This window comes from Cronobacter universalis NCTC 9529 (assembly GCF_001277175.1).
GTDB classification, from domain to species: Bacteria; Pseudomonadota; Gammaproteobacteria; order Enterobacterales; family Enterobacteriaceae; genus Cronobacter; species Cronobacter universalis.
Window position 1 is genome coordinate 4,049,680 of the sequence record NZ_CP012257.1, and the last position, 57,479, is coordinate 4,107,158.

At 58.9% G+C, this 57,479-nt stretch carries 49 protein-coding genes, 1 tRNA gene and 1 pseudogene (2 of these 51 only partly in view); 20 read left to right on the plus strand and 31 right to left on the minus strand.

Going from position 1 to position 57,479, the window contains the following annotated elements; translation table 11 throughout:
• Positions 1-120: the 3' portion of a GNAT family N-acetyltransferase gene (locus tag AFK65_RS18715; RefSeq protein ID WP_007702941.1), read on the plus strand. The gene continues 447 nt to the left of window position 1, outside the view; only the last 120 of its 567 coding nucleotides appear in the window; the start codon falls outside the window, past its left edge; it ends in the stop codon at positions 118-120.
• A gap of 253 nt (positions 121-373) precedes the next feature.
• Positions 374-772, plus strand: a complete 399-nt coding sequence (locus tag AFK65_RS18720; protein ID WP_007702943.1) for a YdeI family stress tolerance OB fold protein — start codon at positions 374-376, stop codon at positions 770-772.
• A 44-nt stretch (positions 773-816) separates the two neighbouring features.
• On the opposite strand, the gene AFK65_RS18725 is transcribed toward AFK65_RS18720, so the two are convergent.
• A complete protein-coding gene (locus AFK65_RS18725) occupies positions 817-1,575 on the minus strand; it encodes an SDR family NAD(P)-dependent oxidoreductase (protein ID WP_038858678.1) in 759 nt (252 codons plus the stop codon).
• A 118-nt stretch (positions 1,576-1,693) separates the two neighbouring features.
• Here AFK65_RS18725 and AFK65_RS18730 point away from each other — a divergent pair, with 118 nt between their 5' ends.
• From AFK65_RS18730 to AFK65_RS18740, 3 genes are all read left to right on the plus strand, one after another.
• Positions 1,694-2,593: a LysR family transcriptional regulator gene (locus tag AFK65_RS18730; RefSeq protein ID WP_038858676.1), complete on the plus strand. Its 900-nt coding sequence runs from the start codon at positions 1,694-1,696 to the stop codon at positions 2,591-2,593.
• Between the two features lie 52 nt (positions 2,594-2,645).
• Complete coding sequence (gene yhjD, locus AFK65_RS18735; protein ID WP_007702956.1) at positions 2,646-3,680, plus strand: inner membrane protein YhjD; 1,035 nt, start codon at positions 2,646-2,648, stop codon at positions 3,678-3,680.
• 273 nt (positions 3,681-3,953) lie between these two features.
• Positions 3,954-5,282, plus strand: coding sequence for an MFS transporter (locus tag AFK65_RS18740; RefSeq protein ID WP_038858674.1), 1,329 nt, complete (start codon positions 3,954-3,956; stop codon positions 5,280-5,282).
• A 251-nt stretch (positions 5,283-5,533) separates the two neighbouring features.
• Here the strand turns inward: AFK65_RS18740 and AFK65_RS18745 are convergent, their stop codons facing one another.
• The 4 genes from AFK65_RS18745 to pdeH all read right to left on the minus strand — a co-directional run bounded on the left by AFK65_RS18745 (position 5,534) and on the right by pdeH (position 9,096).
• Entirely contained in the window at positions 5,534-5,842 is a 309-nt protein-coding gene (locus AFK65_RS18745) for a CcdB family protein (protein WP_007702964.1), read from the minus strand.
• Between the two features lies 1 nt (position 5,843).
• Positions 5,844-6,044, minus strand: a complete 201-nt coding sequence (locus AFK65_RS18750) for a type II toxin-antitoxin system CcdA family antitoxin (protein WP_007702967.1) — start codon at positions 6,042-6,044, stop codon at positions 5,844-5,846.
• 156 nt (positions 6,045-6,200) lie between these two features.
• Complete coding sequence (locus tag AFK65_RS18755; RefSeq protein ID WP_038858672.1) at positions 6,201-8,258, minus strand: AsmA family protein; 2,058 nt, start codon at positions 8,256-8,258, stop codon at positions 6,201-6,203.
• 64 nt (positions 8,259-8,322) lie between these two features.
• A complete protein-coding gene (gene pdeH, locus AFK65_RS18760) occupies positions 8,323-9,096 on the minus strand; it encodes a cyclic-guanylate-specific phosphodiesterase (RefSeq protein WP_007702972.1) in 774 nt (257 codons plus the stop codon).
• 233 nt (positions 9,097-9,329) lie between these two features.
• On the opposite strand from pdeH, the gene kdgK reads away from it, so the two are divergent.
• On the plus strand, positions 9,330-10,262 hold the full coding sequence (kdgK, locus tag AFK65_RS18765) for a 2-dehydro-3-deoxygluconokinase (protein ID WP_007702976.1): 933 nt from the start codon (positions 9,330-9,332) through the stop codon (positions 10,260-10,262).
• 85 nt (positions 10,263-10,347) lie between these two features.
• Here kdgK and AFK65_RS18770 read toward each other — a convergent pair whose 3' ends face one another.
• The 9 genes from AFK65_RS18770 to bcsR all read right to left on the minus strand — a co-directional run bounded on the left by AFK65_RS18770 (position 10,348) and on the right by bcsR (position 26,180).
• The gene (locus AFK65_RS18770) at positions 10,348-11,838 is read right to left on the minus strand and encodes a M16 family metallopeptidase (protein ID WP_038858670.1); all 1,491 of its coding nucleotides are present in this window, start codon (positions 11,836-11,838) and stop codon (positions 10,348-10,350) included.
• Positions 11,839-12,037: 199 nt separating this feature from the next.
• Positions 12,038-13,324, minus strand: a complete 1,287-nt coding sequence (locus AFK65_RS18775) for a dicarboxylate/amino acid:cation symporter (RefSeq protein ID WP_007702980.1) — start codon at positions 13,322-13,324, stop codon at positions 12,038-12,040.
• Between the two features lie 180 nt (positions 13,325-13,504).
• Complete coding sequence (locus AFK65_RS18780; protein WP_038858668.1) at positions 13,505-15,463, minus strand: sensor domain-containing phosphodiesterase; 1,959 nt, start codon at positions 15,461-15,463, stop codon at positions 13,505-13,507.
• Positions 15,464-15,586: 123 nt separating this feature from the next.
• Positions 15,587-19,090, minus strand: coding sequence for a cellulose synthase complex outer membrane protein BcsC (bcsC, locus tag AFK65_RS18785; protein WP_038858666.1), 3,504 nt, complete (start codon positions 19,088-19,090; stop codon positions 15,587-15,589).
• Entirely contained in the window at positions 19,072-20,187 is a 1,116-nt protein-coding gene (bcsZ, locus tag AFK65_RS18790) for a cellulose synthase complex periplasmic endoglucanase BcsZ (protein WP_038858663.1), read from the minus strand. The genes bcsC and bcsZ overlap by 19 nt, the downstream gene beginning before the upstream one ends.
• Positions 20,188-20,193: 6 nt before the next feature.
• On the minus strand, positions 20,194-22,626 hold the full coding sequence (gene bcsB / locus AFK65_RS18795) for a cellulose biosynthesis cyclic di-GMP-binding regulatory protein BcsB (RefSeq protein ID WP_071602578.1): 2,433 nt from the start codon (positions 22,624-22,626) through the stop codon (positions 20,194-20,196).
• Between the two features lie 10 nt (positions 22,627-22,636).
• Positions 22,637-25,255 carry a UDP-forming cellulose synthase catalytic subunit gene (bcsA, locus tag AFK65_RS18800; RefSeq protein ID WP_038858661.1) on the minus strand — a complete coding sequence of 873 codons (2,619 nt, stop codon included), beginning with the start codon at positions 25,253-25,255 and terminating at the stop codon, positions 22,637-22,639.
• Positions 25,252-25,980: a cellulose biosynthesis protein BcsQ gene (bcsQ, locus tag AFK65_RS18805; protein ID WP_038858660.1), complete on the minus strand. Its 729-nt coding sequence runs from the start codon at positions 25,978-25,980 to the stop codon at positions 25,252-25,254. Before bcsQ ends, bcsA begins: the two co-directional genes overlap by 4 nt.
• The gene (bcsR, locus tag AFK65_RS18810; protein ID WP_007703012.1) at positions 25,977-26,180 is read right to left on the minus strand and encodes a cellulose biosynthesis protein BcsR; all 204 of its coding nucleotides are present in this window, start codon (positions 26,178-26,180) and stop codon (positions 25,977-25,979) included. The genes bcsQ and bcsR overlap by 4 nt, the downstream gene beginning before the upstream one ends.
• A 172-nt stretch (positions 26,181-26,352) precedes the next feature.
• Here bcsR and bcsE point away from each other — a divergent pair, with 172 nt between their 5' ends.
• Genes bcsE through bcsG form a run of 3 tightly spaced genes read left to right on the plus strand, consistent with a single transcriptional unit; the run spans position 26,353 to position 29,799 of the window.
• The gene (gene bcsE, locus AFK65_RS18815) at positions 26,353-27,927 is read left to right on the plus strand and encodes a cellulose biosynthesis protein BcsE (RefSeq protein ID WP_038858659.1); all 1,575 of its coding nucleotides are present in this window, start codon (positions 26,353-26,355) and stop codon (positions 27,925-27,927) included.
• Positions 27,924-28,121, plus strand: a complete 198-nt coding sequence (bcsF, locus tag AFK65_RS18820) for a cellulose biosynthesis protein BcsF (protein ID WP_007703020.1) — start codon at positions 27,924-27,926, stop codon at positions 28,119-28,121. Before bcsE ends, bcsF begins: the two co-directional genes overlap by 4 nt.
• Positions 28,114-29,799, plus strand: coding sequence for a cellulose biosynthesis protein BcsG (bcsG, locus tag AFK65_RS18825; protein ID WP_038858657.1), 1,686 nt, complete (start codon positions 28,114-28,116; stop codon positions 29,797-29,799). The genes bcsF and bcsG overlap by 8 nt, the downstream gene beginning before the upstream one ends.
• Positions 29,800-29,999: 200 nt before the next feature.
• Here bcsG and dppF read toward each other — a convergent pair whose 3' ends face one another.
• The 5 genes from dppF to dppA all read right to left on the minus strand — a co-directional run bounded on the left by dppF (position 30,000) and on the right by dppA (position 35,741).
• Positions 30,000-31,013 (minus strand): dipeptide ABC transporter ATP-binding subunit DppF, encoded by a 1,014-nt coding sequence (gene dppF / locus AFK65_RS18830; protein ID WP_007703026.1) that lies wholly within the window; start codon positions 31,011-31,013, stop codon positions 30,000-30,002.
• Positions 31,000-31,995: a dipeptide ABC transporter ATP-binding protein gene (gene dppD / locus AFK65_RS18835; protein WP_007703029.1), complete on the minus strand. Its 996-nt coding sequence runs from the start codon at positions 31,993-31,995 to the stop codon at positions 31,000-31,002. Before dppD ends, dppF begins: the two co-directional genes overlap by 14 nt.
• Before the next feature lie 11 nt (positions 31,996-32,006).
• The gene (gene dppC / locus AFK65_RS18840; RefSeq protein ID WP_007703031.1) at positions 32,007-32,909 is read right to left on the minus strand and encodes a dipeptide ABC transporter permease DppC; all 903 of its coding nucleotides are present in this window, start codon (positions 32,907-32,909) and stop codon (positions 32,007-32,009) included.
• Between the two features lie 9 nt (positions 32,910-32,918).
• Positions 32,919-33,938, minus strand: coding sequence for a dipeptide ABC transporter permease DppB (gene dppB / locus AFK65_RS18845; RefSeq protein ID WP_038858656.1), 1,020 nt, complete (start codon positions 33,936-33,938; stop codon positions 32,919-32,921).
• Positions 33,939-34,133: 195 nt separating this feature from the next.
• A complete protein-coding gene (dppA, locus tag AFK65_RS18850) occupies positions 34,134-35,741 on the minus strand; it encodes a dipeptide ABC transporter periplasmic-binding protein DppA (protein WP_032805029.1) in 1,608 nt (535 codons plus the stop codon).
• Positions 35,742-36,500: 759 nt separating this feature from the next.
• On the opposite strand from dppA, the gene AFK65_RS18855 reads away from it, so the two are divergent.
• Both AFK65_RS18855 and AFK65_RS18860 read left to right on the plus strand, forming a co-directional pair.
• Positions 36,501-37,430 carry a peptidoglycan-binding protein gene (locus tag AFK65_RS18855; protein WP_007703041.1) on the plus strand — a complete coding sequence of 310 codons (930 nt, stop codon included), beginning with the start codon at positions 36,501-36,503 and terminating at the stop codon, positions 37,428-37,430.
• Complete coding sequence (locus AFK65_RS18860; protein ID WP_032805030.1) at positions 37,420-37,878, plus strand: lysozyme inhibitor LprI family protein; 459 nt, start codon at positions 37,420-37,422, stop codon at positions 37,876-37,878. Before AFK65_RS18855 ends, AFK65_RS18860 begins: the two co-directional genes overlap by 11 nt.
• Positions 37,879-37,934: 56 nt before the next feature.
• Here the strand turns inward: AFK65_RS18860 and AFK65_RS18865 are convergent.
• The 5 genes from AFK65_RS18865 to AFK65_RS18885 all read right to left on the minus strand — a co-directional run bounded on the left by AFK65_RS18865 (position 37,935) and on the right by AFK65_RS18885 (position 42,555).
• Positions 37,935-38,011, minus strand: a tRNA-Pro gene (locus AFK65_RS18865).
• Between the two features lie 91 nt (positions 38,012-38,102).
• Entirely contained in the window at positions 38,103-39,782 is a 1,680-nt protein-coding gene (gene eptB / locus AFK65_RS18870) for a kdo(2)-lipid A phosphoethanolamine 7''-transferase (RefSeq protein WP_007703045.1), read from the minus strand.
• A gap of 216 nt (positions 39,783-39,998) precedes the next feature.
• Positions 39,999-40,430, minus strand: a complete 432-nt coding sequence (locus AFK65_RS18875) for an organic hydroperoxide resistance protein (protein ID WP_007703048.1) — start codon at positions 40,428-40,430, stop codon at positions 39,999-40,001.
• A 127-nt stretch (positions 40,431-40,557) separates the two neighbouring features.
• A complete protein-coding gene (locus AFK65_RS18880; RefSeq protein WP_007703051.1) occupies positions 40,558-41,760 on the minus strand; it encodes an L-lactate MFS transporter in 1,203 nt (400 codons plus the stop codon).
• Between the two features lie 156 nt (positions 41,761-41,916).
• Entirely contained in the window at positions 41,917-42,555 is a 639-nt protein-coding gene (locus AFK65_RS18885; protein ID WP_038858654.1) for a lipase, read from the minus strand.
• A gap of 154 nt (positions 42,556-42,709) precedes the next feature.
• On the opposite strand from AFK65_RS18885, the gene AFK65_RS18890 reads away from it, so the two are divergent.
• Both AFK65_RS18890 and AFK65_RS18895 read left to right on the plus strand, forming a co-directional pair.
• On the plus strand, positions 42,710-43,273 hold the full coding sequence (locus AFK65_RS18890; RefSeq protein ID WP_007703057.1) for a DNA-3-methyladenine glycosylase I: 564 nt from the start codon (positions 42,710-42,712) through the stop codon (positions 43,271-43,273).
• Positions 43,270-43,710, plus strand: coding sequence for an N-acetyltransferase (locus AFK65_RS18895; RefSeq protein WP_038858652.1), 441 nt, complete (start codon positions 43,270-43,272; stop codon positions 43,708-43,710). Before AFK65_RS18890 ends, AFK65_RS18895 begins: the two co-directional genes overlap by 4 nt.
• Here AFK65_RS18895 and AFK65_RS18900 read toward each other — a convergent pair.
• On the minus strand, positions 43,679-45,958 hold the full coding sequence (locus AFK65_RS18900; RefSeq protein ID WP_407638608.1) for a molybdopterin guanine dinucleotide-containing S/N-oxide reductase: 2,280 nt from the start codon (positions 45,956-45,958) through the stop codon (positions 43,679-43,681). The genes AFK65_RS18895 and AFK65_RS18900 overlap by 32 nt on opposite strands.
• A 233-nt stretch (positions 45,959-46,191) precedes the next feature.
• Here AFK65_RS18900 and AFK65_RS18905 point away from each other — a divergent pair, with 233 nt between their 5' ends.
• Positions 46,192-46,854, plus strand: coding sequence for an OmpA family lipoprotein (locus AFK65_RS18905; RefSeq protein ID WP_007703085.1), 663 nt, complete (start codon positions 46,192-46,194; stop codon positions 46,852-46,854).
• A gap of 46 nt (positions 46,855-46,900) precedes the next feature.
• Here AFK65_RS18905 and zinT read toward each other — a convergent pair whose 3' ends face one another.
• A complete protein-coding gene (gene zinT, locus AFK65_RS18910) occupies positions 46,901-47,539 on the minus strand; it encodes a metal-binding protein ZinT (RefSeq protein ID WP_007703089.1) in 639 nt (212 codons plus the stop codon).
• Positions 47,540-47,747: 208 nt separating this feature from the next.
• Between zinT and AFK65_RS18915 the strand changes: the two genes are divergently transcribed.
• The 5 genes from AFK65_RS18915 (at position 47,748) to ghrB (ending at position 53,066) form a co-directional block, all read left to right on the plus strand.
• Positions 47,748-48,767, plus strand: coding sequence for a LacI family DNA-binding transcriptional regulator (locus AFK65_RS18915; protein ID WP_007703093.1), 1,020 nt, complete (start codon positions 47,748-47,750; stop codon positions 48,765-48,767).
• 112 nt (positions 48,768-48,879) lie between these two features.
• Positions 48,880-49,629 carry a sugar phosphate isomerase/epimerase family protein gene (locus AFK65_RS18920; protein WP_038858650.1) on the plus strand — a complete coding sequence of 250 codons (750 nt, stop codon included), beginning with the start codon at positions 48,880-48,882 and terminating at the stop codon, positions 49,627-49,629.
• Positions 49,630-49,631: 2 nt separating this feature from the next.
• Positions 49,632-50,570, plus strand: coding sequence for a sugar kinase (locus AFK65_RS18925; protein WP_007703096.1), 939 nt, complete (start codon positions 49,632-49,634; stop codon positions 50,568-50,570).
• Between the two features lie 172 nt (positions 50,571-50,742).
• Positions 50,743-52,023, plus strand: coding sequence for an MFS transporter (locus AFK65_RS18930; protein WP_007703099.1), 1,281 nt, complete (start codon positions 50,743-50,745; stop codon positions 52,021-52,023).
• A 68-nt stretch (positions 52,024-52,091) separates the two neighbouring features.
• Entirely contained in the window at positions 52,092-53,066 is a 975-nt protein-coding gene (gene ghrB, locus AFK65_RS18935) for a glyoxylate/hydroxypyruvate reductase GhrB (RefSeq protein ID WP_007703102.1), read from the plus strand.
• 67 nt (positions 53,067-53,133) lie between these two features.
• Here ghrB and AFK65_RS18940 read toward each other — a convergent pair whose 3' ends face one another.
• The 3 genes and pseudogenes from AFK65_RS18940 to AFK65_RS22380 all read right to left on the minus strand — a co-directional run.
• Positions 53,134-53,844: a DUF3053 domain-containing protein gene (locus tag AFK65_RS18940; RefSeq protein WP_004387604.1), complete on the minus strand. Its 711-nt coding sequence runs from the start codon at positions 53,842-53,844 to the stop codon at positions 53,134-53,136.
• A 252-nt stretch (positions 53,845-54,096) separates the two neighbouring features.
• On the minus strand, positions 54,097-54,255 hold the full coding sequence (locus tag AFK65_RS18945) for a type I toxin-antitoxin system Hok family toxin (protein WP_038858649.1): 159 nt from the start codon (positions 54,253-54,255) through the stop codon (positions 54,097-54,099).
• A pseudogene (locus AFK65_RS22380) lies at positions 54,215-54,430 on the minus strand (DUF5431 family protein); the annotation flags it as partial. The pseudogene AFK65_RS22380 and the gene AFK65_RS18945, both read right to left, overlap by 41 nt.
• A gap of 385 nt (positions 54,431-54,815) precedes the next feature.
• On the opposite strand from AFK65_RS22380, the gene AFK65_RS18955 reads away from it, so the two are divergent.
• On the plus strand, positions 54,816-55,109 hold the full coding sequence (locus AFK65_RS18955; RefSeq protein ID WP_032805035.1) for an HTH-type transcriptional regulator: 294 nt from the start codon (positions 54,816-54,818) through the stop codon (positions 55,107-55,109).
• Between the two features lie 144 nt (positions 55,110-55,253).
• On the opposite strand, the gene AFK65_RS21420 is transcribed toward AFK65_RS18955, so the two are convergent.
• Together AFK65_RS21420 and glyS are read right to left on the minus strand one after the other, a co-directional pair.
• Positions 55,254-55,412 carry a Hok/Gef family protein gene (locus AFK65_RS21420; protein ID WP_015387147.1) on the minus strand — a complete coding sequence of 53 codons (159 nt, stop codon included), beginning with the start codon at positions 55,410-55,412 and terminating at the stop codon, positions 55,254-55,256.
• Between the two features lie 302 nt (positions 55,413-55,714).
• A protein-coding gene (gene glyS, locus AFK65_RS18960; RefSeq protein ID WP_007703111.1) for a glycine--tRNA ligase subunit beta crosses the window boundary here: on the minus strand, positions 55,715-57,479 show its 3' portion. Its footprint extends 305 nt past the window's final position; the window shows 1,765 of its 2,070 coding nt (coding positions 306-2,070); its start codon lies off the right edge, out of view; its stop codon occupies positions 55,715-55,717.

Consider the following 57,479-nt stretch of genomic DNA (forward strand, 5'->3'; position numbering starts at 1 on the left):
CTGGAAAAGGCGGGATTTCTTCAGGAAGGCACGCTGCGGGAGAGTTATTTTCTTGGCGGACGCTGGCATGACGACTGGCTGTTCGGCCTGCTGGCGCGCGACTATTCGCCGGAGAGTTAACCATGACGCAACGGTGGGTGCGCTGACGCTTACCCACCCTACGCAAAAACATATACGCCGGTTTTAGCCCGTAGGGCGGGTAAGCGCAGCGCACCCGCCATGACGCAAAAACATATAAGCCGGTTTTAGCCCGTAGGCGGGTAAGCGCAGCGCACCCGCCGCCAGGCCTCCACATGCGACTACGCTGAAAGACGTTTTTGCTTCCTTGTGCCAGGCTTAAAGGACATTCACCTGAAACGACACAGGGAGACGTATGAAAAAAACAGTGATTATCGCAACGCTTTCCGCGTTATTAGCGCTGCCTGCGCTGGCGGAAGAGAAAGGCGGCTTCAAAAATGACGAAGCGCCGCCGCCGCCGCATCAGCTTAAAGAAGGCTACCGCGGCATCACCGATGCCCGTTCGATAGACGTTAAACAGGCGAAAGAGATGCACGACGGCGCGTCCGTGACGCTGCGTGGCTACCTGATTAAGAAAAAAGGCGAAGATGTCTACCAGTTCCGCGACAAAGGCGGCGATATCGACGTGATGATCCCGCATGCCGTATTTGAGGGCAAAGATGTCAGCCCCGATGAACTGGTGGGGATCAGCGGTACGCTTGATAAAAAACAGCAGCCGTACCGCATTCGCGTGACGCACTTCCAGAAAGAGTAACCTGCCACAACGCCTTGCCCGGTTGCGCCGGGCAAGGCCGCCGTTTACAGGAACATCCCGCCGGAAACTTCAATCCGCTGCGCGTTCATCCAGCCCAGTTCGTCGCCGATAATCGCCGCTATCGCCGCGCCGATATCATCCGGCAGTCCCACGCGCCCGAGCGCCGTCTGCGAGGCGATAAAACGGTTAAGCTCTTCGTTATCACGCACCCGTCCGCCGCCGAAGTCCGTCTCAATCGCGCCTGGCGCGATGATATTCACCGCGATATTGCGACTGCCGAGCTCTTTAGCCTGATAGCGCGTCAGTACTTCCATCGCGCCTTTCATTGAGGCATACGCGGAGTAGCCCGGCAGCGCGAAGCGCGTCAGCCCGCTGGAGACGTTCAGGATGCGTCCGCCGTTATTAATCAGCGGCAGTAGTTGCTGCGTCAGAAAGAATGGCCCCTTGAAGTGAATGTTCACTAACTCATCAAACTGCGCTTCGCTAAACTCGCCAAACGGCGCATAAATGCCAATCCCCGCGTTGTTGATTAAATAATCAAAGCTATCGCGCTGCCAGGTCTGTTGCAGTTGCGCCTTCACCTGCGAAACAAAAGCCGGAAAGGAAGCGCTATCGGCGACGTTTAGCGCCAGTGCGGCCGCTTTCACGCCTTTTTGCTCAATTTCACGCACAACGGCTTCGGCATCTTCCCGCCTGCTCTGGTACGTCAGCAAAACGCCAATTCCACGCTCTGCGAGCTTCAGCGCTGCGTTTTTACCGAGCCCGCGGCTGCCGCCAGTGATGATTGCGATACGTTGCGTCATAAATACCTCTTCAGGGTCAGGGTGATGATTAAAAAAGAGCTTATTAGCTGACAGGGAAACGATAAAGGGTTCAGAATACGCTTTACTGTTTCATTGATAACAACAATGAGGTCCAGCGATGGATAAAATTCACGCAATGCGTTTATTCGTCCAGGTGGCGGAACTGGAGAGCTTTACCCGGGCCGCCGAGTCACTGAGCCTGCCGAAAGGCAGCGTGTCGCGGCAGGTGCAGGCGTTGGAGAGCGCGCTCGGCACGCGCCTGCTGCACCGCACGACGCGGCGGGTGCATCTCACCCAGGATGGCCAGGTCTATTACGAGCGCGCGCGCGATCTGCTCGCGAATCTTGATGAGCTGGACGGGCTGTTTCTGCACGATCCGGCGAGCGTCAGCGGGCGGCTGCGTGTCGATATGCCGGTCGCGGTGGCGCAAAACGTGGTGATCCCGCGTCTGCCGGAGTTTCTTCACCACTACCCCGGTATCGCCCTTGAACTGGGCAGCAGCGACCGGCTGGTGGATGTGGTGCGCGAAGGGTTCGACTGCGTGGTGCGCGTCGGTCAGCTGAAAGATTCCGGGCTGGTGGCGCGCCCGCTCGGCAAACTGAGCCAGGTCAACTGCGCGAGCCCGGATTATCTGGCGCGTTTCGGCATCCCTGAAACGCTGGACGATCTCGCCTCTCACGCGCTGGTGCATTACACGCCGACGCTCGGCACGCGTCCGGCGGGCTTTGAAATCGGGCGCGAGAGCGGTAGTGAGTGGATACCAACCGGCGGCGTATTGACGGTGAACAGCACCGAAACCTACCAGGCCGCCTGCTTCGCCGGGCTGGGGATTATTCAGGTGCCGCGCATCGGCGTGCGCGACGCGCTGCGCAGCGGGAAACTGGTGGAAGTGTTGCCGCAATACCGCGCCGCGCCGATGCCGGTCTCGCTGATTTATCCGCACCGCCGGCACCTCTCACGCCGCGTGCACCTGTTTATGGAGTGGCTGGCGACCGTCATGAAAGGTTACGTTGACTAGCAGCGGGCTATACTTGGAAGCAAGTTGTAAAAAATAAAAGGAATCAACGCTAATGACCACGCCGGAGCAGCCTGCTAAACGCCCGACCGAAGATCTGAAATACCAGCCTGTCCCGCAGCTGGATACGCGCCCTGAGGAGAAGAAAACCGACGATAAACCCGCCGAGGGCATCATCGGTAACGTGAAACAGAAAGTCGAAAAGGTGGAGCGCCGTCCGGCGGTCGCCCATCTGATCCGCGCCTTTGAACGGTTTAACGAGCGCATGGGGAACCAGTTCGGCGCCGCCATTACCTACTTTTCGTTTTTATCAATGATACCAGTACTGATGGTGTCGTTTGCGGTCGCGGGCTTTGTGCTCGCCTCGCACCCGACGCTGCTTCAGGACATTTTTAATAAAATCCTGCAAAGCGTCAGCGATCCGACGCTTGCGAAAACCCTCAGCAGCAGCATTAACGCCGCCGTGGAGCAGCGCACCACCGTCGGGATTGTCGGCTTTGCCGTGGCGCTCTATTCCGGCGTGAACTGGATGGGGTATCTGCGCGAGGCGATCCGCGCGCAGTTCCGTGACGACTGGGAACGCGGCGCGGATGACGAAAAAGAGAAATTCTGGGTGAAGTACCTGCGCGATTTTATTTCGCTGATTGGGCTGCTGGTGGCGCTGGTCATCACGATGTCGATTACGTCCGTGGCAGGTTCAGCCCAGGAGACGATTATCCGCCTGCTGCATCTGGACGCTATCGGCTGGCTGAAGCCGGTCTGGCATCTGATTGGCCTTGCCGTCTCCTTCTGCGCCAACTATCTGCTTTTCTTCTGGATCTTCTGGCGTCTGCCGCGCCACCGTCCGCGCCGTAAAGCGCTGCTGCGCGGCACCGTAATTGCGGCGATTGGCTTTGAGGTTATCAAAATCATTATGACCTATACGCTGCCATCACTCGTAAAATCGCCGTCCGGCGCAGCATTCGGCTCGGTGCTGGGGCTGATGGCGTTCTTCTATTTCTTCGCGCGCCTGACGCTGTTCTGCTCCGCCTGGATCGCCACGGCGCAGTATAAAGATGACCCTCAGATGCCAGGTAAAAACCCCGCTTAACGTCATCGCGCGGGCTGGAAAGACGCATTTTTTCAGCCCGCCGCCTCCCTTTCAGTATAAAAATCCAGGGTGTAACTTTTATTTAACCTAAAACCAGTTTTATCGACTGAATATGAAATTCTGTGAAGCATTTCATAGAAGAGAATAAGCTGGCGCTAAAACTATCCGCTTTTTGCGGTTTTTTTGCGCACTCGCGCGGCGTCTGCTGAATTGAAATGTCGTTTTTGCTGTGGCTAATATGGGGTTTCGACGTGACTAAAATAAGAAAATTCTATGCAAGCATCCATCGCCACCAGCATCGACAATGAACATGACGCCGCGCCCGTCAACTCGCGCAGTAAGGTCGTCATCGCCTCGCTCATCGGCACCGCCATTGAGTTCTTCGATTTCTACATTTACGCCACCGCGGCGGTGATTGTGTTCCCGCACATTTTCTTCCCGCAGGGCGACCCGACCGCCGCCACGCTACAATCGCTGGCCACGTTTGCTATCGCCTTTGTGGCGCGCCCTATCGGCTCTGCCGTGTTTGGGCACTTCGGCGACCGCGTGGGCCGTAAGGTGACGCTCGTGGCGTCGCTGCTGACCATGGGCATTTCAACGGTGCTGATTGGCCTGCTGCCAGGCTATGAATCGATCGGCATTATGGCGCCGCTGCTGCTGGCGCTGGCGCGCTTCGGCCAGGGCCTGGGCCTGGGCGGCGAATGGGGCGGCGCGGCGCTGCTCGCCACCGAGAACGCTCCGGCGCACAAACGCGCGCTGTATGGCTCCTTCCCGCAGCTCGGCGCGCCGATCGGCTTCTTCTTCGCCAACGGCACGTTCCTGCTGCTGTCGTGGCTGCTCACCGACGAACAGTTCATGAGCTGGGGCTGGCGCGTGCCGTTTATCTTCTCCGCCGTGCTGGTGCTGATCGGCCTGTATGTGCGCGTGTCGCTGCATGAAACGCCGGTTTTCGCCAAAATCGCCAAAGCCAAAAAACAGGTGAAAGTGCCGCTCGGCACGCTGCTGACGAAACATATGCGCGTCACCGTGCTTGGCACATTCATTATGCTCGCCACCTATACGCTGTTTTACATCATGACGGTCTATTCGATGACCTTCAGCACCACGCCGGCGGCGCAGGGCGGGCTGGGCTTTCCGCGTAACGACGTGCTGTGGATGCTGATGATGGCGGTGATAGGTTTTGGCCTGATGGTGCCGGTGGCGGGCCTGCTGGCGGACCGTTTCGGTCGTCGTAAGAGCATGATCGTTATCACTACGCTGATCCTGCTGTTCGCGCTGTTCGTGTTCCCGCCGCTGCTGGGTTCAGGCAGCCAGACGATGGTGATGGCGTATCTGTTGATCGGCCTGAGCCTGATGGGCCTGACGTTTGGCCCGATGGGCGCGCTGCTGCCGGAGCTGTTCCCGACCGAAGTGCGCTATACCGGCGCGTCGTTCTCCTACAACGTGTCGTCGATTCTTGGCGCATCGGTGGCGCCTTATATCGCCACCTGGTTACAGGCGAATTACGGGCTGTTTTACGTGGGGATTTACCTGGCGGCGATGGCGGCGCTGACGCTTATCGCGCTGATTGCCACCAAAGAGACGCGTCACCAGTCGCTGTAACCGGGCGCGTTAATGAAAAGGCTGACTGCGGGCGGCCTTTTTTTGTTTTTGACGTCGAGGGTGAAAATGGCGGGTGATTTGACGGCCTCTGCCTGATGGCGGGTGCGCTACGCTTACCCGCCCCACGGACGATGTTGAGGGCGTCCGCCAGCAGTCAGGTAGGGTGGGTAAGCGCAGCGCACCCACCGGCCCCTGAAACACGATAACTTCTTCATTTGACCAGGCCCACACGCTGACAAAAACCGTCAAACTTAAAATCCGTCAAACACAAAATCGACGGCGTTTTTAATCTGCTGGCGCCAGGGCAACGCGCTGGCGGTATGCTGGCCGAGTACGCTTTTACCTACGCTCGCCATTTCATGCGTCATCACGATGTACTTATCACCGTCCACATTAACAATCGGGCACATTCGCTCAGGCAACGGCTTTTGCGCCATAAAACGTGGCACGAGCGGGATAACGATACGTGTGGTCAGCACATCAACCAGATCGCTCTGTATATCTATCAGATACGGATACTTTTTATTGGCGCTGGTATTGCGATAGATTTGGTATTGCATATCAGAACTTCCGGTGTTCATCCGCAAAATGACCGCACTCCCCGGCGATCCCATTTAACTCCAGCAATCCTTCGCGGTTGTCATCTTTCCATTGCTCACGCTCAAGCTCACGCAAATCGTCTTCCAGCACCAGGCTTAGCCGCTGGGAGAGATTAATACCATGTGCCCTGGCGCGCTGATATAACGATTCATCTATGGTCACGCTGACCGTCCTTTTTGGCTGTTTTACGGCTACGTTCATATCAACCTCGTAACTCACCCGTGTTATTAACACGGGTGGCAGCATTATAAACCTGGCGGTTTTTCGTTCAATCCGCACGCTACGCATCCCTACCTTTTTACAAATACGCTTAGCTCATTACTTCTTCATCTGCCCGAGAATCGCGCCGCACTGGTTCTCGTTGCCTTCGGACGGCGAAATCAGCGCCAGCAGCGCCGCGGCGGGCGTGACCAGCGTCGCGAGCGCCGCCGCGACCGCGCCGCGGGCAATCAGCGGCCCAGGCTTCACGCCATAATCCGGGTCTTTAAAGGTGCCGCGCACATACAGCGGCGAGCGCAACGTCACGATGCGTACCCCTTTGCTTTCCGGATTAATGGTGAGATCCAGCCGCTCGTCGGCGAAACTGGTGGTGCCGGTGATATTAATCAGCGCGTTTTCGGTATCAAAGGCGAAAATCTCCGGGCGCGCCACGCCGTTGGTCAGATTCAGGTTCGCCGCCGCGCAGTTGACCCGCACTTCATCGTCGCCAAAAATCTGCCCGACGATAAAGTTACCCACGTTCAGCCCCAGAATTTCCATCAGGTTACGGCTGATAACCCCGTCATTCATCAGCAGCTTCAGGTTGCCGTCACTGGTGCCGAGCAGCGAGGCCACCGAGTTGCCGGTGCCGCGCAGTTTCGCATCGCCGTTCAGTTCGCCAAGCGTACGCTGCATCAGCTCCACGTCCGGCATCAGCTCTTTAAGCTTCAGACGTCGCGCCTGAATGTCCGCCGCGCCCTGCATCGGTTGCTTGTCGCCGTCGAGATGAATATTGGCGTCGATCGTACCGCCCGCCATGCCGAATTTCAGCGGCTTAAGGCGCAAATCACCGTTGGCGAGCAGAATATGGGTGGTGAGATCGCTAATCGGCAGACGGCTGCTGTGCTCAATACGGCGGCCTTTAAAGCGCACGTCGGCATCCATCACGTCCCATTTGTTGGTTTCAAAAGTGTCGTGCGGCAGCACTTTGTCGCCGGGCTGCGCCGGTTTTTCGCCTTTTTTCTGCTCGGAATTTTTGCTCTTCTCCGCCCCGGCGCCGGAATCGACGCCGATCAGCGGGCCAAGGTCGGCAAGCCGCAGCTGGCGCGATTCCAGATCCCCTTCCAGCTTCGGCCGCGGTTTGCGCTGGCTGTAGGTCAGCGAGCCGTGAATATCGCTTTCGCCAATGCGCCCGTTAAAGCCGCGATAGTCATACACCGAGCCTTTATCGCTGTTGATTTTGGCGACCAGCCGGCCATCGGTTTCAAACGGCGGCGTATCGGGCAGCAGCACACCGGTCAGCTCATAGAGATCGCCCAGCGAATTACCGGCGAATTTCAGCTGTAAATCGACGCCCCCCATGTTCATCGGATCGTTAACCGTCCCGACAAACGCCACGCGGGTGTCGCCGGAGCGCAGATCCGCCTGCACCGGGAACGGCGTGCCTTCGCTTTTCAGCGCCAGCATCCCGCCGATTTTCCCTTCGCCGCGCAGCGGCTGATCGTTATAGGTGCCGCGCGCCTTCAGGCCAAACACATAATCGCCGACCTTATCGTTCCCTTTTTTGTCTTTTTCACCGGTCACTTCGTTAAACGGCAGCGGTTTACCGAGCGGATCGATGAGGATCTCCACATCGGCGCGGCTGACGTTATCATCCACCCGCAACCGGCCCTGATCGAACAGGATGTTATCGAGCCGGAAAGACCAGGATGATGGCTGCTGCGTCTCCTCGCCTTCGCTTTGCTTCATGTCGAACGTCCAGTTATTGGTCTTTTCCGACAAACGAATCAGCTGCGCGTCCGGCTTCTGGAATTTAATCCACGGGAGATAGACGGTTTTGGTGAGCAGCGCCAGCGGGGCGAGAGTCGCCTCCACGCGGGGCAGGTGGATCATGGTGACTTGCGGAATATCGGGCGGGTTGCCGAGCACGACATCTTCAGCATGTACGTGCGGCCAGGGCACCCAGCTTCGCCAGCCGGGCTCTTCTTTGTTTCGCTCCCATACCACGCCCAGATCGCCACGTATGGCAAAGGGGCGGTTTAGCTCCGTGGAGACCTTCTGGTTGATGGTCGGCTTAAGCCGATTCCAGTCAAATGTCGCGATAATGATGATTGCGACTACGACCAGCAACAAGAAAACCCCTGCTACCACGCTGATAATTTTAGTTGTTTTCGTCATCCTCACACCTCGTCCTGATGATGCCTGCCTCCACTAAAGATAGTTGACGACAGCGCAAAGCTCATCAGGAGAGTCTGAGTATTACCTTTTCCAGCGTTTCGAATGGCACAGGGCGCGACAGAAAATACCCTTGCGCGGCCAGCGCAGGCGACTGCTGCACATCCCGCCACTCTTCCAGGGTTTCCACGCCTTCGACAATCACGCCTTCGCAGTAGTGATTCATCAGTTGCAACAGCATCGTGAACAGATTGCGGCCTTCGCTGCTCTGACGCAGCATGATAAACAGATCGCGCGCCACTTTGATGTAGTCATAACGCACTTCATTCAGCGCCGAGAAGTTCGCCATACCGGTGCCGAAATCGTCCAGCCACAGCGGGCCGAATTCGCAGAAACTCGCGAACGTCGAGTTTTGCGGCAGGCTGATATGCTCCACCAGTTCAAAACGCACCCACGGCAGCGTTTCGGTCAGGGCGCGGATCTGCGGCATGTCGCGCATGGCCATTAGCGTCGGGCCGTCGACGTTAACGGACGCCAGGATATTATTCGCCGTAAAAAACGGCGCGCGCGATGACAGCACCTGCAGTTGCTCTTCAATCACGTCCACGCGATAACGTACCGGCAGCCCGGCGAAATAGCGGTCTGGCGCGATGCGGCGCGTCGGCTCGCTCGGATGCGTGACGACCGTCAGCAACTCAACCGCCAGCAGACGCCCGTCGGTGCGGTAGATCGGCTGATAGGTATAGGTGCGCTCGCACTGCAGCCAGTAGCGCCGCTCGTGCAGGCTTTCAACACTCGCCGACGGCAACGCCAGCCGGTGAGTGACCTGTTTTAAATTCATGGTAAAGGGTCCTGTTGTGAGATGGCTTACCGGGACTCGTCCTGGAATTATCGGCGCTGCGGTTGAGAACTTTATGCACAGTTGTCCGACCCGCAGGTTTATAAGGAATAACGCTTTTCTTCAGGAATATTGGTGCAGTTCAAAAAATACTGGAACAGCGTTTTAAAAGATTTGACTGCGCGATCGCGGCGGCACACACTAACGTCCATCTTCTCGTTTTCAGGTGAGTCACTATGTCAGAGCAAAAGATTGCCGTGATTGGCGAATGCATGATTGAACTGTCGGAAAAAGGCGCGCAGGTAAACCGCGGCTTTGGCGGCGATACGCTCAACACCGCGGTCTATATCGCCCGCCAGGTGAGCCCGCAGGCGCTGTCGGTGCATTATGTGACCGCGCTTGGCAAAGACAGCTTCAGCCAGCAGATGCTTGACGCCTGGCAGGCCGAAAACGTGCACACCGAACTCACCCAGCGCATGGATAACCGGCTGCCGGGGCTCTATTACATCGAAACCGACGAACGCGGCGAACGCACATTCTGGTACTGGCGCAACGAGGCCGCCGCGAAATTCTGGCTGGAGAGCGACCAGGCCGACGCCATCTGCGCCCAGCTGGCGCAGTTTGATTACCTCTATCTGAGCGGCATCAGCCTGGCGATTTTAAGCCCGCAGAGCCGCGAGAAGCTGCTCGGCCTGCTGAAAGCCTGTCGCGCTAACGGCGGCAAAGTGATTTTCGATAACAACTACCGCCCGCGCCTGTGGGCAAGCCGGGAAGAGACGCAGCAGGTTTACCAGCAGATGCTGGGCTGCACCGATATCGCCTTCCTGACGCTCGATGACGAAGACGCGCTGTGGGGCGAGAAACCTGTCGACGAGGTTATCGCGCGCACCCAGGCGGCGGGCGTGCGTGAAGTGGTGATTAAGCGCGGCGCCGAATCGTGCCTGGTGGCGGTACAGGGCGAGGCGCTCTGTGAAGTGCCTGCGGTGAAATTACCGAAAGAGAGCGTCATCGACACCACCGCGGCGGGCGACTCGTTCAGCGCCGGTTATCTGGCGGTGCGTCTCACGGGCGGCAGCGCCGAAGCGGCGGCGAAACGCGGCCATCTGACCGCCAGCACCGTGATTCAGTATCGCGGCGCGATCATCCCGCGCGAGGCGATGCCGCAATAAACCGTCCCGGTTGATGAGCCCGGCCCCTGCGCCGGGCTTTTTATTTCCGCCACGCATAAAAAACCCGGCCGGAGCCGGGTGGTGATTAATTGCTTTTGTCAGCAGGGGGCGGAATATCGGTGACATCCGGGCGCGGCTCATCCTGCGCAGGCGCCGCCGTTACGGGCGTCATGATGCGATCCCACGTCTCCTGGAGCGCCTTCACGCTGTACTCTTCCTCACCCTTCGGTTGCAGCAGGACCAGCGCCATCTCCTGGGATAACTGCTGGCGTAAATCCTGGTTCAGCTCGGCGGCGGTCAGGTTGTTGAGGAAGCTCTGGCGCAGATTCTGGTACTGCTCCGGCGCGATATCCACCACCTGATTTTGCAGCGAACGCATCCGCTGGTTGATCAGCACATCGGTATCGGTGCGCGCATAGGTGGCGAACAGCTTCTGCAGCTCCAGTTTTTTCTGGGCGATCAGCGCGTTGAACTCATCCACCGACAGTCCTTTCTCACGCACGCCAGCCAGCTCGCGGGCGATCAGCGCCAGGTTGCTGTCGAGTTTATCGTTCGGCGATTCAACGTTAATGGCGCACTGGGCGCGCTGGAACAGCACGCGGCAGTCAAAGCCGATGCCGATATCCTTGATGTTATTTTTGCTCAGGTTCTGCTGGACGTGCCAGAACAGCGCCTCGCGCGCCAGATCCGCGCGCCAGTAACGCTGCAGCGCGGCGGATTCGCGAATCGGCTGCCACGGGTTGTCCCACATAATGGAGAGGCGATCCTGGCGCACGCTGTCGGTCATAATCGCGACCGGCTCGCGGCGCAGCGGCGACAGCGTCGGCACCGGGGCCGGGGTTTCGCGCTTGCCTTTCAGCTCGCCGAACGCTTTGTTGATCTGCTCCGCCACCGCGCGGCTGTCGACGTTGCCGACCACGATAAGCGTCATGGCGTCCGGGGTGTACCACTTTTTGTAATACGCTTTAAGCTGTTGCGCATCTACCGGCTGTTTCAGTTCGACGGAAGGATCGTGGCCCAGCAGCGTGGAGCCTTTCAGACGCTGACGCCACCAGCCATCCTGCGTATCCGGCCAGGTGGCGACCATATCCTGCGTTTGCAGCGCTTTGGTGATGCTTTCCGGCGTAATGGCGACCCGCCCGGCGGTATCGGAGAGATACGTCAGCGCTTCTTTCAGCAGATCGTTGCGGTTATTCGGCAGGCTCAGGTTGAACAGCGTGTAGTCGTAAGAGACCACGACCGGCGGCATCGGGCGTTTGGGATCGATACTCTGCTGCCAGAGCGAGCGCGCCTGCACGGCCTGGAGGCTTCCGCTCTGGGTCAGGGCCAGACGCGGCAGAAAGCGGGTATAGCCGCTCTGCTGGGTATTTTCAGCAAGCGACCCGGCGTTAACGGTCAGACGAATTTCAATGCGATCGCTCGGGCGCTGCGGCGTGGAGAGGATTTGCCACTGAAAGCCATTGCTCAGCGTGCCCTGTTGCCAGGCCGGGTCGGGCTGGAGCGGTTCTGCCTGCACGAGGCTGGCGGCGACCATCAGTAAGCCGCCAGCGATGAGTCGGATTCTTGTGCCCTGCATGTATACCCCTGATCAACATTCCTGGTTAAAAACAGTCAAATGGCGACAAAAGGCTGCTGCGGCCCGTCGCCAAAGATAGCGCTTAAACTTTTCGTAAGACCGCAAAAACGCGGAAATGTCGCGCAATAGAGTGAAATAAAAGTTAATTATGCGCAGGCACCCGCCGCCAGAGCAAGCAGCGGCGGGCTAAAGAGTGAGATCAGGAGGAGATTTGCTGCGTTTTGGCGGCAGAATTCTTGTTATTCAGGGTGTCATGCAGCTGTTTTTCATCAAGCTCTTTCACCCATTTCGCCACCACGACCGTCGCCACGCCGTTGCCTACCAGATTGGTTAACGCGCGCGCTTCAGACATGAATCGGTCGATGCCGAGGATCAGCGCCAGCCCCGCCACCGGCAGATGGCCGACGGCGGAAATGGTGGCCGCCAGCACGATAAACCCGCTGCCCGTCACGCCCGCTGCGCCTTTCGACGACAGCAGCAGCACCACCAGCAGCGTTACCTGATGGAAAATATCCATATGGCTGTTGGTCGCCTGGGCGATAAACACCGCCGCCATCGTCAGGTAAATCGAGGTGCCGTCGAGGTTAAACGAGTAGCCGGTTGGGATAACCAGCCCCACCACCGATTTACGGCAGCCCAGTTTTTCCATCTTATCGAGCATACGCGGCAGCGCGGATTCCGATGACGACGTACCGAGCACAATCAGCAGCTCTTCGCGGATATACCGAATGAATTTGAAGATGTTAAAGCCGGTGGCGCGGGCGATACTGCCCAGCACGACCACCACGAACAGAATACAGGTGATGTAGAAGCAGACGATCAGCTGTCCGAGCTGCACCAGCGTGCCGACGCCATATTTACCGATAGTAAACGCCATCGCGCCGAATGCGCCGATGGGCGCGAGACGCATAATCATGTTGATGATGCCGAAAATGACCTGCGAGAAGCTCTCAATCACGTTGAAAATCAGCTGGCCGTTGCGGCCAAGGCGGTGCAGCGCAAAACCAAACAGCACGGCGAACAGCAGGACTTGTAAGATGTTGCCGCTGGCGAACGCGCCGATAACGCTTGAAGGAATGACATCCATCAGGAACGCGACGATGCCCTGCTGCTGCGCCTGTTCGGCATAGACCGCGACGGCTTTGGCGTCGAGGGTCGCCGGATCGACGTTCATGCCAGCGCCCGGCTGAACCACGTTTACAATGACCAGACCTATGATCAGCGCAATAGTACTGACGATTTCAAAATAGAGCAGCGCAACCGCGCCCGTGCGCCCCACCGCCTTCATGCTTTCCATACCCGCGATGCCGGTTACGACGGTACAGAAAATCACCGGCGCGATAATCATTTTAATCAGCTTCACAAAGGCGTCGCCCAGCGGTTTCATCTGCGCGCCAAGCTCAGGGTAGAAGTGACCAAGCAATATCCCGATGGCTATTGCGGTCAATACCTGGAAATAAAGGCTTTTGAAAATAGAGAGTTTCATAGGGGTGTCCTTGAAGGTAATAACCACAGGAATTGTGTGTGAAAATCCCGCCTGTAGCGCTAAAAGTAACACCCGTAAAACATGTCAGATATATCAGAGCATCAAATAGGAAACATAAATGTTAAAATTTATGAGCTGAAACGCGTCAGCTCCTGGTGCCTTACAGTATTTGCAGCGGTCTCACGGTGCGGAGAGCCATGCGTCTTCAAACGCCGCAGGCGTCGCCGCCTTGCCGAAAAGATAGCCCTGGCCCACCGTGACGCCCGCGTTCAGGAGCCAGTCGCGCTGCGCCTCGTTCTGGATGCCTTCCGCCACCAGTTCAAGGTTAAGCTTTTTCGCCATGCTGATGATGGCTGACACCACGCTGTCATCGTCCGGCAGGCTGTCGATAAAGCTCTTATCGATTTTAAGGCTGTCCACCGGCAGCGCTTTCATCTTCTGTAACTGGCTCAGGCTGGAATATCCCATGCCGAAATCGTCCAGCGCGATGCGCACGCCCGCCTCGCGCAGAGGACGCAGAATGGCGATAGCGGCTTCGGTATCGTCGATGCGCTGGCTTTCGGTCATCTCCAGAATCAGCGTGCCGGGCTTAATGGCGTAACGCTCCAGCCGTTGCAGCATCGTCTGCACCAGATCGCGTTTTAACAACTGCAATGACGATACGTTTACCGACAGCGGCAGCGTAATGCCGTGCGCCTGCCAGCGCGCCAGCAGCTGACACGCCTCTTCCAGCACCCAGTCGCCCACGGTGACGATAAGCCCGCTCGACTCAATGTTATCGATAAAGCCCACCGGTAACGTCCAGTCGCCGTCCGGCTGGCGCTCGCGCAGCAGCGCTTCGGCGCCCACAATGTTGCCGTTGCGCATATCCACCTGCGGTTGCAGCCAGACAGCGTACTGACGGCGCGCCAGCGCGTTTTGCATCGCGCTTTCCGGCGTGTTGGCCGGGGATTCGCCGAAAAACGCCACCTGATTGACGCCGTCGCGCCGGGCGTCGAGCGCGGCGGAAATCGCACTCTGCCAGAGCGTCGACGCGCTCTGGCGGCCATCGAACATCGCCACGCCAATGCTTGCCGGCCCTGTATGGGCGACGCTTTCCGATTCCAGCGGTTCGTTAAGTGCCGCCAGCAGTTGTTGCGTCAGCGTCACGGCGTGTTCCGGGGTTTTCACGCCGTGCGCGATAATCGCGAAATCGTCCTGGCTTATCTGCGCCAGCACCATACGCGGCGTCAGCACCGAGCGCAGCTTATCGACGCGCGCGAGCTGGAGCGCCTCACGCTGCGATTCGTCGACATCGCGAAGCGGCTCGCAGGCCACATACAGCAGCGCCGTCGCGCCGCCGCCCGCCACGGTCTGCTCAAGCAGCGCGGTGAGCAGCGCCTGGTTCGGCAGGCCGGTGAGCGGGAAACGGGTGCCGCTGGTGCGCGCCTCGTCGACCTGCCGCGCCAGCGCCTGCTGGTTGCGGTTATAGGTGCGCACCAGCATGCCGATCTCATCATCCTGATGCAGGCGCGGGATGGCGAGCTGATGATGCGCCAGTTCGTGGGCGTCCAGCGCGCTCAGCGTGCGCGTGATATCCCGCAGCGGGTGGAGGATCAGGCGATTTATGCACCAGGTGATCGCCACCGAGAGGATCAGCGCCAGCAGCAGGAAGGTGGTCAGAAGTGTCGAAATCGCATTGATGATAAAGCGGTACAGGCGCCAGGAGTCGGCCTGCAACACCAGATACGCAAGCGGCTGCGGGTTGGCGGGACGCTCCAGCGAGTAGAGCGGCAGGGAGATCTGCACCGGCAGCTCAAAGACGCGGGCGAGCGTCACCGGAATGGGACGCTCAGGCGTAAAGCGCATGCGCAACGCCTGGAACTGATTGGGCAACACCACATCGGCGCGGCTTATCACGCCGGCGGGTTTGATTTCGCGAAGGATCGCCTCCGCTTCCGGGATATTGGCCTTCAGGATAGCCGCAGAGAGCGGCTGGCGCACCGAGCGGGCGATGCTCTCCATCTGCATGGCGGTGTGGTAGCGATGCGACTGCACGAAATGAAACAGCAAAACGACGCTGAAAATAAAAAGAAAAAAGACGGAAACGGCCGAAACCATCGCCATCTGTTTAATCGTGAGGGAACGACTGACTCGCAACTTGATTCTCCACTGATGCCACTGCCCGCATGATAATCACTCATAATTATCATTGCGGGCGGGAGTATACTGCATTGTTGTGGAATTTAACCGCGCTGCCGGGCCGAACGCGCATTAATCTTATTACCGGTCGGCGTATGGCGTGAGCGTCTGCGGCGGCATATCCATATCGCCCTGCCAGCCGCCCTGCGAGTAGCGGATAAACAGCGAGAAATTGCTTGGCGTGTAATCCTTCGCCTGCTGAATATCGACTGCGGCGCCTACCGACCAGTTCGAGGTAATGCGTCTTTCAATCAGCGCGTTGGCCGTATAACCCCAGCCGCTGCTGCTGCTGCCCTCTTCCAGCGCGTCCTTATCGGCGTAACGGCTTAACGCCGGGTTTTGCGTGTTAATCACGGGCGTCGGGATAAGCCCCGACAGCGGATAACGGCGCCCGGTCTGCGTGCGGGAGTGCGACCACGATCCCGATGCGCCAAGCTCCCATGACCAGTTTTCCGTTCTCATCCGCCAGGCGACCGGCACCGCGAAAGAGACGTACTCCTGCGGGCTGTAGTAGCCGCCCTGGCCTAAAGAATAACCGCTCAAATCTTTCTCATAGTGCCACACCATATTGTTGAGCCCAATGGTGAGGCGCTGATTATTTTCATTAATCAGCTTGTAGTAATAGCCGCTCATCCAGCGTACCCGCCAGTTATCGGCGACGTTTTTACCGGTGAGCTGATCGGCGTTGAGGCTCGCCCAGACGCCATGCGCCTCGCCGCGATCGTAGCTGAGACTCGCCCCGCCGCCAGTGGCGCGCACACCGCCCCACGTCGTGCCAGTATTAGAAGGCGCGTCGCGCTGCCCGCCAAAAGCCAGCATGGAGCTCGAAATCGGGCGGCGGTGCGCGTTAAGCGTATAGCCAATCGGTCCCAGATCGCTGCTGTAGCTTAAGCCGCCCACCACGTCGACGACATCAAAGCCTATCGGCGTAGTGCCGATATCCATATCCCAGATGTCGTTGCGCCAGCCCGCCGCCACGCTCACGCCGGAGGCGCGCTGTTTCGCGTTGCCGGAGCAGGGCGTTTCGGCGCAGGTGCCCCAGGTCTCGCTGTAGCTGTTGCCGTTAAAACTGCCCGGATTCATATTCACCGCATCGGTACGCAGGAACAGTCGCCCGTCGCGCAGCGGCGCGTCCACCTGCAACATCGTGGTGTTCGCTTTCAGATCCGAATATCCCGGCGTACCGCTGGAGCCCCAGTAGTCGTGCTGGAGCGTGACGTTTAAATCCTGCTGGCGATAGAGATCCGCCGCATCGCCGCGCACGCTGCGCTTGAGCCAGTCATCGCTGGCGTCGTTGCGGGTCAGACGCGTAAAGGCGTCGTTATCAGCGGGCCGCGTCGGCGTGATGCCGGAGGCGACCATCGCGTCGCGATAGGTCTGCAAGGCCTGCTGCGGCTGCCCGCTCTGGCGCTGAAAGCGCGCCGCGTCGCGCAGCACCAGCGCGGTTTCCTGCGATGGCGGCTGCGTTTTCGCGGTAGCGGCCAGCACTGCGAAAGCCTGCTGCGCGCGCGCCGTGTCGCCAAGCGCCGCTTCGGCATTGGCGATGCGCCGCTGCGTGCCCGGCGAGCGGGGTTCGCCGCCCGCGGCAGGCGTCTGCAGCGCCGCGAGCTGCTCGCGCGCCGCCCCGTTATCGCCGTCGGCGATTAACGCTTCCGCAAGCCCCAGCCGGGCCTCTTCGCTGGCGGGCGAGCGTTTCAGTACCGTCTGGTACTGCGCGCGCGCCGCGGCGTTATCGCCGCGCTGCTGCGCCCAGTCGGCGAGCGTTAAATCGATACGGTCGGAGGCGGGCTGCTGGCGCAACAGCGCGATGGCCTGCGCCTCCTGCCCGTTGTCGCGCAGACGGTTGGCCGTCTCCATCAGTTCATTGGTCTGCAAGCGCTGCGACAGCTCGAGAATATTCGGCGTCCATTTGTCGCGCGCGAGCGTAGCGAGATGGCTCTGCGCGGCGCGCTGACGATCGCTGCCGGAGAGATAAAGCCCGTAAGCGTAAACCTGCTCCGGGTCGCCCGCCTTACGCTGCGCCAGTTGCCCCATCACGACATCAGCCTCGCGGCGCTCTCCGGCAGCGGCCAGATCGCTTGCCAGCCGGTAGGTTATCCAGACGCTCTCCGGGTCGAGCGCCAGACGCTGGCGCTGCAGCGCGGCGGCATCCGCGAAGCGCCCTTCAGCCTCCAGTGCGGAGGCCTGCTGCTCCAGCCGGTCGTTCGTCAGGCTGCGTTCGATATCCTCAATGCTGCGGCGCTGGCTGGCGGAGAGCGTGGCGATAAAGGCGTCTGCCCGCTCCGGCGACTGACGACGATAGAGATTGGCGAGCCCGCGCACCGCGTTGCTGTTGGTGTTATCCATGCGCAGCGCCTGCCGGTAATAACGCTCGGCCGCCGCGTCGTCTTTCTTCGCCACGGCGACGTCGCCCAGGCCAAGCACCGCGTAGCTGTCGGTGTTATCCACCGCCGCGGCCTGCTGATATTTCTGCTGCGCCTGCGCCAGATTGTTGGCTTTCAGCGCCGCGTCGCCCTGCTGTATCAACAGCCAGTAGCGGTTCACCTGCAGCAGGCTCTGCCAGCGGCCGCTGTTGGGGCTGTTCGGATCCTGTTTCAGCGCCTGCTCCAGCAGCGGCACGGCGCGCGCGCGGTTGCCCTGCTGGGAGTACGCCTGCGCGAGCGCGCCCAGCGCTTCGCTGTCATTCGGGTTGGCTTTTACCGCGGTGGTGAGTTCCGTGACGGCTTTCGCGCCCTGGCCTTCTTCCACTCGCGCCATGCCCTGCATCCTGGCGCGATAAGCCGGATCGGCGAGTTTGCTTTGCTGTTCGGCGAGCAGCCCTTTGGCTTTATCGGCGGTTTCGCCGCTGCTGAACACCTGTAAGAAACGCTCCAGCGCGGCGACGCTGTTATCGCTCGCGGGCATGCCCTGGATCTGCTGATACCAGAGATCCGCCGCCGTTTCGCGTCCGCCGCCCGATTTCGCCATCTGCTCCAGCACGCTGAAGCCCTCCTGCTGGCGGTTGGCGGAAAAGAGCTGTAACGCCAGCTGCGTGCGTAGCTGATCATTGCCCGGCGCGCGGGCGTTCAGCGCCTGCATCTGACGAATGGCCTCGTCGCGCTGCGCCGGATCTTTCGCCACCAGCGCCCAGTATTCAACGGCCAGATCGCCATCCGGCGGCGCGCCGTTAAAGAGTTTCTGATACGCCGCCAGCGCCTCCTGCGTGTGCCCGGTCGTGCCGAGCAGACGCGCCTGTTGCAGCTGCTGGCGCCCTTCCGGCGACGCCAGCGCCAGCGTAATGCGCGCCTGCTGATAGGCTGAGGATTGCGGGGCGAGCTTGCCTAAACGCGCGAACTGCTGCTGCGCGCCCGCGTTATCGCCCTGACGCAGCAGATAACGCATTTTGGCGGCGATAACGTCCGGGTCGTCCGGGCTCATCAGCTCCAGACGATAGAGCGACTGGCGCACCAGATCGTCACGTTTGGCGGATTCGCCAAGCCGCACCTGTTCGAGCAACTGCTTCCTGATATCCGGCTGCGCCTGCGCCTGCCCGCAGAGGGCGACGCCAAGCGCCAGCGCGGTAATACTTAACGCGAACTTGTGCATGACTCTCCCCAGGCGGGTTGCAGCTCACCGTCGACGGTGAAGCGAAAACGGTGTTCATCCCATCCCTGGCCAAACAGGGTTAATACATAGCTAAAGTAGGCGTCCTGCTGCGGATAGTTATCCGCCACCCGCTGGCGTTGCAGCGCCTGGATATCGCGGTTTTGCAGGAAGGGCAGCAGCGCGGCGGAGAAGCCTACCGGCCCGTTGCCCTGGGTTTTGCCGTCGATAATGCGCACTTTTTCCGGCGGCACGCCCGCTTTGGTGGTGACGGTTTCCATCGGGCTGAGTTTTTTGAGCAGCGGCGCCTGCTGTTCATCCGCCGGGTTCATCATGCCGACCCACAGATAAACGCGGATCGCGTCGTAGCTGCCGATAAGCGGCTTTTGCGGCGCCGCAGGCTTCATCACCCAGCCTTTCTTCGCGTCAAAGCTGACCCAGTCCGGCGAAAACCCTTCCGGCGCGGTTTCCAGCAGCAGACGCAGGTTGGTATCGCGGATGACCGTCCAGGGCTTGCCGTAACGGGTGAAATAGCGCGCCAGCTGCGGCGGCATATAGCTCGGGTTAAAACGCCAGAGCGTCGGCTCGGCGAAGCTGACTTTGCCCGGCAGCAGCATGTCGCCAAGCGTCGGCACATTCACCACTTCTTCTTTGCCGATGCGGTCCAGCAGCGCCTTGCCGGTGTCGCTGTAGCGCGGCTCTTTCCATAAACGCCCGGCCTCCAGCAGGCTCCAGGCTATCCACAGATCGGCGTCCGAGGCGGAGTTGGTGTCGAGCACCGTCCACTCATCCTGCCCTTTCATCCCCCACAGCCAGGCGGGCAGCGTGTTTTTCAGCGAGCCTTCGGCGAGGTTGTTTTCGGTCCACAGCAGAATTTTGTCGAACGCCTCGCGGTCATTGGCCGCGAGGGCGAAGAACAGCGCGTAGCTCTGCCCTTCTGACGTCGTAATTTTGCGCGGATCGCTCGGGTCAATCACGCGCCCTTCTTCGCTGATATAGCCGCCTTTAAAACGGTCCCAGTCGGGCCAGCTACAGGCGGCGTGGGCTGACGCTGTCGCCAGCAGCAGCCCTGCCGTAAGCCATCTGCACAGATTTTTCATGACGCGTTACTCATGGTTGCCCGGATCAAGACGGCGACGGCTCAGGATACGCAGCAAACGCCACAGCACCCACGCCAGCAACACGACGCTGATGGCCGCGAAAATCGCCAGCAGGATCGGGTGGTTCGCCAGCGCGTACCAGATGCGATCAAACCACGGCAGATGACCGACGTAGTAGACGTCGCCCACGCGCAGGCTGTTGACGCCCGATTCCCGGATAACCGCGACAGAGCCATACATCGCGGCGCGTTTACCGCTGTCGTTAAGCGCATTGTTCAGCAGTTCATAACCGCGCGGGCTATCCGCCAGCAGCGCCACGACGCTGCGCTGATCGTGATACGGCGACTGGAAGCCCACGACTGCGGCCATCGGCCCGGATGAAGTCACCTGCGTTTGCACCTGCGGCTGGCGGTCGCGGTCGTCGGTATCGATAAGCGTCACGTCGCGCGTCGGGGTTTTCACCCAGCTTTGCGTGGCGTTCACCAGCATATCGATGCGTTTTTCATCTTTCAGCGAGGCCGGCAGCGAACCGATCACCAGAATATCGGCGTCTTTGTTCTGCATGTCGCCGCCATCGTTGGTGATGGTGAGGTTAACCGCCGGGAAACCGGTTTGCGCGCCGATGGTGCCCGCCGCGCCCAGCAGCGTGGTGAGCTGCGCCGGGTTCGGCTGTTTCGGCATCACGATAAGCGTATCGGAGAGATCCGCCATACGGCTGAACGGGAAACCGGCGTTAGCGAAAGAGCGCAGATCCGGCATCGCGATAAAGTGATGGTAGTTCGAGAAATCCAGCGTGGAGTCGTCGCCCACCACCACGCGGTTCGGCACCGTCTGGAAGGTTACGCAGTTATCCAGCGTGCCGCCCGGCAGCGGGTTGGTATATTCAAAATCGAAACGCAGCTGGTTCGCCGCGCCGAGGCGCAGCGTCGGCAGCGTCACTTCGGTTTTGCCGTCCAGCAGCCCCTGTAGCAGCGGCAGACGCAGCATCAGACGGTTGGTTTCATCTTTCGGCATCAGCGTGAAGGATTGCAGGAACTGGTTGTTCAGGCTGATATCCATCCGCGAGTTGTCGCGCGTGGCGGGCGACGTATAGCGGTAGTTCAGACGCATGTCGATGCCGTTGCTGCGCAGCAGATAGAGATCCGGCGGCAGGTTAAGCGTCAGCGAAATCGGGTTCGGCTCAAGCCCGGTCGCCTGCAACTGCTCTTCATAGTTCTTCAGCTCGCCAAACGTGACGGCGCGATCGGTGCGCACCCAGTTCGGCGCATCGTAAGGCTGGCGCGCCAGCAGCGGTTTCACCTCGCCCACTTCGACGCTGTCGCCGCGGAACAGCAGACTGCCCTGCGCAATGCCTCTGGCGGCCTGGAGTAAATCGTGGTCATCGCGTCCTTCAATCACCAGCAGCTTCACCCACGGAGTTTGCGGGTGGCTCATCATGCGGACCATCGGGCCTTTGGCCGGCGGCAGATCGCGCAGGAAATCGGGGCGTTTATCGTTAGTGGCGAACACGACCGCGTGGCGCGTCGGAAGCGCGTTATAAAGCACCGGGAAGCGCTGGCCGCGCCAGCCGGAGCGGGAGCCGAACCAGGAGGAGACGATGCTCGCGGCCTGCTGGGTCGCGAGATCCGGCGCCCCGGCAAACACCATCGGCAGCTCCAGCGGGCGGTTATCGCGCGAGTCAAAGAACGGCACCGGGAAGTGCGACAGATCGTTTTGCAGTTGCAGCGTCTGGATGGTGAGGTTCAGCGCGCTGTTGCGTCCGATATCCATCCACAGCGTGTTGCTGGCCTGGTTTTCGCACACGTCGCGATAGTGGCCGACAAACTCCAGACGCACACGGTTGAAATCGCTGACATAGAGCGGATCGATAGGCACCTGGGCGGTGGTTTTCTTGCCAAGCTGCTCTTTGGTCACCGGCAGGACATCCATCAGTTCATCGTTCAGATAAACCTTCAGCTGCGACTGTACCGGCAGCAGCGACGGCGACGGGGTGTAGGTCAGGTTCAGCGTCGCTTTAGAGATAATTTCATCGCTGCGCATCCCGAATTCGATAAAACCGTCCGGGTTAAGGCCTTTAAGAACCATGCTGCCCGGCGGCGGCGCGATGCTGGCGAAACTGAGCGTGACGTCGCGCGCGGGCGCGCCATCCTGGACGACGGGCGCGCCGGCGCCTTCAACGCCCGGCATCACCTGGCCGAGCACCGCCCCTTCCGTCGCAGGCGCAGGCTCGGTGCCTGCCACCGGCGGCGTGGCGGGCGTTAACGCCTCGGTACGCGCAGGGGTGGCGGTCATCACGCCCTGAGTCGCAGGGGCGACCACCGGCGCGGTCGGCGCGGCGGTGGCGTTGGGATCGTTGGTGGCTTCAGGCGCGCCGTAGGCGCCAGGCAACAGGCTCATTCCAACCGCCACGGCGCACATCCAGGAGAGTTTTCTTTTCATCGCATATTCATCATTGTTGAGCCATAACCGGGAGCGCACGCTCCCCCAAAGCCGTCCGCTCGGGACGACGGGGGATAAACGACACTATCCAGGAAACCAGCGTGGTAAGGGTGCGAAAGACAATTTTGAGTGACGCTGGCGCGAATTCCGCCAGGTGGCGATACCCTCTGAAGCCGAGCTTGAGGATATCGAGCATGCTTTCCAGCGGTTTGTCTTCCGGGAAACTGTCCTGCCAGAGCGCCCAGGTGTCGGCGCGCGCGAAGGTACATTGTACAAAATCGATATGCTGACGCGTGGTCAGGCCGTCGAGGTTGAGGCCGATTTCGTCGCCGAAGACGCGCACGACTTTCGCCGGGAAGACATACTCCTGCGCCCCGCGTTTCATCAGCAGGTTCACCTTCTGCCCCTGCAACAGTTGCGCGCCGCCATGCACTTTAATGCCAAGGCCGCCGTCGGAGTAATCCTGCACCGTACAGGAGAAGAGATGGCCATCTTCGCGGGCGATCGCCGCCGGCATCACCATCTCCACGCGATGGGCGCGGCGCACCTGTTTGCTTTCCACCGACACCGCCACCGCGCCGCCGAGGATAATCAGGTTGTAGAAGACCCAGACGATACTGACGATAACCGTCAGCATCTCGTTGGCCGGGCCGTAGAAGTAGCGCCAGACGCCGACCAGCACGCCGAGCAGGTTTATCAACACCAGCATCAGGTACGGGCGCGAAATCACCCAGTCGACATACTCTTCTTCCACCAGCCCGCCTTTGGCGGTGACGTTAAACTTCCCTTTATGCGGGTTGAACAGCGCCACCATCGTGGGCCGCGTAATATACCAGGCGAGCACCGTTTCATAGATTTCGCTCCAGAACGAGTGGCGATATTTGCCCTGGATTTTGGAGTTGGTCAGGCTGGCGTGCGCCATGTGCGGCAACACGAACAGCGCAATCATCAGCGCCGGGGCGTAGATGATGTAGGCGTGCAGCAGCAGGAACGCCAGCGGCGCGGTCAGGAAGATAAGCCGCGGCACGCCGGAGAGGAAGTGCAGCATCGCGTTGACGTAACACAGCCGCTGGCCGAGCTTGAGCCCTTTGCCAAAAAGCGGGTTATCGAGACGGAAAATCTGCACCATGCCGCGCGCCCAGCGGATACGCTGGCCGATATGCGCCGAGAGGCTTTCGGTGGCCAGCCCCGCCGCCTGCGGGATACGCATATAGGCGGAGGTGTAGCCGCGCCGGTGCAGACGCAACGAGGTATGGGCGTCTTCGGTGACGGTTTCCACCGCGATGCCGCCGATCTCATCCAGCGGGCCGCGGCGGATCACAGCGCAGGAGCCGCAGAAAAAGGTCGCGTCCCACATGTCGTTGCCGTCCTGCACCAGGCCGTAGAACAGCGTCCCTTCGTTCGGGGTTTTACGAAAACGCCCGAGGTTGCGCTCAAACGGGTCCGGCGAGAAGAAGTGGTGCGGCGTCTGCATCATCGCGAGCTTTTTGTCTTTCAGGAACCAGCCCAGCGTGAGTTGCAGGAACGAGCGCGTCGGGACGTGGTCGCAGTCGAAAATCGACACGAAATCGCCTTTCGCGAGCTTCAGCGCGTTGTTGATATTGCCCGCTTTGGCGTGCTCGTGGGTTGGCCGCGCCACATACTCCACGCCGACCGACTCGGCGAAGCGGCGAAACTCCTCGCGATTGCCGTCATCCAGTATCCAGATTTTAAGCTTGTCTTTCGGCCAGTCGATGCCAAGCGAGGCGTAAATCGTGTTTTTCACTACGTGCAGATCTTCGTTATAGGTCGGCACGAAAATATCGACCGACGGCCACGTTTTCAGATCTTTTGGCAGCGGCACCGGCTGGCGGTTGAGCGGCCAGATCACCTGGAAGTAGCCGAGCACCAGCACCACCCACGCGTAGGTTTCGGCCACCAGCAGCACCAGGCCGCACACCAGGCTTACCGGATCGTTCCAGTTCAGCGTCGAGGTGTAGCGCCACCAGATGTAGCGGCAGGAAACGGTCAGCGACAGCACAATCAGCATCAGCGCCGAGAAACGGCCCGGCATACGGCGCACCAGCAGCGCCACGCCCCAGAGCAGCATCAGGAAAATAAACTGCGACAGCGGGTTAAACGGCTGCGTCACGCACAGGAGCGCCAGCACCAGCGAGAAAAAGACCACCACGCCCAGCACGACGCGCCGCAGGCGCTCATTGATATGGCCCAGCTCTTTCTGTTCGTTCAGGTGGTCGGTTTCGTCGCTGAAGCGCTGCGGGAGGGTTTCCAGCCAGAGGTTAAAACGCTCCCGCCAGACCTGTACCTTTGAGACGGGCCGCCAGCGCGGCGCGCCGACGGCGCGCCAGGGCCGCAGCGCTACCAGCCATAACGCCTGGAGCAGATAACGCACCGTGTCGAGCGGACGCGGACGGTCGGGATGAATATGCGGAAACAGCAGCGCGTGCTGCGCGCGGATAGCCTGCCAGCGCGGGTTTTCCAGCGGCAGAAACAGCCAGGCGAGCGTCAGCCAGAGGCAGCCCAGCGCCGCGCTGAACGGCGGCGCGCCATTGCGGCGATAGGTAATATAACGCTCGCGCAGCCGCGCGCGAACCGGCGGCGCAAGCACCAGCGCGGAGAGGCTTATCATGCGCCTTCACTCCCGTAATGCAGCAAACACCAGTTCGCCAGCGTGACAATCTCTTCCGCCACCAGCGAATCCGGGCGGTATTCGCCCACCGGCTGTTTGGCGGCGAAGCTCTCCATCATCGCTTCGTCGCGATGCACCGCGACCGGCACCAGATGGCGCTGCGTTTGCAGCCAGAGCTGCCAGATGTCGTTCTGCACCTGGCTTGAAATCAGGCGGAAATTCGCCAGCAGATCGCAGCCGCCCGGCAGCGCCTGCTGATGTAAGCGGGCATGGCAGTTAGCGTCGGGCTGCACCACGCAGAGCGTGCGGTCGGCCACCTGCAACAGGCTGCGGGTCACGGCGTCAAAACCGCACGGCAGATCCAGCAGTATCCAGCGCCACTGGCCGCTCGCCTTGAGCGTTTGAAGATGCTGCGCGAACGCGCCGAGCGCAGGCGTTACGTCGTTTTCCCGCTCCGCCTGACGCAGCGCGCCGTACGGCAGGACGTCCAGCCCCGGCGCGTAACGCCAGGCGGTGGACTGCCAGGGTTTATCGTCCAGCAGCGCGCGCGCCCAGCCTTCGGCGTGGTCGAAATCGATATTAAAAGAGAGGCGCAGCAGGTTATCCGGCGAGGCGTCAATCACCAGCACCGATTCGCCCAGCTGATGCAGCGCCCAACCGAGCGCCGCCGTTAAGGAGGTGGTCCCCACGCCGCCACGTACGCCCTGTAATGCCAGAACGGTCATCCTTGCGCTCCTGAATCACGACGCGCTAATTCCGCCAGCAGCGGCCAGCGCGCAATTGCCGTCGCGAGTTGTTCACGTTGCGATATATCGGTGTAGTCGAGATCTGGAAGTGAAAACACGCGGCTGAGCGCTTCAAAATCATTCTGGAAGGTATAGCCACGATCGGGCTGGCGTGCGGCCTTAGCGTCATTCTCAGGCATATATTCTATTTTTCCTTAGAGCAATATCACTAAAGCCAGCAAACGAAAACAGTGAATCTGCGCAATCCCGGTTTGCATGCTAATGATCATGTTCTTTAATTTCAATGTTAGGTTTATTTCCTGGCTTTCGCTAGTAAACTGACAGGCATACTCTTTATATATTGAGGGCGCCATGGCTCTTGTTTTTTCAATTGGCATTGATTCGCTCTGGGATGAACTGCGCCATATTTCGGCAGGCGGAACAGGCTGGATAAATTGCGACCGCCATAGCGATGCAATTACGTTCGTCAATCAAACGCTTCTTGCGCAAACCCCCGAGACAAAAGTGGCCGTCATTACAATGGACGCCGCGCCAGAAACCGTGATTGCGCCACTTCCGGCCGCGCCGCAAGGCCCGAATGAAGTGCGCCTGTTTACCATGCCGAAAAGCCAGAATGCGCTTCATCGCCTGCATCACGATCTGCTTTGCAGTTTTGAACCTGAACATTATTTCATTGTGCTGCTGTGCGCGGAAAACGCCTGGCAGGGCGTGGCGCCCGCTCATATTAAAGCCTGGATAAGAAAAAGCCAAAGCTGGGCGCAGGAACATCGATGTACGCTGCTGATTATTAATTCCGGCGCGCAGGCCGACCAGCAAACCTCAATGCTGATGACCGAATATCAGCAGCTCTCCGGGCTTGCCACCTTACGCTATCAGGGCGACGCCTGGCTTTATGACGTGGCGTTCTGGTTTAACGATAAAGGCGTCAGCGCGCGCCAGCAGTTGCCGGTGACATTCATTAACGGCCGCCTGTCGCTGGCGCCGCGCCAGGAAGTGTCGTTACAGGCGCGCAGCGATGAGCGCCGCGTATTGAGCCATATCGCCGTGCTCGAAGGCGCGCCGCCGCTTTCCGAAAACTGGACGCTCTTTGAGGACAACGACGCGCTGTTTAACGAGGCGCGTCAGGCGCAGGCCGCGACGGTCATTTTCTCGCTTTCGCAAAACAGTCAGATAGAAGGGCTGGCGCGTCACGTACACGCGCTGCGCCGCCAGCGCGGCAGCGCGCTGAAAATCATCGTGCGAGAAAACAAAGCCAGCGTGCGCGCCACCGACGAACGGCTGCTGCTGGGCTGCGGCGCGAATATGGTGATCCCGTGGAACGCCCCGCTCTCCCGCTGCCTGACGCTGATTGAAAGCGTGCAGAACCAGCAGTTCACCCGCTTTGTGCCGGAAGATGTGAATATGCTGCTGGAGGCGATGCAGCCGCTGAAAATGCGCGGCTACCAGCCGTGGGATATGTTCTGCAACGCCGTCGGCGCGCTGATGAACAACTTGCTTATCCCACAGGATAATAAAGGAATTCTGGTGGCGCTGCGCCCGGTGCCGGGCATTCGCGTCGAACAGGCGCTGACGCTCTGCCGTCCGGGCCGCATGGGCGATATCGTGACGCTTGGCGAAAACCGGCTGGTGCTGTTTTTATCGTTCTGCCGTATCACCGATCTCGACACTGCGCTTAGCCATATTTTCCCGCTGCCGATAAGCGAGCTGTTTTCCAACCGTATGGTGTGGCATGAAGATAAACAGATAGCCGCCGAGATCCTGCAGATGAGCGCGATGCGCCCGGAACAGTGGGCCGCGCCCCTTGAGATGACCCGCAAGGCCAGCGAGACGGCCGCGCTGCTCGCCGACGCGCCGAAAACGCGCGCGCGCCAGGTGCCTACGCCCATTACGCTGCTTAACGACACCGCACAGGAGCGCGCGTTATGATGTCGATTAGCGATATTCTTCAGCTTATCGCGCTGTGCGCGCTGATTTTTATCCCGCTGGGATACGCGCTGTGCGTGGGCAAGCGTCGCATGATGAAAGCGCTGCGCCCGCTGCTGTTTCGCCCCCGATTTGTTAAACCCGCTGGTACGTTGCGCCGCCGCTCTACCGTCAAGGCAAATTTAAAACATGACTAATCACGTTCATTCCGCTCCCCTTGCCCGCTCGGGCTGGCAGAACTGGCGCGGTCTTTCCGGCTGGAACTACTATTTTTTGCTGAAATTCGGCCTGCTCTGGACGGGCTATCTGAATTTCCACCCGCTCGCCAACCTGGTGTTTATGGCGTTTCTGCTGTTCCCTGTCCCGAACCTGCGCCTGCATCGCCTGCGCCACTGGATAGCGATTCCTGTCGGCATCGGCCTGTTCTGGCACGACACCTGGCTGCCGGGGCCGCAAAGCATTATGAGTCAGGGCTCGCAGGTGGCGGGCTTCAGCACCGATTATGTGCTGGATCTCGTAACGCGCTTTATTAACTGGCAGATGATTGGCGCCGCTTTTGTGCTGCTGGTCGCCTGGATGTTCCTCTCCCAGTGGGTGCGGGTGACGGTGTTTGTGGTGGCGATTATGGTCTGGCTTAACGTGCTGACCGTGACCGGCCCGGTCGTCTCGCTGTGGCCTGCCGGCAATACCACGGCCGCGACGGTCACCACGACCGGCGGCGGCGCGGCGCCGACCGTCGCGAACGCCGCCGGTACGGTGGTGACGGGCGATATTCCGCTGCAAACCGCGCCTGCGAGCAACCAGAGCATTAACGACTGGCTGAACAGCTTCTATACCAGCGAATCCAAACGCCAGACGCCTTTCCCGGCGAGCCTGCCGGCGGATGCGCAGCCGTTCGATCTGCTGGTGATTAACATCTGTTCGCTGGCCTGGTCTGACGTAGACGCCACGGGCCTGATGTCGCACCCGCTCTGGTCGCATTTCGACATCGTGTTTAAGAATTTTAACTCCGGCACCTCGTACAGCGGCCCGGCGGCGATCCGCCTGCTGCGCGCGAGCTGCGGTCAGCCGTCGCATAAAAATCTCTACCAGCCCGCGGGTGAGCAGTGCTATCTGTTCGACAACCTGGCGAAGCTCGGCTTTAAGCGTCACCTGATGATGGACCACAACGGCGAGTTCGGTAACTTCCTCAAAGAAGTGCGCGAAAACGGCAATATGCAGGAGCCGCTGATGGATCAGTCCGGGCTGCCGGTGAATCTGCTGTCGTTTGACGGCTCGCCGGTGTATGACGATACGGCGGTGCTCAACCGCTGGCAGCAGACCGTGAAGAGCGAGGGCAGCGGCGATCGCAGCGCCACGTTCTTTAACCTGCTGCCGCTGCATGACGGCAACCACTATCCGGGCAACAGCAAAACCGCCGATTACAAAGCGCGCGCGCAGAAGCTGTTTGACGAGCTGGATGCATTCCTGACGCAGCTTGAGAAAGAGAACCGCAGAGTGATGGTGGTGATGGTGCCGGAGCACGGCGCGGCGCTGCAGGGCGATAAGATGCAGGTGTCCGGCCTGCGCGATATCCCAAGCCCGTCCATTACCCATGTGCCGGTCGGCATTAAATTTATCGGCATGAAAGCGCCGCATCAGGGCGCGGCTATCGATATCGACCAGCCGAGCAGCTTCCTCGCGATTTCCGAGCTGGTGGTGCGAATGCTGGATGGTAAGAACTTTGTGGCCGATAACGTGGACTGGCAGGCGCTGACCAGTAACCTGCCGCAGAGCGCGCCAGTCTCCGAGAACGCCAACGCCGTGGTGGTGCAATACCAGGGCAAACCCTGGGTGCGCTTAAGCGGCGGCGACTGGGTGCCTTACCCGCAATAATTTTTCGAGCCATGTTAAAAAAGCCGATGCGTAAGCGTCGGCTTTTCTTTTGAGCGCGGCGGGTGCGCAAAGCTTACCCGCCCTACACAGGTCGCCTATTTTGTAGGGGGTAGATAAGCGCAGCGCATCCACCGCCTGCTCCGTGACCTCCATAAAAAAGCCGACGCTCTGCGTCGGCTTTTTACGTGGCGCGCGTACCGTTAAGGAATGCGCGGCTCGCCGGTTTCATCCTGATCGACAGCGAAACAGGCAACCAGCTGGCCGTTATATTCCTTAAGCTGCGGCTGGATCTGCGTACACGGGCCGAAGCGGCGGCGGCAGCGGGCGCTGAAGGCGCACCCCGGCGGCGGATTCAGCGGGCTTGGCAGCTCGCCGGTGAGCTTAATACGCTCGCGGCGGTCGTCCGGGTTCAGGCGCGGCGTCGCGGAGAGCAGCGCCTGGGTATACGGATGACGCGGATTCGAGAAAATCTGGTCTTTCGTGCCTTTCTCCACGCAGCGGCCGAGATACATCACCATCACTTCATCGGCGATATGCTCCACCACCGACAGGTCGTGGGAGATAAACACATACGACAGCCCCATATCCTGCTGCAGATCCATCATCAGGTTCAGCACCTGCGCGCGCACTGATACATCCAGCGCCGAAACCGGTTCGTCGGCGATCACCACGTCCGGGTCAAGCATCAGCCCGCGCGCGATGGCGATACGCTGGCGCTGGCCGCCGGAGAACATATGCGGATAGCGGTCGTAGTGCTCGGTTTTCAGCCCCACTTTCGCCATCATCGCCAGCGCTTTTTCACGGCGCGCCTCTTTGCTGAGCGAGCTGTTAATCAGCAGCGGCTCCTCAAGGATTTGCCCCACTTTTTTGCGCGGGTTCAGCGAGCCGTACGGGTTCTGAAACACGATTTGGATTTTCTGGCGGCGCAGTTTCTCCGCCGTTTCGTCCGGTTTCAGCAGATCCTGCCCCTGGTAGTAGAGTTCGCCGCCGGTCGGCGTTTCTATCATGGTGAGCAGACGGCCCAGCGTGGATTTCCCACAGCCCGACTCGCCCACCACCGCCAGCGTTTTGCCGCGCTCCAGCGTAAACGAGACGCCGTCCAGCGCTTTCACCAGACGCTCCGGCGCGAAGAAACCCTTCTTCACCGGATAATGTTTTTTCAGGTCGATAGCCTGCAACAGCGGTTGCTGCGTGGCGGCCTCATGCGTGCTCATAATTGGTTGGCCTCCCGGCATCATCGAGGGGGTAGTGGCATTTCGACTGGCGGCCATTGTCCACCAGGTTTAACGCCGGTTCTTCTGCGCGGCAGCGTTCGGTCGCGTAGGGGCAGCGCGGGTTGAGCAGACAGCCCGTCGGGCGGTCATATTTCCCCGGCACCACGCCCGGCAGCGACGCCAGACGCGCCTTATCCTGCGCGAATTCCGGCAGGGCGCGCAGCAGCGCCTGAGTATAGGGGTGACGCGGCGCGCGGAAGATATCCCGCGCTTCGCCGGTTTCCACCACCTGGCCTGCGTACATCACGATGATTTTGTGCGCCGCTTCGGCCACCAGCGCGAGGTCATGGGTGATAAGGATCAGCGCCATGTTCTCTTTTTGCTGAAGCTCCAGCAGCAGTTCAATGATTTGCGCCTGGATGGTCACATCGAGCGCGGTGGTCGGTTCATCGGCTATCAGCAGCTTGGGACGACAGGCGATAGCCATCGCGATCATCACGCGCTGGCTCATCCCGCCGGAGAGCTGATGCGGGTAGACATCCAGACGCGACGCCGGGTCCGGGATGCCAACCAGATTAAGCAGATCAATCGCGCGCTGGCGGCGGGTCTTTTTATTGCCGCCCTGGTGCACTTTGATAGCCTCCATAATCTGGAAACCCACGGTGTAGCACGGGTTCAGACTGGTCATCGGATCCTGGAAGATCATCGCCACTTCGGCGCCCACCAGATTACGGCGATCTTTTTCCGAAATACGCTGTAAATCCTGGCCGTTGAATTCCAGTTTGTCCGCCATCACGCGGCCAGGGAAATCGATAAGGCCCATAATCGCCAGCGAGCTGACCGATTTACCGGAACCCGATTCGCCCACGATGCCGACCACTTCGCCCTGGTTTACGCTGTAGCTCACGCGGTCTACGGCGCGAAACGGGGTGCCTTCGTCGCCGAAGTGCACCGATAATTTATCTACATTCAGTAACGCCATCTCGTGCCTCTTTACTGCTTGAGTTTGGGGTCGAGCGCGTCGCGCAGGCCGTCGCCCATCAGGTTAAATGCCAGCACCGTCAGCAGGATAGCGAGACCTGGGAAGGTCACGACCCACCAGGCACTTTGCGCGAACTGCAACACGTCGGAGAGCATGGTGCCCCACTCCGGTGTCGGCGGCTGCGCGCCCATGCCAAGAAAGCCCAGTGCGGCCATATCGAGAATGGCATTCGAGAAACCGAGCGACGCCTGAACAATCAGCGGCGCAAGGCAGTTAGGGAAGATGTTCACGAACATCTGGCGCATCGCGCCGGCACCCGCCACGCGGGAGGCGGTGACGTAATCGCGGCTCACTTCCACCAGCACCGCCGCGCGCGTTAAGCGCACGTAGTGCGGCAGCGCCACGAAGGTGAGCGCCAGCGAGGCGTTAACGATAGAGGGGCCGAAAATCGCCACCAGCACCAGCGCCAGCAGCAGGCTCGGCAGCGCCAGCATAATATCGACGATACGCATGATGATGGTATCGACGATACCGCCGAAATAGCCCGCCACCAGGCCAAGCACAATCCCCATCACCAGCGACAGCGCCACCACCAGACAGCCCACCAGCAGCGACAGGCGCGCGCCGTACATCAGGCGCGACATCACATCGCGGCCCACGTCGTCGGTGCCGAGAATATGCGCCCAACTGCCGCCATCCTGCCAGACCGGCGGAGCCAGCAGCGCATCGCGGAACTGCTCCGCCGGGTTATGCGGCGCGACGATGTTCGCGAAGACCGCAATCAGGATCATGATGACGACATACACCAGCCCGACGACCGCGCCTTTGTTACGTTTGAAGTAGTGCCAGAACTCCTGCATCGGTGTCATTGGCACCGGTGCGGCCACCACTTTGTTTTCAGTTAGTTGCGTCATGATGGCCCCTTATTTCTTATGACGAATACGCGGGTTCACCACGCCATAGAGCAGATCGACCAGCAGGTTGACGAGAATAATCATCGTCGCCACCAGCAGCACGCCGCCCTGCACGACCGGATAATCGCGGCGCTGCAGCGCGTCGATAAGCCAGCGGCCGAGGCCTGGCCAGGAGAAGATGGTTTCCGTCAGGATAGCGCCCGCGAGCAGCGTGCCCACCTGAAGCCCAATCACCGTCACGACAGGCAGCATGGCGTTACGCAGCGCGTGGATAATGATAACGCGCATACGGGTCAGGCCCTTGGCGCGCGCGGTGCGGATGTAATCTTCGCCGAGCACTTCCAGCATCGCCGAGCGGGTCATACGCACAATGACCGCCAGCGGAATAGTGCCAAGCACCACGGCGGGCAGAACCATATGCGCCAGCGCGTCGATAAAGTTGCCCTCTTCGCCCCAGATGGCGGTGTCGATAAGCATAAAGCCGGTCAGCGGGTTGGTATCGTCAAGGAACACCATATCGCTGACGCGCCCGGACACCGGCGTCAGGTTCCACTGCACCGAGACCAGCATGATAAGCATCATGCCCCACCAGAAGATAGGCATGGAGTAGCCGGTCAGCGCCAGGCCTACCGCCGTGTGATCGAAGATAGAACCGCGTTTGACGGCAGCCAGCACGCCCACCGGAATACCGACGGCGACCGCGAAAATCATCGCGCAGATGCCCAGTTCCAGCGTCGCTTTAAAGCGCGGCACGAACTCGTCCCACACCGGGAGGCGGCTTTTGAGCGACAGGCCTAAATCGCCATGCAGGACACCCCAGATATAGTGGAGATACTGCTCCCACAGCGGCTTATCGAGGCCCAGCTCGGCCAGCAGCTGCGCGTGACGCTCAGGGGAAATACCACGTTCGCCCGCCATGATCATCACCGGGTCGCCGGGGATCATATGGACGAAGGCAAAAGTGAGAAGGGTAATACCGATAAACGTCGGGATAACAAGCCCCAGACGTCGGAGGATGAACTGCAACATAACCCGGATTCTCTGTAGTGACGCACAACCAGGGGATGTGGTCTGTATTGCTCACAAATCTCATTCCCTCCCCTTTCAGCGAGGGAATAAAGCACTGCTGCCGGGTGCGCTACGCTTGCCCGGCCTGAAAGTGTAGACCGATATAAGCGCAGCGTCGCCGGACACGGGGCGCTCACGCGCCCCTGACGGTTTTAATTATTCAACGGAGACGTTTTCGAAGTGGTGTTTGCCCAGCGGATCGACCACGTAGCCTTTGACTTCTTTACGCACCGGCTCATACACGGTGGAGTGCGCGACGATAAGCGCCGGCGCCTGATCGTGCATCACGACCTGAGCCTGTTTGTAAAGCTCGATACGTTTGTTGTGGTCATCGGTAGCGCGCGCCGGTTGGATCAAATCTTCAAACGGCTTGTAGCACCAGCGGGAGTAGTTGGAGCCATCTTTCGCGGCGTCGCAGCTAAACAGGGTGGCGAAGAAGTTATCCGGATCCCCGTTGTCGCCGGTCCAGCCCATCATCACCGCCTGGTGTTCGCCTGCTTTGGCGCGCTTCAGGTACTCGCCCCACTCGTAGGTCACGATTTTCGCCTGAACGCCGATTTTCGCCCAGTCAGCCTGGATCATCTCGGCCATGCGGCGCGCGTTCGGGTTATACGGACGCTGGACAGGCATCGCCCACAGCTCAACGGTGAAGCCTTTATCCTGACCCGCTTCTTTCAGCAGCGCTTTGGCTTTCTCGACGTCGTAGGTGTAATCCTTCACGTCGTCGTTATAGCCCCACATGGTCGGCGGGATCAGGTTTTTCGCGGCAACGCCGGCGCCCTGGTAAACCGCTTTGATGATGGCGTCTTTATTCACCGCGTAGGTCAGCGCCTGACGCACTTTCACGTCGTCAAACGGCTTCTTCTCGGTGTTGAAAGAGAGGTAGCCCACGTTCAGGCCCGCCTGCTCCATCAGGTTGATGCTCTTATCCTGCTTCATGCGCGCGATGTCTGCCGGGTTCGGGTACGGCATTACCTGGCACTCGTTTTTCTGCAGTTTGGCGTAACGAACGGACGCATCCGGCGTAATGGAGAAGACCAGACGGTCAATCTTCGGCTTGGTGCCCCAGAAGCCCGGGAACGCTTTATACAGAATGCGGGAATCTTTCTGGTATTGCAGGAGCTGGAACGGACCGGTGCCGATCGGGTTCAGATCGACTTTCTCCGGCGTGCCGGCTTTCAGCATGTTGTCCGCGTATTCTTTGGAAAGAATCGACGCGAAGTCCATCGCCATATCCGCGAGGAACGGCGCTTCAGGGCGCGTCAGCACGAACTGGACGGTATTGTCGTCGACTTTTTTCACTTCGCTAATCAGCGTCGGGAGGCCCATGCCTTCGAAATATTCGTAGCTGCCGCCAGAGACTTTATGATACGGGTTTTGATCGTTTTTCTGACGATCGAATGAGAACACGACGTCATCGGCGTTAAATTCGCGCGTCGGTTTAAATTCTTTATTGTCCTGCCATTTCACGCCTTTACGCAGATGGAACGTATACGTTTTGCCATCTTCGCTGACGTCCCATTTCTCCGCCAGACCCGGAATAATTTCCGTGGTGCCGGTTTTAAATTCGACCAGGCGGTTGTAAATAGGCACAGAGCTTGCGTCATAGGTGGTGCCAGAGGTGAAGAGCTGCGGGTTAAAGCCTTCAGGCGAGCCTTCTGAACAGTAAACCAGGGTTTTGGCTTGTACGCTTGCGGCGCAGGCCATAGCCACCAGGCTCAGACCAAACTTCAGCATCCCTGACTTCTTCAAGGAAATACTCATTCTTCTGCTCCAATGTGATAGGTGTTGTGTTATTCCGTCAGACCTTTTTTATTTTATGCCCGGTCCGATCGGTAAATGTGAGGCTGGGGATTCCTTTCGCAAGGGAGACTGAGTTGCAGTACAGATTGTCCGTAAAATGACCCTCACGCCCTACAATCTGTCAACAGAATACGCAAACGTCAATACAGCTATCCGGGATTTACAACCGGGGTGAGAAACGGCAAACAAAGATTAAAAAAACCTCATGGGCATGTTTTCAGCATGGAAATTTATGCTACGCCCTCACTCGCAGAATAATCATCTTGATATTTTGTAACATCCAGCGCTTATGTTTTATCCGCTTAATGCAAAATTTCTGGCGCTGTGGCGAACTTATGAACGGTTTATGGCGCGATTTGTTAACCCCGCAGCAAAAAATGCTGAGCCGATATATAAGCAGAGCGGAAAGTATGCAGTATGTTTCATAACTATTTTCAATGAAATATGTCACAGAATCGCGTTCCCGCGAGAAAATCGAAGCTAAATAAGACTAACGAATTAAGCGGGTGAATACGTCCGTTCAGGTATTCCCTGGAACAGCGTCTGAATGTGGGGGTGAAAAGCAATAACCTCTGGCCGCTTACGGTTTATGGAGAGCCTCTTTAATACGATCTCAGCTCTGGTTTCTGTAACGCGTCACGCCTGAGGCGTTCGCTACGTTCTCTGTCGTGTCGACAAAAAATGGAAACCCTTACGAACTGACAAAAGGTATTGAGGTATATGAAAAGGAATTTTCATGAGCCACGCGTGCTGCGCTTGCAATCATCGGTAGGCGTTTGCGGCGTAAATTATGCTGATGACGTAAAAGCGCTACAAGAATTGATGATGAAAGCTGGTTATCAGACAGCGACAGGGCGTTCCTTAAAAGTGGATGGCATATGCAACAACGAAACCAAAGAAGCGATTATCTGGTATCAACGTTTGTTAACACTGTCCCGATCAGGCCTGGTACAGCCATTTGATCAATGGTTCATTGAAGCATTAAAAAATGCCAGTCAACCCGAGTGGCGCCCACGGATTACTTCCGGGCCGTTACATGTACGGGAAGCGCAATTTACTTTTGACAATGAAGGGACGGATTATATTACAGCTACAAATCCTTTCCGTCCGCACCCTTATCCCTGGTTCTCACGCATCTTACACTGGCCTGATTCTGCTGCTTCTGGCGTTACGCTTGGACGAGGCTACGATATGGGAAGGCGAAGCGCAGGTGAAATTTTTGCAACGCTCAGACAGGCAGGGATAGAAGAATACAAAGCCATTCTGGCATCTAAAGCTGCTTTTCTGAAAGGACGAGAGGCTGCAAGTTTCGTGAAATTTTATGGGCCGCTTTTCGGCGAGATTACGCACCAGCAACAGATAAGACTGTTTGAAATTGCTATACAATTTTATATTTCCGAGGCGAAAAGGATCTTTAATGGACGCAAAGCGAGAATGATGTCTGCCATATGCTGGGAAAAGATGCGTGTCAGATTAAAAGATATATACATCGATAGTTTGTATCAGGGATGTGAGTCAGCAGGTGAATTTGCCCGGTTGATTTTACTCGACGATCTGAAACCGGTGCGTTTATATCTGAAAACAGATCGCGCACAGATGAACTCGCACGGAAGAAACTTAAAAAGGTTGCAATATATCAATGAGTTATAAGCCACCTATTTTTCTGTCCATCCTGCTGCTGTCGTCCACCTTTGTTTCTGCCTCGTCCATCATTTATGGAGAGGCTGCGGACATGTGTGCGAAGAGCGCGGATTATGCCGCCGGAACGCGATGTCTTGAGAGGCAGCGCAAGCAAACGGAGCAGGCGCTACAACAGACGCTGGCGGCGGCGCTGAAGCAGGTACAGTCGGAAGACTGGCTGGAGGCTAATGCGGATTACGAGGATGAAGATTCACAAATCGTTGTAGATACGGCCAATGCGCTGAAAAACGATCAGGCGGCATGGGAAAAACATAAGGCCCTGTTTTGTCAGGTGGCCAGTTCCCAGATCAGTGCTAAAACCCCCAACTATTGGGTTCTATCCACCCAGTGCGAAATCAATATGAATAAGGCGCGTATCGTCGAGCTGAACGCATTAATGGCGCAGGTGCAGCCTTAAAGTGAGAGCGCCGGAAAACAAAAAGCCCTGCTCGTTGAGCAGGGCTTTTCTGAATTTGGTCGGTGATAGAGGATTCGAACCTCCGACCCCTTCGTCCCGAACGAAGTGCGCTACCAGGCTGCGCCAATCACCGAATGCGGGGCGCATATTACTGCGCACCCTAATTCCCGTCAATCCCTTACTTTAAAAAAGCCTGTCGATCGGCTGAAAAGCCAGCGATATGGCTATTTTGCGGCAGAAGGAACACGACACCAGTTGTTGTTCTGGTTAATACCGCCATCCGGCGACTGGTAGCCGAGGCAGCCCATAATGGTGTCGAACAGCTCAACGTGGCGATGCGGGCGCTTTTGCTGCGCCTGCAGTTTAAGCTGCGCGAACGCCTGCGCGTGCTGCGGATCGGCCAGATAGCTGTCGGACATCCAGACCATCATCGGCACGCGGAACTGCTCCGGCGGCGCGACGTTGCGCGGAGTGCCGTGCAGGTGTTCTCTCTCGTTGATCGATTCGCCATGATCCGCCGCGTAGAACACAATCGCTTTCTTGTTGCGCACCTGGTCAATCACATCCGAGATAAAGCTGTCGACGTACAGTACCGAGTTATCGTACGCGTTAATCAGCTCCTGACGACTACAGCTGGAATCGACGCCCATGCACTCCGGCTGCCAGCGCGCATAGCTTCTCGGATAACGCTGCACATAGTTATAGTGCGAGCCTTTAGTATGCAGAATGATGAGATGTTTGCCCTTATCGTGCCCCGCCAGCGAGTTTTTCATCTCTTCCACCAGCAGCATATCGTCCACCTGCTTGCCGCGGTTGCGCGGCTCGGCGCCAATCTGCTCGCGGTAGGCGATGTTGTCCGCCATGGTATTGCTGTAGAACCACATTTCGCTCTGCATCGCGTAAAGATCCGAGCTAAAGCCCAGCTGTTTAAGCACCGCGAAGACGTTCTGCTCCTTCAGGGTGCGCTGCGGATTATCCTCCGCGCCGCCTTCACGAACAAACATACAGCGCAGCGAGAGTTTGGTCGCCGTATCGCACGATTCGCCGCGGAACGCCGCCAGGTTTTTCTCCTGCGCGAGTTTCGGGGTGGTGTTACGGTCGTAGCCGAGCAGGCCCATGTGGTCCCAGCGCGTCGTTTCGCCGATGATAAACACCACATAAGTGTCATCGATGCCCTGCGGCGCCTGCCAGGTAAACTTTTTGGCCGGGTTCAGGAGCGATTTATTATCACTGGACTCATCAACCTGTGCCCAGGCGTACAGCCCCAGCGCGGAGAGCCAGTTAGATGGCAGATAAGAGTTCGCCACCACGCCGCCATAGCTTGGCATATCGACGCCGGAGGTACGCTCTTCTTTCTTCTGCTGCATATCCAGCAGGCGAATCGGCGCCCAGACCAGCAGGCCGGCCACAATCACCACCGCCGCGCTTTTCAGGCGCTGATCGCGGGTGCGCAGCTGGCGCAGCAGCGTATCGCGGCAGCGGTTGCCCCAGATAAGCGTCAGCGGCACGATGCACACCAGCACTATCCACGCGATGAACCGCCAGCCCACCACTTCTTTAGAGAGATCGATATCGGTCGTCATCACCGACGCGATAATCCCATAGCCAATCACCACGTTCATGAACGTCATGTAATAGCTCGCCGCGGCGGAGAACACCACCACCAGCGATGCCAGCACGCGCCAGACGCGCCGCCCTAACAACGACAGCACACGCAACAGGAAGAACGTGACGAGAACCGTGGCCGCCAGTTCGACCACCATCGATACGGCGTTAACCCAGGAGAGGTTCTGCGCGTAGCCGTCAAAGCGACGATATAAAACCGCGCAGTTAAAAAAAAGGCCGATGTAGACCGCCAGCAGAACGCTCAGTTTCTGCTGTGTCATCGAGAGGATGTATTTCATGCAAGCCGCCCAGGCAAAACAAGGACTAAAACCCTTTACCCACAAAAATGAAAAAAGAGTGTATACGTAGCAATACGAGGGAATCAGGAGATTCTTAACTCAGACGCGGGATAGTAGACCACAGGGTCAGAAAAAAGTGCGGGCTTTTAGGGCGGTCCGGCCCCTATTTACAAAAATATGAGGCCGGAACCGCATTTTACGGAGCGGGAGAACGGATTAATCGGTAATGACGTTCAGTTTAACGTCAATGTTGCCGCGCGTGGCGTTGGAGTACGGGCAGACGATATGCGCTTTCTGCACCAGTTCCTCGGCCTCTGCGCGATCCATGCCCGGCAGATGGATATCCAGCTGGGCTTCGATACCAAAACCGGTCGGCAGCGGCCCAATCCCCACCTGACCTTCGATAAAGGCCTCCTGCGGCACTTTCTTTTTCTCCTGAGAGGCGACATGTTTCAGCGCGCCCAGGAAGCAGGCAGAGTAGCCCGCCGCGAAGAGCTGTTCCGGGTTGGTCACCTGCCCCCCCTGGCCGCCCATCTCTTTCGGCACGCCGAGTTTCACGTCCAGCACGCCGTCATCGGAAGTCGCACGGCCGTCACGGCCGCCAGTCGCTTTCGCTTTCGCGCGATAAACCACTTTTTCTAAGGACATCTTGTTCTCCTTCGTGTTGGCAATCACAGCTATTAAGCATAGAACGTCTGAGCGAGCTGGGGGGAAAGTGAGAACATTCGGGGAAAAGCGCCGCCGCGGGGAGCGGCGGCGAAGCGACAATCCGGCATCAGGCGCGGGCGTGTTCCCAGGCTTCGCGGCGCGGCTGGCGAATGGTGGTGGAGATAGCCAGCGAGACAATCAGCAGCGCGAAGATAACGCAGAAGGTGACGTAAAAGCCGCCGAACAGCGAGGCGATAATCGAGCCGCAGATGCTGCCGATCCCAAAGCCCAGATAAATCACGCCGTAGTTTTTCGCCAGATTATTCAGGCCAAAGAAATCGCTGACCAGCGACGGATAGACCGTAATGGTGCCGCCGAAGTTAAACGCCACGCAGGCGATGGCAGCGAAGAACGTCATTTCATTGAGCGGCGCGAAGAGCAGCGCGGCCATGCCGACCAGCGACACCACCTGACCGAAGGTAATCACACGGATGCGCGGCATTTTATCGGAGAGAATGCCGAGCACCAGGCGGCCCGTCAGGTTCGCGATGGAAATCACGGTAACGGCGTTGGCGGCGGTGGCGGCGTCGAGACGCACCATGCCCTGGGCGATGTCTTTCGCCACGCCAATCACATAGAGGCCGCTCATACAGGCAGTCAGAAACATCAGCGCCAGCATCCAGTACTGCGGTTTACGCATCGATTCGGCGAGGCTGTAATCGCCTTCGCCGGCGCGGTTGCCGGTGCGCGCAGGCTGATTCGGCGCGTCTTTCATTAGCAGCGCGCCGCCGATAATCATCACCATCACCATGCCGCCCCAGATGACAAACGTGCGCTCAAGGCCGACGGACGCCAGCAGATGGCTGTCGATAAATTTAAAGCCGAGGCTCCCCAGACCATACGCGCCGATAGAAAACGCGGAGATGAGTCCTTTGCGCTCCGGGAACCACTTCACGCAGTTAGAGAGCGTCAGCAGATAACCGGCGCCGTCCGCGAGCCCTACCAGCAGACCCGCGCTCAGCCAGAGCATCATCAGGTTGCTGGCGTGGGACGTTAACACCAGTCCCAGCCCCAGCAGCACGCCGGAGGCGATCGTCACGCGTTTCACGCCGAAACGTTCCTGCAATTTACCGGCGACCGATGACGACAGCGCCAGCCCCAGGCTCAGCAGCCCGAAGGAAAACGCCACCTGGCTTACCGGCTCGTCGAGCTTTTGCGACAGGGCGCCGTTAAACAGGCTCCAGGTATACACCGAGCCCAGCGCGAACTGGGTAACAATGGTGCCCACCAGGGTGAGCCACCGGGTACGCTGTTGAATGGAGGTATTCATGGTTGTTGTCCCACAGATAAGAAGAAAGCTTCACTACCTGCAACGATAGCGAAACCCCTACTTTTTCGGGGGAAAACGGCATGAGATGCCGCAGGCGCGGAATGAACTGCCGCTGCGAAGGCATAGATGGCCTTGAACGGGCGCGAATGGCGCGCCCTAAAACGTCGCGCTGACGCCGAGGTTATACCTCTGCGCGTCGTTTTCGCTAAGCCGCCCTTCTGCCTGCGAGAACGACGCCCAGGCCGCGAGATGCTTGTTAATCGGCATATCCGCGCCGAACGAGACATCCATCCACGAGCCATACTGGCTGCCGGGCAGCAGCGGCTGCATATTCCACAGCGGATCGCCGTGCTGCTGGTTATAGCTTACTTGCGCCCACGGCCGTATCGCGCCGAGGCGTGAATCGACCCGCCAGCCCAGCGAGCCGACGCTCGCATGCCAGTAGGCGTCGTCCGCGCTGGCACCATTCTCCTGTAAAGGCAGGCCGTCGGCTTCGCGCCGCCAGCCCGCTACCGGGCGCGCGACCACGGGCAGCGGCCATGACAGGCTCAGGCCGGCGGGCATGGCGACCATCACCGCCTCGTCGCGCTGCGTCTGCGCCACGCGCTCGGCGAGGATCTCGTCATAGCTCGGTGTGCGATCGCTGTCCCACGTATAACGTTCAGAGGTATTACTTTGGGGGTCAACAGCGATATATTCCTGTTGCCAGGCGTGCGCCGCCTGCGTAAAAACCAGAGACCACAACAGCACCGCCGCGCGTCGCAACGCATGGCGTCCAGAGAGTGTTATCATCATCAAGCGACTCCAGAAGAGAGCCGGTTCCGGCAGTTTTTATTCGCGTTATTAGCGGATGGGCGAGTAACCCTGAATTAACTATTGTCTCTTTATTCGCAACGTCAAGCCGCTTTCGAAAATCGCTATGGTGCTTATTACAACGAGGGAATGCAGGATGGAACGTTGCGGATGGGTCACCCAGGACCCGCTTTATCTCGCCTACCACGATGAAGAGTGGGGCGAACCTCAAAAAGACAACCACAAGCTGTTTGAAATGATCTGTCTCGAAGGCCAGCAGGCGGGGCTGTCATGGATAACCGTGCTGAAAAAGCGCGAACACTACCGCCGCTGTTTCCACGGGTTTGATCCTCATGTCGTGGCGCAGATGGGGCCGGAAGACGTCGACGCGCTGGTGCTGGAGCCGGGCATTATTCGCCATCGCGGAAAAATCGAAGCGATTATCGCCAACGCGCGGGCATATCTCGCCATGCAGGCGCAGGGGGATGATTTTGCAGCGTTTGTCTGGTCGTTTGTGGGCGGCGCGCCGAAAGTGAATTCCCCGCAGACGCTCGCGCAGGTGCCCGTCACGACACCCGAGGCGCAGGCGCTCTCAAAAGCGCTGAAAAAACGGGGATTTAAGTTTGTCGGCCCGACGATTTGTTACTCCTTTATGCAGGCCTGCGGGCTGGTGAACGATCATCTCACCACTTGCGGCCGCCACCCGGAGAATCACCCGTGATCCGCGCGCAACGGCCCTCTGACCGTGAATCTGTCCTGACGCTATGGCTTGCCAGCACCACCGCCGGGCACCCGTTCATTCAGCCCGACTACTGGCGCGCCAGCCTGCCGATAGTGCGCGACGTCTATCTGCCCGGCGCCTGCACCTGGGTGGAGGAAAACAACGGTAAGCTTCGCGGGTTTATCAGCGTGATGCATGAGAATTTTATCGGCGCGCTGTTCGTGGCGCCTGATTGCGAGGGAAAAGGCATCGGCACCGCCCTGCTGACGCATATGCAGTCGCAGTACGATACCCTGAATCTGGAGGTCTACCAGAAAAACACCCGGGCGGTGAATTTCTATCACGCCCGGGGGTTTCGTATTGAAGAGAGCGCGTGGCAGGAAGAGACCGGCCACCCGACCTGGATTATGCGCTGGCAGGCGGATCAAATGCCGTAACGTCCGGCGCGGGCCCGCGGTATTTCTCGACGCGCACCAGCGAGGAGTTAGCCGCGCAGCCGTTGCCAAGCCGCGAGGTCGGAACATCGCGGGTCAGCACGTTCACCGCGCCGTTTTTGCAAAGCCCCTGCTGGCTCCAGTCGAAATCGGGCCACGCGCCCTGATGCAGACAGATCACGCCAGGCTTAATGCCGTCCGTCACCACGGCGCCCGCCAGCACCTGGCCGCGCGCGTTCCACACCCGCACCAGATCGCCGTGGGCGATGCCGCGTTTGCGGGCATCGTCCGGGTGCAGCGTCACCGGCTCGCGCCCGGCCACGGCATAGCGTTCGCGAAGCGATGAATAATTAAGCTGGCTGTGCAGACGGTGCGCCGGATGCGACGAGAGCAGCTGCAGTTCGTCCGGCTGCGCGTTGCCGTGCCACTCGTCCGGCTCAAGCCAGGTCGGGTGCGGCGGGCAGTCGGCATAGCCGAAGCGGGCAATGCGCTCTGAGTAGATCTCGATTTTCCCGCTCGGCGTGCTGAGCGGATTCGCCGCCGGATCGTCGCGGAACGCGCCAAAACGCACAAATTCAGCGTTTTTCGGGTTCTCCGGCATCTCGATTATCTGATTCGCCTCCCAGAAATCGGCGAAATCCGGCAGCGTCACCTGCTGCGCCGCGCCGCGCTCTCGGGCGATGTTATAGAAGGTTTCCAGCCACTCCAGCTCGCTTTTGCCTTCGGTGAAACGCGACTGTCCGCCGGTTTCCCAGCGCTCTGACAGCTCAGCGAAAATATCGAAGTCATTACGCGCCTCATACTGCGGCGGCACGACTTGTTTCATCGGCACCATATGCTGGTTACTGTAGTCGCCGGTCATGGTCATGTCGTTGCGCTCAAACGAAGTGGTCACCGGCAGCACGATATCGGCGTGCTTCGCCGCCGCCGTCCAGAAGCATTCGGAAATCACCACCAGCTCCGGTTTCTGCCACGCCTTAATCAGGCGATGCGTCTCCTGATGGTGCGTAAAGTTAGCGCCGCCCGCCCACCAGATAAAACGAATATCCGGGAAAATGCGCGTCTCGCCGTTGTGCGGGTATTCGCCGCCGGGGTTTTCCAGCGCCTCGACAATGCGCGCCACCGGAATTTTATCGACCGCATCGACGCCGCCTTCCACGCTGCCCTGCATCGAGGCCAGCACGGCCGCGCGGCGCGTCGGGTTGCCGCCGTTGGCGAAGTGATAAGAAAGCCCGAAGCCGCCGCCCGGCAGGCCAATCTGGCCGAGCATGGCCGCGAGCGTCACCAGCATCCAGTGCTTCTGCTCGCCGTACTGCTGGCGCTGCATGCCCCAGCCCGCCATCAGCATGGTGCGGTTCTGGCTGAACAGATGCGCCAGCTCGCGGATAGTTGCGGCGTCGACGCCGCAAATCGCCGCCGCCCAGTCGGCGTCTTTCGGCGTGCCGTCGCGCTCGCCGGTCAGGTAGGCCGCAAACTGCGCGTAGCCGTGCGTGCAGGCGTTGAGAAAGTCGTCATCCTGCCAGCCGTTTTCCACCAGCGTATGGGCGATGCCGAGCATCAGCGCCACGTCGGTGCCCATGTGCGGGGCAATCCACTCCATGCGATCGCCGAAGAAATCCGCGGTTTCCGGGCGCATCGGGTTGATGCAGATAAGCTTTTTGCCGCTCTCTTTGAGCTTCTCGAAATAACCGATGCCCTGCTCGTCAGAGGCGTTCCAGGCGATTTTCAGCGTGTTGAGCGGGTTGGCGCTCCACAGGACCACCACGTCGCTGTGCTCCAGCACCAGCGGCCAGCTGGTCTGCTGTTGATAGACTTCGTTGCCGCCCACCACGTAGGGCATGATCACCTGCGCGGCGCCCGTGGAGTAGTCGCCCAGATGGCCGGTGTAGCCGCCCGCGAGGCTCATATAGCGTTGCAGCAGCGTGGCGGCTTTATGCAGCACGCCGTTGGAGCGCCAGCCGTAAGAGCCTGCGAAAATCGACGACGGGCCATAGGTTTCGCGAATGCGCCGGTGCTGCTGGTCAATCAGACGCAGCGCCTCATCCCAGCTGATACGCACGAACTCATCCTGCCCGCGCACGCCCTGCGGGCTGTCCGGCGAGGCGAGAAATCCTTTGCGCACCATCGGATAGCGCACACGCGCCTTGCTGTGCACCTGGTCCGGGACGGCGGTTTGCAGCGAGTTCGGGTGACGCGTCGGCAACGCGCCCTGAGAGGACAGAACGGTTTCACCGTCGGTCTCGACAACCATAGGCCCCCAGTGGGCGGCGGTAACGATGCGTTTTAAAGCAGATGGGTTAGCCAAAACGGGCTCCTGACTGGCGTTTGCAGATGAGGCGGCGTGAGTATGGCTACTTTGTCGCCGCTCGATTCGTTATGGATGATAAAATCAGAACACTTCCCGGAATTTTCATCACATTCCCCCGTCATAATCAACCTCTGCCACTCCAGGCGAACCAGAATTAAATTGAATAAGGATATGCGATGAAAAAACGCATCATTTTTGTGACCGCTCTCGTCAGCGGCGCGCTGGCCCTTTCAGGCTGCACCACAAATCCCTACACCGGCGAACGCGAGGCAGGTAAATCAGGCATTGGCGCGGGTATTGGCTCGCTGGTCGGCGCGGGCGTCGGCGTACTCTCTTCGTCGAAAAAAGATCGCGGCAAAGGCGCGCTGATTGGCGCGGCGGCGGGCGCGGCGCTCGGCGGCGGCGTGGGTTACTACATGGACGTGCAGGAAGCGAAACTGCGCCAGAAAATGCAGGGCACCGGCGTGAGCGTCACCCGCAGCGGCGATAACATCATCCTGAATATGCCGAACAACGTGACCTTCGACAGCAGCCAGGCGAACCTGAAACCGGCGGGCGCCAACACCCTGACCGGCGTGGCGATGGTGCTGAAAGAGTATCCGAAAACCGCAGTAAATGTGGTGGGCTACACCGACAGCACCGGCGGGCAGGCGCTGAACATGAAGCTGTCGCAGCAGCGCGCGGAAAGCGTCGCCAGCGCGCTCATCACCCAGGGCGTGGCCGCCAACCGCATCCGCACCAGCGGCATGGGCCCGGCGAACCCGGTCGCCAGCAACAGCACCGAAGAGGGTAAAGCGCAGAACCGTCGCGTGGAAATCACTTTAAGCCCGCTCCAGTAACGACTGATGGCCTCATCGGGAAAGCCCGATGAGGCTGCTTCACACCTTAGTGGTGCAGCATTTCATCCACCACCTGCGCTTTGCTTAACTGGTACGGATAGTACGTCGGCCAGTTATCCATCTCTTTCAGCAACGCCTCATGCGAGCTATTGCCCATAAAAATATGGTAATGCGCGGATTTGCGCGGCGCGATAGTGTGATCGCTGAACTGCACGAATTTCGGCGCTTTTGACGCGCTGTCGGTGCACTCAAAGAGATAACGCACGCCTTTCTTGCCGGAGGCGTAATGCAAAATCTTGTAGCCGTTATATTTATACGCGCAGGCGTTCACGGTTTGCCCGACGTGAAACTCCATCACATTGTTTTCAATACCAATCATCTCAACATCCGTGGCGTACCCTTTTTTGTAATAGCTGCGATACTCTTCAACGCTTTTACCGCTTTCCTTCGCTTTTTTCGCCAGTACCGGATCGAGATCGCCGCTCAGCAAATACGGATAAATGGACTGCCAGACGCCGTCCCAGTCGCTGAGCTTGCGGTCTTTAACATCGCCGTCGTTAAAGACCCCTTCGCTGGCCTGGCGTTCCGCCTCGGTCAATGGTTTACCGTGGTGATGCCCGTGCGCCGCACTCTGGGCGCTTGCGAGCAGAAGCCCCATTCCCAGTAATAAGGCTAACTTCTTCATCTCTGTCACTCTCCTGTGTACGCGGTGGTTATGAATTGATACGTTATAACATAATTAAACACGCCGCCACACATTGAGACATGTGAAAGATTACGGGCAACGATAATACTCAGCAGGCAAACGGCTGCTTTACGACAGCCACTGAAATAATCTAATAATAAAAACAGTCACCTGCCCCACCGGCGTTTTAGCCTGAGAAGGAAGCCTCATGACCACCAAAGCGTCACGCCCGACCATCAGCGACGTCGCCCGCGCCGCGAAAACCGGTAAAACCAGCGTTTCCCGCTACCTGAACGGCGAAAAACACCTGCTTTCCGGGGATCTGCTGGCGCGCATCGAGCAGGCCATCGCCCAGCTTGATTACCGGCCTAACCAGATGGCGCGCGGCCTGAAGCGCGGGCGCACCCGGTTAATCGGCCTTATCATCGCCGATATCACCAACCCCTATTCGGTCAATGTGTTAAGCGGCATTGAGGCCGCCTGCCGGGAGAAAGGCTTTACGCCGCTGGTCTGTAACACCAATAACGAGCTCGACCAGGAGCTGCATTATCTGGATCTCCTGCGCAGCTATCAGGTGGAAGGCATCGTGGTGAACGCGGTCGGCATGCGCGAAGAAGGGCTGAACCGGCTACAACAGTCGGCGCTGCCAATGGTGCTGATTGACCGTAAAATTCCGGATTTCGCCTGCGACGTGGTGGGGCTCGACAACACCCAGGCGGCGACCACCGCCACGGAACATCTTATCGAACAGGGTTTTGAGGCGCTGCTGTTTTTAAGCGAGCCGCTCGGGACGGTGAACACCCGCCGCGAGCGACTGACCGCCTTTCGCGCCACCGCCGCCCGCTATGCCGGCGTCGTCGCGGAAAGCGCCGAAATGCCGCTGCACGAGGCGGATCATCTCGACAATACCCTGCGCCACTTCCACACCCGTTTTCGCGGGATGCGCAAAGCGGTCATCTCCGCCAACGGCGCGCTGACGCTCCAGGTGGCGCGCTCGCTCAAACGTATCGGGCTCAACTGGGGCGCCGATATCGGCCTGCTCGGCTTTGACGAACTGGAGTGGGCGGAGCTGGCGGGCGTCGGGATCACCACGCTGAAACAGCCGACCTGGCAGATTGGCTACGCCGCGCTGGAGCAGGTTGTGAAGCGCATCGAGGGCCAGGCGCAGGCGGTGCGGGAACAGGTTTTCTCCGGCGAGCTGATCGTGCGCGGCTCGACGGCGCGCTGAACGACGGTTCGTGACCCCGATCATAAATTCGCCATCCTGGACTTCTCTTTGGAACCGGTTCCATCTAGCGTATTAACTATGTTATGCAGATGTAATCACTCCGGAGAAGTTAATGGAGAGAGAAATTATCGTCGTCACCGCCGCTTACGGTAACGACAAAGTTAAAGCCCTCGGCGGGCAGCAGGCCGTACTGCCGATCATCGCCGGCGCTGGCGCCGACGGCGTGGAGATCCGCCGCGAGCTGCTCGATCCGGCAGAGATCGACGCCCTGCCCGCGCTGGCGCAGGCGATTGCCGACAATCACCTGAAAGCCTGTTACTCCGCGCCCGAGCCGCTGTTTGAACACGACGGCAAAATCAACGCGAGTCTGCCTTCGCTGCTGGCCGAAGCCCACGAACTTAACGCCCGCTGGCTTAAGCTCTCACTTGGGCACTTCAGCCATCCGCACCAGGCGGAGCCGCTGGCGGGCCTTCTGGCGCTGAGCGATGTCGCGCTGGTCGTGGAAAACGATCAGACGGAATGCGGCCGCCTTGAGCCGATGCGCCGGTTTCTCGCCGCCAGCAAAACGCTCAATCTTCCCGTCCGCCTGACGTTCGACATGGCCAACTGGCTGTGGGTGGACGATGCGCCGGAAGAAGCCGCCCGCGCGCTGCATTCGGGCGTCAGCTATATCCATGTCAAAGCCGCCACCACGCACCACTACCACTATCGCGCCATCGCCCTGGATGACGCCGGGCCGCGCTGGCGCACGCTGCTGGAGATGTTGCCGCCGGACGCGCCGCGCGGCATTGAGTTTCCGCTGGAAGGGCGCGATTTGACCGCCGTGACCCGCCATTACGTCAACCTGCTGCGCGAGGAGTGAACATGGAACAGCCACTGGATGTGATTACCATCGGCGAAGCGATGGCGATGTTTGTCGCGACCGAGCCAGGCGACCTGGCGCAGGTAGAGCATTTTTTTAAACGCGTCGCGGGGGCGGAGCTGAATGTCGCCACCGGTCTCGCGCGCCTCGGGCTCCAGGTGAGCTGGGTGAGCCGCGTCGGTAACGATTCGTTTGGCCGCTTCGTCCTGAACCAGCTCGAAAAAGAGGGCATCGCCACGCGCGGCGTGACGATCGACGACCGCTATCCGACCGGTTTTCAGCTGAAATCGAAGGTTACTGATGGAACCGATCCCAGCGTGGAGTATTTCCGCAAAGGCTCCGCCGCGAGCCATCTGAGCGGTGAAGATTTTAACGCGCCGCTGTTTTACAGCGCCCGTCACCTGCACCTGAGCGGCGTGGCGGCGGCGCTTTCCACGACCTCGTATGAACTGCTGGATCACGCCGCGCGCGCCATGAAAAGCCAGGGCAAGACGATCTCTTTCGATCCGAACCTGCGTCCAGTGCTGTGGAAAAGCGAGGCGGAGATGACAGAGAAGCTGAACCAGCTCGCCTGTATGGCGGACTGGGTGCTGCCGGGCCTGAAAGAAGGCCAGATCCTGACCGGCCAGCAGAGCCCGGAAGGCATTGCCGATTTCTACCTGACGCGCGGCGTGAAAGCCGTTGTTATCAAAACCGGCGCTGACGGCGCGTGGTATCAGAGCGCCAGCGGCGAACAGGGTACGGTGGCGGCGGTGAAGGTCGAAAACGTGGTCGATACGGTGGGCGCGGGCGATGGCTTTGCGGTGGGCGTGATAAGCGCGCTGCTGGAAGGCAAAACGCTGCGCGAGGCGGCGACCCGCGGTAACAAAATCGGCGCGCTGGCCATCCAGGTTCAGGGCGACAGCGAAGGGTTGCCGACCCGAGCGCAACTGGGCGAGTAATCAGCCCGAACCCTGTTTTTAGCGCGATACATCACAAGACAAAGCATTTCCTTCTCTCCTTTGAGGGAGGGCGGGCATGAGGAAAACCTCACCCAGACATCAATAGTATGAACAGCTTCCGTCGTCCCCTACACCGACGAGACGCATCCACCTCAACCATAGAGGGAATACGATGAAAAGTCCGACTAACGCTCCAAAACGCTGGTGGTACATCATGCCGGTCGTGTTTATCACGTACAGCCTGGCGTACCTCGATCGCGCAAACTTCAGTTTCGCTTCGGCGGCTGGCATCAATGACGATCTCGGCATTACCAAAGGCATCTCATCGCTGCTGGGCGCCCTGTTCTTTCTCGGCTACTTCTTTTTCCAGATCCCAGGCGCGATTTATGCCGAACGCCGCAGCGTGCGTAAACTCATTTTCATCTGCCTGATTCTGTGGGGCGGCTGCGCGTCGCTAACCGGCGTGGTCAGTAATATTCCGATGCTGGCCGCAATCCGCTTTATCCTCGGCGTGGTGGAAGCCGCCGTCATGCCCGCCATGCTGATTTACATCAGCAACTGGTTTACGAAATCGGAGCGCTCGCGCGCCAACACGTTCCTGATCCTCGGCAATCCGGCCACCGTGCTGTGGATGTCCGTGGTCTCGGGCTATCTCATCCAGGCGTTCGGCTGGCGTGAAATGTTCATCATCGAAGGCATACCGGCGGTTGTCTGGGCGTTCTGCTGGTGGGCGCTGGTGAAAGATAAACCGTCGCAGGTGAAATGGCTGGCGGATGACGAAAAAGCGGCGCTCCAGGCGCAGCTGAATAAAGAGCAGGAAGGCATCAAAGCGGTACGTAATTACGGCGAAGCCTTCCGCTCGCGCAACGTTATCCTGCTGTGCGCGCAATATTTCGCGTGGAGCATCGGCGTTTACGGTTTTGTACTGTGGCTGCCGTCGATCATCCGCAGCGGCAGCGAAAACATGGGTATGGTGGAAGTGGGCTGGCTCTCTGCGGTGCCCTATCTGGCCGCGACCATCGCCATGATTATCGTCTCCTGGGCTTCCGATAAAATGCAGAACCGCAAACTGTTCGTCTGGCCGCTGCTGTTAATTGGCGGGCTGGCGTTTATCGGCTCCTGGGCGCTCGGCGCGAACCACTTCTGGATCTCTTACACGCTGCTGGTGATTGCCGGCGCGGCGATGTACGCCCCGTATGGCCCGTTCTTTGCGATTATCCCGGAGATGCTGCCGAAGAACGTGGCGGGCGGCGCGATGGCGCTTATCAACAGCATGGGCGCGCTCGGCTCGTTCGTCGGTTCGTGGGTGGTCGGCTATCTCAACGGCGCGACCGGCAATCCGTCCGCCTCGTACATTTTTATGGGGGTGGCGCTTTTCGCCTCCGTGTGGCTCACTTTGATAGTCAAACCGACCACCAGCCAGCAACTGCCGGTGGGGGCGCGTCACGCGTAATACCCGGCGGGCGGCGTGAGGCCGTCCGCTTGTCTTTTTTCTCTTTTGTTCAAAAGCTGGAGACCTGCATGAAGCCGTCCATCATTCTCTACAAATCCCTGCCCGACGATTTGCTTGACCGCCTGGAGAGCCACTTTAACGTGACCCGCGTATCAGACCTGAGCCCGGAGACCGTCACGGCTCACGCCAGCGCGTTCAGCGAGGCGCAAGGGCTGCTGGGTTCGAGTGAAAAAGTGGACGCCGCGCTGCTTGAGAAAATGCCCGCGCTTCGCGCCGCCTCGACGGTTTCCGTGGGGTATGACAATTTCGACGTGGACGCGCTGAGCGCGAAAAAGATAGCGCTGATGCACACGCCTACCGTGCTCACCGAAACGGTCGCCGATACGCTGATGACGCTGGTGCTGACGACCGCGCGCCGCGCGCTGGAAGTGGCGGAGCGGGTCAAAGCGGGCGAATGGACCGGCAGCATCGGCCCGGACTGGTTCGGCTGCGACGTTCACCACAAAACGCTGGGCATCGTCGGCATGGGCCGCATTGGTCTCGCGCTGGGGCAGCGCGCGCATTTCGGCTTTAACATGCCGATTCTCTACAACGCGCGTCGCCATCACAGCGAGGCGGAAGAGCGCTTTAACGCGCGCTACTGTGACCTGGATACGCTGCTCGCCGAATCCGATTTCGTGTGCGTCATTCTGCCGCTCACCGACGAGACGCATCATATGATTGGCGCAGAACAGTTCCGCAAAATGAAGAAATCGGCGATTTTCATCAACGCGGGCCGCGGGCCGGTGGTGGACGAAAACGCGCTGATCGCCGCCCTGCAAAGCGGCGAGATCCACGCGGCAGGGCTGGATGTGTTTGAACAGGAGCCGCTTTCGAAAGACTCTCCGCTGCTGACGCTGAAGAACGTGGTGGCGCTGCCGCATATCGGCTCCGCTACCCACGAGACGCGCTATAACATGGCCGCCTGCGCGGTCGATAACCTTATCAACGCGCTCAATGGCGACGTGTCGCAGAACTGTGTGAATCCAAACGCGGTCAAATAAAAAACCACCTCCAGAGGAGGTGGTTCAGGGATGACAATAAAAAACGGCTCGTAAGAGCCGTTTTTTTTCACTGCATCGCGTTGGTCGCGGCCGTGTAAGCCTGGGTGAAGGCCTGATGTTGCGCGGCGAGCGGCCCTATCAGCGCGTTATACTGGCTCGCCTGCTGCGAGGTCGGGAACTGGATGCCATTAGCCGCAAAGCCCACCTGCGTGCCCTGCTGCGCGATGAAATCACCGACCTGCACCAGCTGCTGCGTGAACGTCTGCGCGGCCGGGATCAGCGGTTGCAGCGCATTGGCCGGGCCCGTCACCACTTTTTCATAGGCTTTATCGAACACAGGTTTCAGGTCATCCGCCTGTTTCAGCGACGCGTGAGAGCTGTCCGCCTGCATTTTCGCGTTCTGCAACTGCTGGCTCATTACGCCCAGCGAACCGTTGGCCTGGCGCAGCGCTTCACGCTGGGTCATGTAATCCTGCGGTACGCGAATGCTGTTAACGCTATCCACTACCGGGCGGATGCCGGCGTCCATCGCCTGGTTCACCTGCTGAGAGTAGCTGTAAAGGATGGCATAGTCGGAAACGAACGGACCGAACTGTTTTTTCTGATCGGCAGTCAGCGTTGGCAGACGTTCGCCGCTACGCATTACCGTGTTTTGCAGAAAATCGACGAACGCTTTGCGCTGGTCGCCCTCTTTATCAAAACACCCGCTCAGGCTGAATACCATTAACAACGCCGCCAGCGGCGCGAACCAGCGAGAGCAGGACTTACCTGTCGCCATTTTTTTGCTCCTTTCACTCATCAACGCGCACACCACTGCCAGTGTGCTTCAACGCCCACAAGGATAGTTCAGACGCGTCGCGCAGGATACCCTTTATTGCGCTGTGAAAGCGATTATGCGAAAGGCCACGCGCCGCACGTAAAAAAGGGCCGCCAGCCTGCGCTGACGACCCTTAATAAAGACGCTCGCAACCTTACCGACACGCAGCCTCGCCAGGCCTGAAAAGGCGGGGTTTCCCCCGCCCTCCAGACGCTACTTACCGGATTCGTAAGCCAGAAACGCAGCGGCCTCCCGATATCTGTCCTTATAACGAATTTCGCACAGCGATTTTCGTATAAGGAGCGTGAATATTAATAGGGTGATACAGACGATTAATACGCACCAGATAAGCGCATTTCGCGGTAGTTTCATCAGCTTCTTTTCCTTGTCTTGCGACGGGTAAGAGGCTAATCTGCATATGTTTGGTATGGAGACAGCCTCGTTGGTTAATGAAAATTGACCTTCGGGGCTTTCTTCTTTCTGCCATCCGCCATAGCGGTAACACTGCCGATTGCCGGAGGCAAAAAGCCTCAAGCGCCGGGGTCATTCTACGCCGCCTTTTTCGCCTGCCAGAACGTGATTCGGTGCTTTTCAGAAACCGACATGAGCGCTTTCCCAGAAGCAGGCGAACAACGTTTATACGGGCGTCAGAACAGCGCTGTACGTTTCCCGAAATGCCTGGCAAATCTGGTGATCCTTCGCAAGCTAAAGGATCGCGCCGGGATCTTTTACAAAACTATACTTTCTTAAGATTAATCCTAATATCAACGTGTTAGGACGCGATATTCCACCACAGAACGGCCAGAACCGGCGCTCGCCAGTCAACAAGCGCAAAATCTTCGATTACGCTTCCCGCGGTTTGGTTTTTTCCGAACTATGATTAAGAAGCTTCTTAGACGTTCACGATCCCGCTGTGTGATTAGGAGTCCAAAATGGAATCTAAAGACCCTATGTTTGAGTTGCTCAGCAGCCTCGAACAAATTGTATTAAAAAAAGATGTCTCTGATACGGTTACCCTGCCGCAGAAACCTAACGCGTTTTCAGAATTTGAACTGTTGCGTAAAAGAACGGGCCTGAAAACTGATGATTTGGCTCGTGTAATGGGCGTCAGTGTCGCAATGGTTCAGGAGTGGGAATCCCGCCGTGTGAAACCCTCCAGCACCGAACTGAAGCTGATGCGCCTGATTCAGGCGAATCCCATGCTCAGTAAACAACTCATGGAATGAAACGCTAGCCAGCAGTACACTTTTTTTCGCAAACAAAACGCCCCCGCAGATGCGGGGGCGTTGCTTTTCAGAATACATTTGGGTGCGTGCAGGCCAACCCATCCTCCTGACCAGTGGGTGGGGGATCGCTCCCCCATCCAAAGGCTACTTCCCTGGTTCGTAAGCAAGGATTGCCCGTATTTCCCGGCTTCCCTCTTTAATGGTGAATTCACATAAGCGATCACGCATTATTAAGGCGAAACACAGCACCGTAATACAGAGCGCTAATATGCTTAAAAAAGCATATCGGGATTTTATTGGCATAATTGCCTCCTTATAGGGAAGAGGCTACAATCAGGCTGTTGGGTTCTGATTGCAGCCTCCCCCGAGGTTAAATGGAATTAACTAAGGGGGGCATTCATCTGACCAGCCTTTGCATCATGCCCAAGCCAGCCAGCCTGAGCACCCGCGCGCTATATTATCCGCAACCGGCTTATTAATAATTACGCGACCACGTAATAACTCCGCGCTTTTTGTATTGTGATAAGAAAATAAGAATTCAACGTAGCGAAAACCGCTATAAAAAAACCCGCCAGCGGCGGGTTTTTTATTATTAACGAAACACGTTACTGGAGCAGGGAAATATCCGCTACCTGCAGGAACAGCGCACGTAATTTTGACAGCAGCGTCAGACGATTAATACGCACCTGCGCATCGTCCGCGTTAACCATCACTTTCTCGAAGAACTCATCCACCGGCTCGCGCAGCTGCGCCAGCTCGACCAGCGCTTCCTGATAGCGGCCTTCCGCGAACAGCGGCTGCAGTTTGTCGCGCATCACAGCAACCTGCAACGCCAGACGGATTTCCGGATCTTCTTTCAGTACCGACGCATGAACTTCATCGTTCAGCGGCTCGTTGGCCTTCGCGAGGATATTGGAAACGCGTTTGTTCGCCGCAGCCAGCGCTACTGCTTCATCCAGCGTACGGAAGTGCGATACCGCCTTCATGCGGGCATCGAAATCCGCCGGGCGGGTCGGACGATTCGCCAGTACCGCCTGAATGGTGTCAACGCTGTAGCCTTCGTCCTGATACCAGGCGCGGAAGCGGCCCAGCATGAAGTCCACGACATCATCCACCACTTTGGCGTTGGTCAGTTTGCTGCCGTAGAGGCGCACGGCTTCTTCCGTCAGGGTTTGCAGATCAAGCGGCAGGTTTTTCTCAACGATAATACGCAGCGCGCCGAGGGCGGCGCGGCGCAGCGCAAACGGGTCTTTATCGCCTTTCGGATGCTGGCCAATGCCGAAAATGCCGGCCAGGGTATCCATCTTATCGGCAATCGCCACGGCGCAGGCCACCAGGCTTGATGGCAGCGCATCGCCCGCAAAACGCGGCATGTACTGCTCGTTCAGCGCAACCGCAACGTCTTCAGATTCGCCATCATGACGCGCGTAGTGCATGCCCATGACGCCCTGGGTGTCGGTGAACTCAAACACCATGTTGGTCATCAGATCGCATTTGGAGAGCAGACCCGCGCGCGTCGCGTGGTTCACATCCGCGCCTATCTGGCTCGCAATCCAGCCGGAGAGCGCCTGAATGCGGTCGGTTTTGTCGCGCAGCGTGCCGAGCTGTTGCTGGAACAGTACGGTTTCAAGACGCGGCAGGTGATCTTCCAGACGTTTTTTACGGTCGGTGTTGAAGAAGAACTCCGCATCCGCCAGACGCGGACGCACGACTTTTTCGTTACCGGAGATAATCTGGTGCGGATCTCTGGACTCAATATTCGCCACAAAGATGAAATTCGGCAGCAGCTTGCCGTCGGTGCCGTAAACCGGGAAATATTTCTGGTCGCCTTTCATGGTGTAGACCAGCGCTTCCGCCGGCACCGCCAGGAATTTCTCTTCGAATTTCGCGGTCAGGACCACCGGCCATTCCACCAGCGAGGTGACTTCTTCAAGCAGGCTGTCGCTCAGATCGGCATTGCCGCCGATTTTCGCGGCTGCCGCTTCGGCGTCCTGCTGAATTTTGGCTTTACGCGCGTTGTAGTCGGCGATGACCTTGCCGCGCTCCAGCAGGATCTGCGGGTACTGATCGGCATGGTCGATCGTGAATTCCGGCTCGCCCATAAAACGGTGGCCGCGGATCACGCGATCGGACTGAATGCCGAGAATGGTAGCCGGCAGCACTTCATCGTCCAGCAGCAGCGTCACGGTATGAACCGGGCGCACGAACTGCACGTCAGACGCGCCCCAGCGCATCAGTTTTGGAATCGGCAATTTAGACAGCGCGGTGCTCACCATGTTTGGCAGCAACGCCTGCGCGCTTTCGCCTTTCACGTGGGCGCGATACATCAGCCACTCGCCTTTATCGGTCACCAGACGCTCCGCCTGATCG

Bases quoted from the DNA above. Each gene is read 5' to 3' on its own strand.
- AFK65_RS18720 (WP_007702943.1), top strand. From the start codon at position 374: ATGAAAAAAACAGTGATTATCGCAACGCTTTCCGCGTTATTAGCGCTG.
- AFK65_RS18725 (WP_038858678.1), bottom strand. From the start codon at position 1,575: ATGACGCAACGTATCGCAATCATCACTGGCGGCAGCCGCGGGCTCGGT.
- AFK65_RS18730 (WP_038858676.1), top strand. From the start codon at position 1,694: ATGGATAAAATTCACGCAATGCGTTTATTCGTCCAGGTGGCGGAACTG.
- yhjD (WP_007702956.1), top strand. From the start codon at position 2,646: ATGACCACGCCGGAGCAGCCTGCTAAACGCCCGACCGAAGATCTGAAA.
- AFK65_RS18740 (WP_038858674.1), top strand. From the start codon at position 3,954: ATGCAAGCATCCATCGCCACCAGCATCGACAATGAACATGACGCCGCG.
- AFK65_RS18745 (WP_007702964.1), bottom strand. From the start codon at position 5,842: ATGCAATACCAAATCTATCGCAATACCAGCGCCAATAAAAAGTATCCG.
- AFK65_RS18755 (WP_038858672.1), bottom strand. From the start codon at position 8,258: ATGACGAAAACAACTAAAATTATCAGCGTGGTAGCAGGGGTTTTCTTG.
- pdeH (WP_007702972.1), bottom strand. From the start codon at position 9,096: ATGAATTTAAAACAGGTCACTCACCGGCTGGCGTTGCCGTCGGCGAGT.
- kdgK (WP_007702976.1), top strand. From the start codon at position 9,330: ATGTCAGAGCAAAAGATTGCCGTGATTGGCGAATGCATGATTGAACTG.
- AFK65_RS18770 (WP_038858670.1), bottom strand. From the start codon at position 11,838: ATGCAGGGCACAAGAATCCGACTCATCGCTGGCGGCTTACTGATGGTC.
- AFK65_RS18775 (WP_007702980.1), bottom strand. From the start codon at position 13,324: ATGAAACTCTCTATTTTCAAAAGCCTTTATTTCCAGGTATTGACCGCA.
- bcsC (WP_038858666.1), bottom strand. From the start codon at position 19,090: ATGCACAAGTTCGCGTTAAGTATTACCGCGCTGGCGCTTGGCGTCGCC.
- bcsZ (WP_038858663.1), bottom strand. From the start codon at position 20,187: ATGAAAAATCTGTGCAGATGGCTTACGGCAGGGCTGCTGCTGGCGACA.
- bcsB (WP_071602578.1), bottom strand. From the start codon at position 22,626: ATGAAAAGAAAACTCTCCTGGATGTGCGCCGTGGCGGTTGGAATGAGC.
- bcsA (WP_038858661.1), bottom strand. From the start codon at position 25,255: ATGATAAGCCTCTCCGCGCTGGTGCTTGCGCCGCCGGTTCGCGCGCGG.
- bcsQ (WP_038858660.1), bottom strand. From the start codon at position 25,980: ATGACCGTTCTGGCATTACAGGGCGTACGTGGCGGCGTGGGGACCACC.
- bcsR (WP_007703012.1), bottom strand. From the start codon at position 26,180: ATGCCTGAGAATGACGCTAAGGCCGCACGCCAGCCCGATCGTGGCTAT.
- bcsE (WP_038858659.1), top strand. From the start codon at position 26,353: ATGGCTCTTGTTTTTTCAATTGGCATTGATTCGCTCTGGGATGAACTG.
- bcsF (WP_007703020.1), top strand. From the start codon at position 27,924: ATGATGTCGATTAGCGATATTCTTCAGCTTATCGCGCTGTGCGCGCTG.
- bcsG (WP_038858657.1), top strand. From the start codon at position 28,114: ATGACTAATCACGTTCATTCCGCTCCCCTTGCCCGCTCGGGCTGGCAG.
- dppF (WP_007703026.1), bottom strand. From the start codon at position 31,013: ATGAGCACGCATGAGGCCGCCACGCAGCAACCGCTGTTGCAGGCTATC.
- dppD (WP_007703029.1), bottom strand. From the start codon at position 31,995: ATGGCGTTACTGAATGTAGATAAATTATCGGTGCACTTCGGCGACGAA.
- dppC (WP_007703031.1), bottom strand. From the start codon at position 32,909: ATGACGCAACTAACTGAAAACAAAGTGGTGGCCGCACCGGTGCCAATG.
- dppB (WP_038858656.1), bottom strand. From the start codon at position 33,938: ATGTTGCAGTTCATCCTCCGACGTCTGGGGCTTGTTATCCCGACGTTT.
- dppA (WP_032805029.1), bottom strand. From the start codon at position 35,741: ATGAGTATTTCCTTGAAGAAGTCAGGGATGCTGAAGTTTGGTCTGAGC.
- AFK65_RS18855 (WP_007703041.1), top strand. From the start codon at position 36,501: ATGAAAAGGAATTTTCATGAGCCACGCGTGCTGCGCTTGCAATCATCG.
- AFK65_RS18860 (WP_032805030.1), top strand. From the start codon at position 37,420: ATGAGTTATAAGCCACCTATTTTTCTGTCCATCCTGCTGCTGTCGTCC.
- eptB (WP_007703045.1), bottom strand. From the start codon at position 39,782: ATGAAATACATCCTCTCGATGACACAGCAGAAACTGAGCGTTCTGCTG.
- AFK65_RS18875 (WP_007703048.1), bottom strand. From the start codon at position 40,430: ATGTCCTTAGAAAAAGTGGTTTATCGCGCGAAAGCGAAAGCGACTGGC.
- AFK65_RS18880 (WP_007703051.1), bottom strand. From the start codon at position 41,760: ATGAATACCTCCATTCAACAGCGTACCCGGTGGCTCACCCTGGTGGGC.
- AFK65_RS18885 (WP_038858654.1), bottom strand. From the start codon at position 42,555: ATGATGATAACACTCTCTGGACGCCATGCGTTGCGACGCGCGGCGGTG.
- AFK65_RS18890 (WP_007703057.1), top strand. From the start codon at position 42,710: ATGGAACGTTGCGGATGGGTCACCCAGGACCCGCTTTATCTCGCCTAC.
- AFK65_RS18900 (WP_407638608.1), bottom strand. From the start codon at position 45,958: ATGGTTGTCGAGACCGACGGTGAAACCGTTCTGTCCTCTCAGGGCGCG.
- AFK65_RS18905 (WP_007703085.1), top strand. From the start codon at position 46,192: ATGAAAAAACGCATCATTTTTGTGACCGCTCTCGTCAGCGGCGCGCTG.
- zinT (WP_007703089.1), bottom strand. From the start codon at position 47,539: ATGAAGAAGTTAGCCTTATTACTGGGAATGGGGCTTCTGCTCGCAAGC.
- AFK65_RS18915 (WP_007703093.1), top strand. From the start codon at position 47,748: ATGACCACCAAAGCGTCACGCCCGACCATCAGCGACGTCGCCCGCGCC.
- AFK65_RS18920 (WP_038858650.1), top strand. From the start codon at position 48,880: ATGGAGAGAGAAATTATCGTCGTCACCGCCGCTTACGGTAACGACAAA.
- AFK65_RS18925 (WP_007703096.1), top strand. From the start codon at position 49,632: ATGGAACAGCCACTGGATGTGATTACCATCGGCGAAGCGATGGCGATG.
- AFK65_RS18930 (WP_007703099.1), top strand. From the start codon at position 50,743: ATGAAAAGTCCGACTAACGCTCCAAAACGCTGGTGGTACATCATGCCG.
- ghrB (WP_007703102.1), top strand. From the start codon at position 52,092: ATGAAGCCGTCCATCATTCTCTACAAATCCCTGCCCGACGATTTGCTT.
- AFK65_RS18940 (WP_004387604.1), bottom strand. From the start codon at position 53,844: ATGGCGACAGGTAAGTCCTGCTCTCGCTGGTTCGCGCCGCTGGCGGCG.
- AFK65_RS18945 (WP_038858649.1), bottom strand. From the start codon at position 54,255: ATGAAACTACCGCGAAATGCGCTTATCTGGTGCGTATTAATCGTCTGT.
- AFK65_RS18955 (WP_032805035.1), top strand. From the start codon at position 54,816: ATGGAATCTAAAGACCCTATGTTTGAGTTGCTCAGCAGCCTCGAACAA.
- AFK65_RS21420 (WP_015387147.1), bottom strand. From the start codon at position 55,412: ATGCCAATAAAATCCCGATATGCTTTTTTAAGCATATTAGCGCTCTGT.